The 57,671-nt window shown below is 38.8% G+C and carries 58 protein-coding genes, 1 other RNA gene, 1 pseudogene and 2 other annotated features (2 of these 62 cut by a window edge); of the genes and pseudogenes, 52 read left to right on the top strand and 8 right to left on the bottom strand.

Annotation, left to right across the window (positions count from 1 at the left end; translation table 11 throughout):
* From ruvB to yajC, 5 genes are all read left to right on the top strand, one after another.
* On the top strand, window positions 1-729 hold the 3' portion of the coding sequence (gene ruvB, locus Q5794_RS23810) for a Holliday junction branch migration DNA helicase RuvB (RefSeq protein WP_192995727.1). The gene continues 273 nt to the left of window position 1, outside the view; only the last 729 of its 1,002 coding nucleotides appear in the window; its start codon lies beyond the left edge, outside the window; the stop codon is at window positions 727-729.
* On the top strand, window positions 726-926 hold the full coding sequence (locus Q5794_RS23805) for a DUF2905 domain-containing protein (protein WP_013059319.1): 201 nt from the start codon (window positions 726-728) through the stop codon (window positions 924-926). Before ruvB ends, Q5794_RS23805 begins: the two co-directional genes overlap by 4 nt.
* Before the next feature lie 23 nt (window positions 927-949).
* Window positions 950-1,978 carry a tRNA preQ1(34) S-adenosylmethionine ribosyltransferase-isomerase QueA gene (gene queA, locus Q5794_RS23800; protein WP_192995729.1) on the top strand — a complete coding sequence of 343 codons (1,029 nt, stop codon included), beginning with the start codon at window positions 950-952 and terminating at the stop codon, window positions 1,976-1,978.
* Window positions 1,979-2,001: 23 nt separating this feature from the next.
* Complete coding sequence (tgt, locus tag Q5794_RS23795) at window positions 2,002-3,141, top strand: tRNA guanosine(34) transglycosylase Tgt (RefSeq protein ID WP_013059317.1); 1,140 nt, start codon at window positions 2,002-2,004, stop codon at window positions 3,139-3,141.
* Window positions 3,142-3,213: 72 nt separating this feature from the next.
* Window positions 3,214-3,477 carry a preprotein translocase subunit YajC gene (gene yajC / locus Q5794_RS23790; RefSeq protein ID WP_374988480.1) on the top strand — a complete coding sequence of 88 codons (264 nt, stop codon included), beginning with the start codon at window positions 3,214-3,216 and terminating at the stop codon, window positions 3,475-3,477.
* 37 nt (window positions 3,478-3,514) lie between these two features.
* Here yajC and Q5794_RS23785 read toward each other — a convergent pair whose 3' ends face one another.
* Window positions 3,515-3,898 (bottom strand): TIGR04086 family membrane protein, encoded by a 384-nt coding sequence (locus Q5794_RS23785; RefSeq protein ID WP_013085105.1) that lies wholly within the window; start codon window positions 3,896-3,898, stop codon window positions 3,515-3,517.
* Window positions 3,899-4,059: 161 nt separating this feature from the next.
* On the opposite strand from Q5794_RS23785, the gene Q5794_RS23780 reads away from it, so the two are divergent.
* Complete coding sequence (locus Q5794_RS23780) at window positions 4,060-4,698, top strand: DUF421 domain-containing protein (RefSeq protein ID WP_192996519.1); 639 nt, start codon at window positions 4,060-4,062, stop codon at window positions 4,696-4,698.
* 20 nt (window positions 4,699-4,718) lie between these two features.
* Here Q5794_RS23780 and spoVB read toward each other — a convergent pair whose 3' ends face one another.
* Window positions 4,719-6,269, bottom strand: a complete 1,551-nt coding sequence (spoVB, locus tag Q5794_RS23775; RefSeq protein WP_192996520.1) for a stage V sporulation protein B — start codon at window positions 6,267-6,269, stop codon at window positions 4,719-4,721.
* A 124-nt stretch (window positions 6,270-6,393) separates the two neighbouring features.
* Here spoVB and Q5794_RS23770 point away from each other — a divergent pair, with 124 nt between their 5' ends.
* The 6 genes from Q5794_RS23770 (at window position 6,394) to dtd (ending at window position 14,934) form a co-directional block, all read left to right on the top strand.
* Window positions 6,394-6,687, top strand: a complete 294-nt coding sequence (locus tag Q5794_RS23770; protein ID WP_025750585.1) for a post-transcriptional regulator — start codon at window positions 6,394-6,396, stop codon at window positions 6,685-6,687.
* Window positions 6,688-6,824: 137 nt separating this feature from the next.
* Complete coding sequence (gene secDF, locus Q5794_RS23765) at window positions 6,825-9,062, top strand: protein translocase subunit SecDF (RefSeq protein WP_374988479.1); 2,238 nt, start codon at window positions 6,825-6,827, stop codon at window positions 9,060-9,062.
* 140 nt (window positions 9,063-9,202) lie between these two features.
* The gene (gene recJ, locus Q5794_RS23760; RefSeq protein WP_214984249.1) at window positions 9,203-11,545 is read left to right on the top strand and encodes a single-stranded-DNA-specific exonuclease RecJ; all 2,343 of its coding nucleotides are present in this window, start codon (window positions 9,203-9,205) and stop codon (window positions 11,543-11,545) included.
* 15 nt (window positions 11,546-11,560) lie between these two features.
* Entirely contained in the window at window positions 11,561-12,073 is a 513-nt protein-coding gene (locus tag Q5794_RS23755) for an adenine phosphoribosyltransferase (protein WP_013059309.1), read from the top strand.
* A 185-nt stretch (window positions 12,074-12,258) separates the two neighbouring features.
* Window positions 12,259-14,457 carry a bifunctional (p)ppGpp synthetase/guanosine-3',5'-bis(diphosphate) 3'-pyrophosphohydrolase gene (locus Q5794_RS23750; RefSeq protein WP_014458138.1) on the top strand — a complete coding sequence of 733 codons (2,199 nt, stop codon included), beginning with the start codon at window positions 12,259-12,261 and terminating at the stop codon, window positions 14,455-14,457.
* Between the two features lie 15 nt (window positions 14,458-14,472).
* Entirely contained in the window at window positions 14,473-14,934 is a 462-nt protein-coding gene (gene dtd / locus Q5794_RS23745; RefSeq protein ID WP_013059307.1) for a D-aminoacyl-tRNA deacylase, read from the top strand.
* Here the strand turns inward: dtd and Q5794_RS23740 are convergent.
* Window positions 14,925-15,809, bottom strand: a complete 885-nt coding sequence (locus tag Q5794_RS23740; protein WP_251033868.1) for an N-acetylmuramoyl-L-alanine amidase — start codon at window positions 15,807-15,809, stop codon at window positions 14,925-14,927. The genes dtd and Q5794_RS23740 overlap by 10 nt on opposite strands.
* Before the next feature lie 166 nt (window positions 15,810-15,975).
* Here Q5794_RS23740 and Q5794_RS23735 point away from each other — a divergent pair, with 166 nt between their 5' ends.
* The 8 genes from Q5794_RS23735 to pstA all read left to right on the top strand — a co-directional run bounded on the left by Q5794_RS23735 (window position 15,976) and on the right by pstA (window position 24,072).
* Window positions 15,976-16,152 (top strand): RNA polymerase subunit sigma-70, encoded by a 177-nt coding sequence (locus Q5794_RS23735; protein WP_215054941.1) that lies wholly within the window; start codon window positions 15,976-15,978, stop codon window positions 16,150-16,152.
* Window positions 16,153-16,239: 87 nt separating this feature from the next.
* Window positions 16,240-16,472: a binding site (T-box leader), on the top strand.
* A gap of 68 nt (window positions 16,473-16,540) precedes the next feature.
* Window positions 16,541-17,809 carry a histidine--tRNA ligase gene (hisS, locus tag Q5794_RS23730; protein ID WP_214984252.1) on the top strand — a complete coding sequence of 423 codons (1,269 nt, stop codon included), beginning with the start codon at window positions 16,541-16,543 and terminating at the stop codon, window positions 17,807-17,809.
* 12 nt (window positions 17,810-17,821) lie between these two features.
* Window positions 17,822-19,600 carry an aspartate--tRNA ligase gene (gene aspS, locus Q5794_RS23725; protein ID WP_214984629.1) on the top strand — a complete coding sequence of 593 codons (1,779 nt, stop codon included), beginning with the start codon at window positions 17,822-17,824 and terminating at the stop codon, window positions 19,598-19,600.
* 119 nt (window positions 19,601-19,719) lie between these two features.
* A non-coding RNA gene (gene ssrS / locus Q5794_RS23720) (6S RNA) lies at window positions 19,720-19,901 on the top strand.
* 162 nt (window positions 19,902-20,063) lie between these two features.
* Complete coding sequence (locus Q5794_RS23715) at window positions 20,064-20,828, top strand: ThiF family adenylyltransferase (RefSeq protein ID WP_013059302.1); 765 nt, start codon at window positions 20,064-20,066, stop codon at window positions 20,826-20,828.
* A gap of 421 nt (window positions 20,829-21,249) precedes the next feature.
* Window positions 21,250-22,134, top strand: coding sequence for a phosphate ABC transporter substrate-binding protein PstS family protein (locus tag Q5794_RS23710; RefSeq protein WP_214984253.1), 885 nt, complete (start codon window positions 21,250-21,252; stop codon window positions 22,132-22,134).
* A gap of 124 nt (window positions 22,135-22,258) precedes the next feature.
* On the top strand, window positions 22,259-23,146 hold the full coding sequence (pstC, locus tag Q5794_RS23705) for a phosphate ABC transporter permease subunit PstC (RefSeq protein ID WP_214984254.1): 888 nt from the start codon (window positions 22,259-22,261) through the stop codon (window positions 23,144-23,146).
* Window positions 23,143-24,072 carry a phosphate ABC transporter permease PstA gene (gene pstA, locus Q5794_RS23700; protein ID WP_214984255.1) on the top strand — a complete coding sequence of 310 codons (930 nt, stop codon included), beginning with the start codon at window positions 23,143-23,145 and terminating at the stop codon, window positions 24,070-24,072. The genes pstC and pstA overlap by 4 nt, the downstream gene beginning before the upstream one ends.
* A 46-nt stretch (window positions 24,073-24,118) precedes the next feature.
* On the opposite strand, the gene Q5794_RS23695 is transcribed toward pstA, so the two are convergent.
* A complete protein-coding gene (locus Q5794_RS23695) occupies window positions 24,119-25,396 on the bottom strand; it encodes a replication-associated recombination protein A (RefSeq protein WP_214984256.1) in 1,278 nt (425 codons plus the stop codon).
* 225 nt (window positions 25,397-25,621) lie between these two features.
* Here Q5794_RS23695 and cymR point away from each other — a divergent pair, with 225 nt between their 5' ends.
* From cymR to Q5794_RS23590, 21 genes are all read left to right on the top strand, one after another.
* Window positions 25,622-26,038, top strand: coding sequence for a cysteine metabolism transcriptional regulator CymR (cymR, locus tag Q5794_RS23690; protein ID WP_013059297.1), 417 nt, complete (start codon window positions 25,622-25,624; stop codon window positions 26,036-26,038).
* A 23-nt stretch (window positions 26,039-26,061) separates the two neighbouring features.
* The gene (locus tag Q5794_RS23685; RefSeq protein ID WP_214984257.1) at window positions 26,062-27,204 is read left to right on the top strand and encodes a cysteine desulfurase family protein; all 1,143 of its coding nucleotides are present in this window, start codon (window positions 26,062-26,064) and stop codon (window positions 27,202-27,204) included.
* A gap of 106 nt (window positions 27,205-27,310) precedes the next feature.
* Window positions 27,311-28,423, top strand: coding sequence for a tRNA 2-thiouridine(34) synthase MnmA (gene mnmA / locus Q5794_RS23680; protein ID WP_192995741.1), 1,113 nt, complete (start codon window positions 27,311-27,313; stop codon window positions 28,421-28,423).
* Window positions 28,424-28,580: 157 nt separating this feature from the next.
* A complete protein-coding gene (locus tag Q5794_RS23675) occupies window positions 28,581-29,240 on the top strand; it encodes a lipopolysaccharide assembly protein LapB (protein ID WP_214984258.1) in 660 nt (219 codons plus the stop codon).
* Window positions 29,241-29,264: 24 nt separating this feature from the next.
* On the top strand, window positions 29,265-31,622 hold the full coding sequence (locus Q5794_RS23670; RefSeq protein ID WP_192995745.1) for an ATP-dependent RecD-like DNA helicase: 2,358 nt from the start codon (window positions 29,265-29,267) through the stop codon (window positions 31,620-31,622).
* A 141-nt stretch (window positions 31,623-31,763) separates the two neighbouring features.
* Entirely contained in the window at window positions 31,764-31,955 is a 192-nt protein-coding gene (locus Q5794_RS23665) for a hypothetical protein (RefSeq protein WP_013059292.1), read from the top strand.
* A gap of 25 nt (window positions 31,956-31,980) precedes the next feature.
* Window positions 31,981-32,115: a YrzQ family protein gene (locus Q5794_RS23660; RefSeq protein WP_013059291.1), complete on the top strand. Its 135-nt coding sequence runs from the start codon at window positions 31,981-31,983 to the stop codon at window positions 32,113-32,115.
* A 114-nt stretch (window positions 32,116-32,229) separates the two neighbouring features.
* On the top strand, window positions 32,230-33,291 hold the full coding sequence (locus Q5794_RS23655) for an AI-2E family transporter (RefSeq protein ID WP_214984259.1): 1,062 nt from the start codon (window positions 32,230-32,232) through the stop codon (window positions 33,289-33,291).
* A gap of 51 nt (window positions 33,292-33,342) precedes the next feature.
* Window positions 33,343-33,554 (top strand) — a binding site (T-box leader).
* Window positions 33,555-33,679: 125 nt separating this feature from the next.
* Entirely contained in the window at window positions 33,680-36,313 is a 2,634-nt protein-coding gene (gene alaS / locus Q5794_RS23650) for an alanine--tRNA ligase (protein ID WP_214984260.1), read from the top strand.
* 84 nt (window positions 36,314-36,397) lie between these two features.
* Window positions 36,398-36,667, top strand: coding sequence for an IreB family regulatory phosphoprotein (locus Q5794_RS23645; protein ID WP_013059287.1), 270 nt, complete (start codon window positions 36,398-36,400; stop codon window positions 36,665-36,667).
* Window positions 36,668-37,084: a Holliday junction resolvase RuvX gene (gene ruvX, locus Q5794_RS23640; RefSeq protein WP_013059286.1), complete on the top strand. Its 417-nt coding sequence runs from the start codon at window positions 36,668-36,670 to the stop codon at window positions 37,082-37,084. It abuts the gene before it with no gap.
* A 154-nt stretch (window positions 37,085-37,238) separates the two neighbouring features.
* A complete protein-coding gene (locus Q5794_RS23635) occupies window positions 37,239-37,523 on the top strand; it encodes a DUF1292 domain-containing protein (RefSeq protein ID WP_013059285.1) in 285 nt (94 codons plus the stop codon).
* Between the two features lie 412 nt (window positions 37,524-37,935).
* On the top strand, window positions 37,936-39,039 hold the full coding sequence (gene mltG, locus Q5794_RS23630) for an endolytic transglycosylase MltG (RefSeq protein ID WP_214984261.1): 1,104 nt from the start codon (window positions 37,936-37,938) through the stop codon (window positions 39,037-39,039).
* Between the two features lie 181 nt (window positions 39,040-39,220).
* Window positions 39,221-39,877, top strand: a complete 657-nt coding sequence (locus Q5794_RS23625) for an O-methyltransferase (RefSeq protein WP_013059283.1) — start codon at window positions 39,221-39,223, stop codon at window positions 39,875-39,877.
* A complete protein-coding gene (locus Q5794_RS23620; protein ID WP_214984262.1) occupies window positions 39,874-40,803 on the top strand; it encodes a peptidase U32 family protein in 930 nt (309 codons plus the stop codon). Before Q5794_RS23625 ends, Q5794_RS23620 begins: the two co-directional genes overlap by 4 nt.
* A gap of 39 nt (window positions 40,804-40,842) precedes the next feature.
* Window positions 40,843-42,105, top strand: a complete 1,263-nt coding sequence (locus Q5794_RS23615) for a U32 family peptidase (protein ID WP_195781821.1) — start codon at window positions 40,843-40,845, stop codon at window positions 42,103-42,105.
* Window positions 42,106-42,112: 7 nt separating this feature from the next.
* A complete protein-coding gene (udk, locus tag Q5794_RS23610) occupies window positions 42,113-42,748 on the top strand; it encodes a uridine kinase (RefSeq protein ID WP_013059280.1) in 636 nt (211 codons plus the stop codon).
* A gap of 218 nt (window positions 42,749-42,966) precedes the next feature.
* The gene (gene greA / locus Q5794_RS23605) at window positions 42,967-43,443 is read left to right on the top strand and encodes a transcription elongation factor GreA (RefSeq protein WP_013059279.1); all 477 of its coding nucleotides are present in this window, start codon (window positions 42,967-42,969) and stop codon (window positions 43,441-43,443) included.
* A gap of 119 nt (window positions 43,444-43,562) precedes the next feature.
* Window positions 43,563-44,120 carry an isochorismatase family protein gene (locus Q5794_RS23600; protein ID WP_028410598.1) on the top strand — a complete coding sequence of 186 codons (558 nt, stop codon included), beginning with the start codon at window positions 43,563-43,565 and terminating at the stop codon, window positions 44,118-44,120.
* Window positions 44,121-44,243: 123 nt separating this feature from the next.
* On the top strand, window positions 44,244-46,010 hold the full coding sequence (locus Q5794_RS23595; protein ID WP_214984264.1) for a penicillin-binding protein 2: 1,767 nt from the start codon (window positions 44,244-44,246) through the stop codon (window positions 46,008-46,010).
* 227 nt (window positions 46,011-46,237) lie between these two features.
* Entirely contained in the window at window positions 46,238-46,792 is a 555-nt protein-coding gene (locus Q5794_RS23590) for a YrrS family protein (protein ID WP_277736943.1), read from the top strand.
* A gap of 12 nt (window positions 46,793-46,804) precedes the next feature.
* On the opposite strand, the gene Q5794_RS23585 is transcribed toward Q5794_RS23590, so the two are convergent.
* Window positions 46,805-47,020, bottom strand: a complete 216-nt coding sequence (locus tag Q5794_RS23585) for a YrzA family protein (protein WP_214984265.1) — start codon at window positions 47,018-47,020, stop codon at window positions 46,805-46,807.
* Between the two features lie 137 nt (window positions 47,021-47,157).
* Here Q5794_RS23585 and Q5794_RS23580 point away from each other — a divergent pair, with 137 nt between their 5' ends.
* The 6 genes from Q5794_RS23580 (at window position 47,158) to Q5794_RS23555 (ending at window position 51,557) form a co-directional block, all read left to right on the top strand.
* Window positions 47,158-47,799 carry a class I SAM-dependent methyltransferase gene (locus Q5794_RS23580; RefSeq protein WP_013059274.1) on the top strand — a complete coding sequence of 214 codons (642 nt, stop codon included), beginning with the start codon at window positions 47,158-47,160 and terminating at the stop codon, window positions 47,797-47,799.
* Between the two features lie 17 nt (window positions 47,800-47,816).
* Complete coding sequence (mtnN, locus tag Q5794_RS23575; protein ID WP_192995785.1) at window positions 47,817-48,512, top strand: 5'-methylthioadenosine/S-adenosylhomocysteine nucleosidase; 696 nt, start codon at window positions 47,817-47,819, stop codon at window positions 48,510-48,512.
* A 142-nt stretch (window positions 48,513-48,654) separates the two neighbouring features.
* Complete coding sequence (locus tag Q5794_RS23570; protein WP_192995791.1) at window positions 48,655-49,578, top strand: PLP-dependent cysteine synthase family protein; 924 nt, start codon at window positions 48,655-48,657, stop codon at window positions 49,576-49,578.
* Between the two features lies 1 nt (window position 49,579).
* Window positions 49,580-50,713, top strand: coding sequence for a bifunctional cystathionine gamma-lyase/homocysteine desulfhydrase (locus Q5794_RS23565; RefSeq protein ID WP_192995796.1), 1,134 nt, complete (start codon window positions 49,580-49,582; stop codon window positions 50,711-50,713).
* Between the two features lie 81 nt (window positions 50,714-50,794).
* On the top strand, window positions 50,795-51,025 hold the full coding sequence (locus Q5794_RS23560) for a YrhC family protein (protein WP_013059270.1): 231 nt from the start codon (window positions 50,795-50,797) through the stop codon (window positions 51,023-51,025).
* 391 nt (window positions 51,026-51,416) lie between these two features.
* A complete protein-coding gene (locus tag Q5794_RS23555) occupies window positions 51,417-51,557 on the top strand; it encodes a YrzI family small protein (protein WP_013059269.1) in 141 nt (46 codons plus the stop codon).
* Window positions 51,558-51,727: 170 nt separating this feature from the next.
* Here the strand turns inward: Q5794_RS23555 and sigK are convergent.
* Window positions 51,728-52,455, bottom strand: a pseudogene (gene sigK / locus Q5794_RS23550) (RNA polymerase sporulation sigma factor SigK).
* A 215-nt stretch (window positions 52,456-52,670) separates the two neighbouring features.
* Between sigK and Q5794_RS23545 the strand changes: the two are divergent.
* Entirely contained in the window at window positions 52,671-52,820 is a 150-nt protein-coding gene (locus Q5794_RS23545) for a hypothetical protein (protein ID WP_214984268.1), read from the top strand.
* A 175-nt stretch (window positions 52,821-52,995) separates the two neighbouring features.
* On the opposite strand, the gene pssA is transcribed toward Q5794_RS23545, so the two are convergent.
* Entirely contained in the window at window positions 52,996-53,535 is a 540-nt protein-coding gene (gene pssA / locus Q5794_RS23540) for a CDP-diacylglycerol--serine O-phosphatidyltransferase (RefSeq protein ID WP_013059266.1), read from the bottom strand.
* Between the two features lie 114 nt (window positions 53,536-53,649).
* Here pssA and Q5794_RS23535 point away from each other — a divergent pair, with 114 nt between their 5' ends.
* Window positions 53,650-54,432: a phosphatidylserine decarboxylase gene (locus Q5794_RS23535; protein ID WP_214984269.1), complete on the top strand. Its 783-nt coding sequence runs from the start codon at window positions 53,650-53,652 to the stop codon at window positions 54,430-54,432.
* Between the two features lie 73 nt (window positions 54,433-54,505).
* On the opposite strand, the gene Q5794_RS23530 is transcribed toward Q5794_RS23535, so the two are convergent.
* Entirely contained in the window at window positions 54,506-54,646 is a 141-nt protein-coding gene (locus Q5794_RS23530; RefSeq protein WP_013059264.1) for a sporulation histidine kinase inhibitor Sda, read from the bottom strand.
* A 549-nt stretch (window positions 54,647-55,195) separates the two neighbouring features.
* On the opposite strand from Q5794_RS23530, the gene Q5794_RS23525 reads away from it, so the two are divergent.
* The 3 genes in view from Q5794_RS23525 to aroE are tightly spaced (at most 19 nt apart) and all read left to right on the top strand, a layout consistent with a single transcriptional unit that may run on beyond the window.
* On the top strand, window positions 55,196-55,708 hold the full coding sequence (locus Q5794_RS23525; protein ID WP_013059263.1) for a YqeG family HAD IIIA-type phosphatase: 513 nt from the start codon (window positions 55,196-55,198) through the stop codon (window positions 55,706-55,708).
* Window positions 55,709-55,711: 3 nt separating this feature from the next.
* The gene (gene yqeH, locus Q5794_RS23520; protein WP_013059262.1) at window positions 55,712-56,818 is read left to right on the top strand and encodes a ribosome biogenesis GTPase YqeH; all 1,107 of its coding nucleotides are present in this window, start codon (window positions 55,712-55,714) and stop codon (window positions 56,816-56,818) included.
* 19 nt (window positions 56,819-56,837) lie between these two features.
* Window positions 56,838-57,671, top strand: partial view of a shikimate dehydrogenase gene (aroE, locus tag Q5794_RS23515; protein WP_374988478.1) — the 5' portion only. 6 nt of this gene lie beyond the right edge of the window; the window shows 834 of its 840 coding nt (coding positions 1-834); its start codon is at window positions 56,838-56,840; its stop codon lies beyond the right edge, outside the window.

Here is a 57,671-nt window from a genome sequence, read left to right as displayed (position 1 = left end):
CCAGGCGACTTAGCCGCAGTTTTAACCAGCTTAGAGCCTGGAGATGTGCTTTTTATTGATGAAATTCATCGATTAAATCGTTCGGTTGAAGAAGTACTATACCCAGCAATGGAAGATTTCTGTTTAGATATTGTTATTGGAAAAGGACCGAGTGCACGTTCCGTCCGTCTGGATTTGCCTCCGTTTACGCTAGTAGGTGCAACGACAAGAGCAGGGCTTTTATCTTCTCCTTTGCGTGATCGCTTCGGCGTTTTAAGCCGTTTAGAATATTATCAAGAAGAAGATCTTGCTTCGATAGTAGAAAGGACAGCCGCTATTTTAGATGTAGAGATTGATGAGAAAGCTACGTTTGAGATGGCTAGGCGTGCTAGGGGAACTCCGCGTATTGCGAATCGCTTGCTTAGAAGAGTCAGAGATTTTGCTCAGGTCAAAGGGGACGGAGCCATAACCGAAAGACTTGCCAACGAAGCATTAGAAATGTTGCAGGTGGACCGTTTAGGTCTTGATCATATTGACCATAAATTATTAAGAGGGATTATCGAAAAATTTAGAGGCGGACCTGTAGGGTTAGACACCATATCGGCTACTATTGGTGAAGAATCTCACACAATTGAAGACGTATACGAGCCGTATCTATTGCAAATCGGCTTTTTGCAGCGAACGCCGCGAGGACGAATTGTGACGCCTTTGGTTTATGATCATTTTCAGCTGGAGGTGCCTGATCAGTGAATGATATGCCTAAGATGCTTATCACATTAGGAGGCATTTTAGTCGTCATTGGGCTGTTATGGCAGTTCGTTGGCAAGCTTCCTGGCGATATTTTTATCAAAAAAGGAAATACAACCTTTTATTTCCCGATTGTGACATGTATTCTAGTAAGCGTTGTGTTATCACTTATTTTTTATGTAATTGGCAAATTTAAATAATTAAGTAGAAACAGGTGAACATTTTGAAAGTAGATTTATTTGATTTTCATTTACCAGAAGAATTGATTGCCCAAACGCCGCTTGAGCAGCGAGATGCGTCAAGACTCATGGTATTAAACAAAGAAACAGGAAATGTGAAGCATCATATGTTTCATGACCTTCTTGATTATGTGCAAGAAGGAGATTGTTTAGTGTTAAACGACACGCGTGTTCTTCCTGCACGATTATTTGGGATAAAAGAAGATACAGGTGCTAATATTGAAGTATTGCTTTTAAAACAAACACAAGGCGATACGTGGGAGACGCTTGTAAAACCGGCTAAGCGAGTGAAAGAAGGCACGGTTATTTCGTTTGGTGACGGACGTCTGACAGCTGTATGTAAAGAAACGAGCGACCAAGGCGGACGTTTGTTAGAATTCAACTATGAAGGCATCTTTTATGAGGTTCTAGAACAACTGGGAGAAATGCCGCTGCCGCCTTATATTAAAGAGCGCTTGGATGATCAAGAGCGCTACCAAACGGTTTTTGCTCGCGAACAAGGTTCTGCAGCAGCGCCAACAGCAGGTCTTCACTTTACAGAAGAGATGCTTGAACAGTTAAAAGAAAAAGGTGTGCATATTGCATTTTTAACGCTTCATGTTGGATTGGGTACATTCCGTCCAGTCAGTGTTGACGACTTAGAAGAGCACGATATGCACTCAGAGTTTTATCAAGTGAGTGAAGGAACCGCTGCTTTACTAAACAGCGTACGCGAAAAAGGCGGTCGCATTATTTCAGTAGGCACAACTTCTACCCGTACCCTTGAAACGATTGCAACTGAGCATAACGGCAAATTTGTTGCTTCTTCAGGCTGGACCAATATTTTTATCTTCCCAGGGTATGAATTTAAAGCAATTGATGGAATGATTACAAATTTCCATCTTCCAAAATCTACGCTCATTATGCTTGTAAGTGCCTTAGCAGGAAGAGAAAACGTTATTTCTGCCTATGAACAAGCTGTAGCAGAGAAGTATCGCTTTTTCAGCTTCGGCGACGCGATGCTAATTTTGTAATTTAACATGAAAGGAATACATCAATGACAGCAATTCGTTACGAACATATAAAAACTTGTAAACAAACAGGAGCGCGTTTAGGGATTGTCCATACGCCTCACGGCTCATTTGAAACGCCTATTTTCATGCCAGTAGGCACATTAGCTACAGTAAAAACAATGTCTCCAGAAGATTTAAAAGCAATGGGGGCAGGCATTATTTTAAGTAATACGTATCATTTATGGCTTCGTCCAGGTCATGAAATTGTTAAAAAAGCGGGAGGCCTTCATAAATTTATGAACTGGGATCGTCCCATCTTAACGGATTCAGGCGGCTTCCAAGTTTTTAGCTTAAGTGATTTGCGCCGTATTGAAGAAGAAGGCGTTCATTTCCGCAACCATTTGAATGGAGACAAGCTTTTCTTATCTCCAGAAAAAGCGATGGACATCCAAAATGCGCTTGGGTCTGATATTATGATGGCATTTGATGAATGCCCACCTTATCCAGCAGAATATGACTACTTAAAACGCTCAGTTGAACGCACAAGCCGCTGGGCAGAGCGATGCCTTGAGGCTCACAGCCGCCCTCAAGACCAAGGTCTTTTTGGGATTGTTCAAGGCGGAGAGTTTGAAGATTTACGCCGTCAAAGTGCAGCTGATTTAGTTTCAATGGACTTCCCAGGTTATGCTGTGGGAGGGCTGTCAGTTGGAGAACCAAAAGATGTAATGAATCGTGTGCTTGAGTTTACGACGCCATATTTACCAACCGACAAACCACGTTATTTAATGGGAGTGGGATCACCTGACTCGTTAATTGATGGAGCGATTCGCGGGATCGATATGTTTGATTGCGTATTACCAACGCGTATTGCACGTAACGGAACGCTTATGACAAGCGAAGGTCGTCTTGTTGTTAAAAATGCAAAATATGCAGAAGACTTCGGTCCGATTGATCCAAACTGTGACTGCTACACGTGTCAAAATTATTCAAGAGCGTATATTCGCCACTTAATTCGTTGTAATGAAACGTTTGGAATTCGTTTAACATCTTACCATAACTTATATTTTCTGCTAAACTTAATGGAGCAAGTCCGTGAAGCCATTCGCGAAGACCGACTTGGCGATTTCCGCGATGAGTTCTTTGAAAAATATGGGTTTAACGGCCCGGATGCAAAGAATTTCTAGGTCACTACAGGAATTTTCATCAAATTTATGAATGAGTACCTGTTGATAATATAAATAAAAGGAGGAGTTTTCATGGGTGTTTTACAAAATATTTGGCCATTACTTTTAATGTTTGTCATTTTCTATTTCTTGTTAATCCGTCCACAGCAAAAACGTCAAAAAAACCTACAGCAAATGCAATCAGCACTTAAAAAAGGTGATAAGGTTGTTACAATTGGCGGTATGCACGGTTTGGTAGACGCAATTGATGAGTCACAAGTTGTGGTTCGCAGCACTGACGGTTCAAAGTTAACGTTTGACCGCAATGCTATTCGTGAAGTAAGAAGCGTAGATTAATAAAAAAAAACGTCACGTACATGTACGTGACGTTTTTTTATGCTTCTCGTGAACCGGCAATGTTTACGCCAACAATTCCCCCGAGAATAGCGACTCCAATAAATCCAGCGTGAAATAAAAGCTGCTGTGCAGAAAACAGGTGACTATAGCCGAGAAATTGTAGTAAAAACATTAAAAAAGAATAAGAAACACCAGTGGCTCCTCCAACGAGAAGTCCCTTTGAACCGTTTCGGCCTCCCGCGATAAATCCTCCGATAAACAGTGTAATAAATGAGAGAATAAGTAAAAATAAACGTACGGATTGTTCTTCAAGCGATGTGAATTTTAAAATAAGCGAAAAGATAATGCTAATCGCTAAAGCCATCACTAAGATTGTTGCTACTCCTGCAAATACAGCGTTGCTCATTCGCTTTGCACCCAACTTGTTTCCCCCTCATGAAATAAAAAGATAGGTGAACCCTTAGTACGAGCATATTCGGGATGACTTCAAAATAGACGCATAAAAGTAAGGCTATTTTGAAATAAATGGTACAAACTACAAGAGAATACATAAAGGAGGTCTTTGCGGTGGAACTATTGATCATGGTTGCGCGAACCGTGCTTTTATATGTAGTAGTTTTAATTATTTTTCGCGTCATGGGTAAAAGGGAAATAGGAGAGCTGAGCATTTTGGATTTAGTTGTCTTTATTATGATTGCTGAAATGGCAGTAATGGCTATCGAAAACCCAAAAGATCCTTTGCTGTATTCAATTCTTCCGATGTTAACGCTTCTCATTATTCAAATCGGCTTAGCTATATGGTCTCTTAAAAGCAATCGAATGCGAAATTTTATTGATGGCAAACCTAGTATTATCATTGAAAATGGAAAAATAAACGAACATGAAATGAAAAGGCAGCGATATAACTTCAATGACTTGCTCGTGCAGCTGCGAGATAAAAATATAAAAAATGTAGCTGATGTTGAATTTGCTATTTTAGAATCTTCAGGAAGGCTATCCGTGTTTGAAAAAGATCAGCAATCAGGTGAAAAAGGCAATTTGAATTTGCCTTTTATCATCGACGGCATTATTCAAGAAGAGCATCTGCTGCATGAACATAAAACGACGGAATGGTTAAAGGCAGAGCTGGAAAAGCTAGGGTATTCAAACTTAGATAAGATTTCATATTGCAGCTACGACAACGAAAAATTTTTTATAGATTTGGTGGATGTGAAACAATAAAACGCGGATTGATCCGCGTTTTATTTTCGTTTAAAATAGCGTAAAACAGAAAAACGGTTTAATTCTTCTTTTGTTATCAGTCTAAAAAGCAGCAAAAACAGTACGTATACAACGCTTGTAAGTGCAATTGATAAAACGGTTCGTAAGCTCAAAGGGATGGAAGTGAAAAGATTCATATAAGCGAAGTGTCCGGTAAAACCTGATATTCCCATTACAGAAAAACTGCGAAGATACTCAAACACATGAAGCTTATACGTAATTTTTTTCATGACGGTAGACAGGTGTAAAAGAGTGACAAGCATCATTCCCACAACAATTGCAAGGCCAGCTCCCATAATGCCTAGATTGGGCTGAGTTGCGAGTAAGAAGATAAGAGATGTTTTGACCGCTGCTCCTATAAAACTGTTAATCATGGCGGCTTTTGCAAGGTCTAGCGCTTGCAGAACAGCTTGAAGCGGCCCTTGAAAGTAATAAAAGATAAAAAAAGGCGCCATTACTTTGACAAAAATAGCAGCTTTGTCAGAACCATACATCAATTCCATTACCGGATTAGCAAATACATAAAGAACAACAACGGCCAGCCCGCCTGTTACAAACGACAAGCGGAGAGCTTGATGAAGCCGATATTCGATTTGTTTCATTTGATTCTGTGCAAGAGATTCACTGATTGCGGGAACCAAAGAAGTGGATAGAGACACCGTTACAAAAGAAGGCAACATCAGGAGAGGGAGTGCAAAGCCTGTTAATTCCCCGTACTGCTTCGTTGCTACAGCTGTCGCTACTCCTGCAATTGCTAAACTTTGAGCTACTACAATCGGTTCTAAAAACCAAGAAATTGACCCAATCATGCGGCTTCCTGTCGTGGGAAGAGCGATTCGCATTAAGTCAAAGAACGTATCTTTGCCTGCATGTAAAGAAGCAAAAAATTTTCGTCTTACTGTTATTTTCTTCTTTCGCTTGAACATAAACACCATATAAAACAGTGAAGCTAGTTCTCCAAATACGGAAGATAGCATAGCGCCAGCCGCAGCGTACTCAATTCCATAAGGCAAAAATGCTTTTGTACATACGGCAATTAACGTAATGCGCACCACTTGTTCGATAATTTGAGAATAAGCGGCAGGCTTCATTTGTTGCTTTCCTTGAAAATATCCGCGGATGACAGACGAGACGGCGATGATTGGAATAACTGGAATAATCGCAAGCAGCGGATAGATCGTACGTGAATCTGTAAAGAAGGTTTTTGCTACAACGGGAGCGAATAATATTAATCCGAGCGTAAATAAAACGCTCAGCGTACACGTAATACTTAAAGAGACGACAAGTATTTTTTTTATTTTATGCCTGTCACCTAAAGCTTCTGCTTCTGCCACTAACTTGGATATGGCAACCGGTAGCCCAAGCTGTGTTAAGGTGATTACTAATACCAGCGTGGGGACCGCCATCATATAAAGTCCCACACCTTCGTCTCCAATCATTCGAGCCACCACAATTCGATTGACAAACCCGAGTACACGTGTAATTAAGCCAGCAATTATTAAAATAATAGTTCCCTGTAAAAATTTAGACATATACTCACTGCTTTCTTGAGGTTTATACAGTGAATATATGCGCCCCCGGTGTCCAAGCATGACAAGTATTCCTCATACGAGAAAGAAATTTTACGCAAAATGTCAAACGGAAAGGAGGATCGATATGACACATCCATTTATTTCAGCTTCGAAAGAACTTATACAGCCTGTCTTATCCAGCAAAATGGAAGAATTTCATATGCTTGGATATGAAGAAGTAACGGAGAACGATTTATTGAGTTATTTAGAAATGAAAAAATGGAAAAAAGAAAAGGAGCTATCTCTCCATCAAGTTGTAAATGATATTTTATCTGTTAAGATCACGCAGGTGATGAGCTATGTAACAATTGAATCTTATAAATCTGATATGTTCTCAAGTGTTAATAATGGAGAAGACTGGAAAGAATTATTAAAGTAGAGCTTGTAAAATACATGTATTAAAATTTGATAAGGTCTTTATTTGACAGACATTAGGTTATGAATGATAATTAGATTGGTCATTTATCTATTGTTATCATTTCATGTTTTTTACATAAGAAGGAGGATTTTCTGTCGATGGTTAAAAGAGGACGTATCGTTGCCTTTTTCCTCTTAGTACTGCTTGTGTTTAGTACAATCGGAACAACGATGACTGGAATTACAAAAGATATTAAACTTGGCCTCGACCTTCAAGGTGGATTTGAAATTTTATATAAAGTCAGTCCAGCTAAAAAAGGCGATGTCATTGACAAAAAGGCACTTAACAGCACGGTTGAAGCGCTCCGTCAACGTGTCGATGTACTGGGAGTTAGTGAGCCCAGCATTCAAATTGAAGGAAACGACCGCATCCGCGTTCAGCTAGCTGGTGTCACGAATCAAAAGCAAGCCAGGGATCTGTTATCAACTCAAGCAAACTTAACGTTCCGTGACGTAAACGATAAGGTGCTGATGGATGGTACAGACTTAGCGCAAGGCGGAGCAAAGCAATCGTTTGACCAAAGCAATCAGCCTAGCGTCTCACTAAAATTAAAAAATGCGAAAAAATTTGAAAAGATCACGCGAGAGCTTTCTCAAAAACCAGCACCTAACAATTTAATTGTCATTTGGCTGGATTATGAAGAAGGAAAAGACTCGTACCAAAAAGAAGCGACAAAAAAAAATCCGAAGTATCTATCTGCAGCCTCTGTTAGCAGCGTGTTAACACAGCCAGATGTTGAGATTTCAGGTGGGAACTTCACCGTGAAAAGTGCAACGCAGCTGGCGGAATTGCTAAATGCTGGGTCGCTGCCGGTTAAATTGGATGAGCTATACTCTACATCCGTTGGAGCACAGTTTGGAGAAGAAGCTCTTCATACGACTATATTAGCGGGTATTATCGGCATCGGAATTATCTTCCTATACATGCTGTTTTTCTACCGCTTACCGGGGCTTATTGCCATTATTACACTCAGTTTTTATATCTACTTGAACTTAGTTGTATTTGACTTGATGCATGTGGTTATGACGCTTCCAGGTATCGCGGCTCTTATTCTCGGCGTAGGTATGGCAGTAGATGCAAATATTATTACCTACGAGCGGATTAAAGATGAACTCAAAACAGGAAGGTCTGTTATATCGGCATACCGGGCAGGAAATCGTCGCTCTCTTGCCACCATTTTTGATGCCAATATTACAACGATGCTAGCGGCTCTTGTATTGTTCTTTTATGGTCAAAGTTCAGTAAAAGGATTTGCTACAACGTTAATGATCGGGATTGTGCTAAGCTTTATTACGGCCGTATACGGTACGCGATTATTAATGAGCCTTTTAGTAAACAGCCGCTGGTTTGATAAAAAACCAGGCTACTTTGGCGTGAAGAAAGAGCAAATTCACGACCTAAGCAAAGACGACGGCACAACCGTTTTACCTACAGCGTGGGATAAAATTGACTTTGTTAAATACCGTAAAGCATTTTTCACGTTCTCAAGTGTGCTCGTCATTATCGGTATTATCTCGGTTGCCGTGTTCAGGCTGAACCTCGGTATTGACTTTACGAGCGGAACTCGCATAGAGATTCCGGCAAATCATACCGTTACGCAGGCTGAGATACAGCGCGAAATGAAGTCTCTCGATATCAAAACGGATGACGTAGTTATTACAGGGAAAAGTAATGATACGGGTGTCGTACGTGTAGTTGGGGTCTTGAATAAAAAAGAAATTGCCAATTTAAAAGATCACTTTAAAGATAAATACGGTTCTGAACCAAATGTGAGCACCGTCTCACCGACAGTTGGAAAAGAACTAGCGAAAAATGCAATGATGGCGATTGTAATTGCTTCAATCGGAATTATCATTTATGTAACGATTCGATTTGAATTTTACATGGCGCTTGCAGCCGTGCTTGCTCTGTTGCATGATGCGTTTTTTATCGTTACGGTCTTCAGCTTAACGAAGTTAGAGGTTGATTTAACGTTTATTGCTGCTGTCTTGACGATTGTTGGTTACTCAATTAACGATACGATCGTTACGTTTGACCGCATTCGTGAAAATATGCAGAAATTTAAATCCAAAACGTTTGACGATTTAGCGTTTATCGTAAATCTAAGTTTGCGTGAAACATTTACTCGTTCAATGAACACCGTTTTAACAGTTGTAATTGCAGTTGTAGCACTTCTTCTATTCGGAAGTGAATCGATTCAAAACTTCTCAATTGCCCTGTTAGTAGGTTTAATCCTTGGTGCATATTCATCTGTGTTTATTGCTGCTCAGCTATGGCTTGTGTGGAAAGGAAAACAGTTGAAGCGTGAGGAACAAAAAGAAGTAGAAAGCAAGTAATTCAAAAACGTGCGAAGTGTTCGCACGTTTTTTTGTGCGTGAAAACTCAAGCCGTACTGTCAGAAAAATGTGCTTATTTTCTTTCGTTGCTCCATTTCATCCACTCTAGTATAATAATGTGGGTTAAGGGGTGAAGAGACATGTTACAGTCAAAAAAACGTTGGAATGTTCAAGAATGTGATGAACAACTTGTTAATGAATTTGTAGAAAACCTCAATATTACACCTCTAGTAGCTTCGTTATTACTTAATAGAGGCATGACAACAGTAGAAGCGGCACGTGAGTTTTTACACGTTGATGCACAAACGTTCCACGATCCGTTTTTATTGCACGATATGGACAAAGCGGTAGCTCGTATTCAGCAAGCAATTGATCATAATGAAAAAATTATGATCTATGGAGATTACGATGCTGACGGAGTCAGCAGCACTTCTGTTATGTTATCTGCTTTACAGCAGCTTGGCGCTGATGTTGATTTTTATATTCCTAATCGCTTTACAGAAGGTTATGGGCCGAATAAGGCGGCATTTGATAAAATAAGCGCAGGCGGCTATCAGCTGGTGATTACGGTAGACACAGGTATTTCGGCAGTCGAAGAAACTGCGTATGCACGTGAATTAAACTTTGATTTAATTATTACTGATCACCACGAGCCGGGGCCGGTTTTGCCGGATGCTTATGCAATTATTCATCCAAAGCTGCCTGGAAGTACATATCCATTTAAAGAACTGGCAGGTGTAGGAGTCGCTTTTAAACTCGCTCATGCGCTGTTAGGGGAGCTTCCGGAACATTTGTTAGAACTAGCAGTAATTGGGACGATTGCTGACTTAGTTCCTTTAGTCGACGAAAACCGCTTAATTGCTCGCAAAGGTCTTGACTATCTCAAGCTCACGAAGCGCACCGGAATTGAAGCGCTTCTGAGCGTATGTGGAGTAAAACGTGAAGAAATTAATGAGGATACAATTGGATTTGCGATGGCTCCTCGCATTAATGCAGTAGGACGTCTTCAAGATGCCGATCCAGCTGTTCATTTGCTTATGACGACAAATGCTGAAGAGGCAAAAGGCTTAGCTAAAGAAATTGATGCGTTAAACAAGGAAAGGCAGCAAATCGTAAACGATATTACAGAGGAAGCCGTTGAATTTGTTGAGAGTATGTATCCTCCGGATGAAAACAGCGTTCTTATTGTAGAGGGAGAAGGATGGAATGCAGGCGTTGTTGGAATTGTCGCTTCTAGGCTCGTAGAAAAATTCTATAGACCAACAATTGTACTAAGTATGGACTCTGAAAACCGTATTGCCAAAGGTTCAGCAAGAAGTATCGAAGGTTTTGACTTATTCGCGAACTTATCTAAGTGCCGTGACATTTTGCCGCATTTTGGAGGGCATCCAATGGCAGCCGGCATGACATTAAACAGCGATGATGTAGAAGAGCTGCGCAGACGTCTTAATGAACAAGCAAGCAACGTGTTAACCGAACAGGATTTTATTCCAATTACATCAGTTGATACAGTATGCACAACAGAGGAAATTACGCTGGAAAACATTGAACAAATGAGTGCGCTTGCTCCATTTGGTATGCATAACCCGAAGCCAAAAGTTCTCATTAAAGATGTTCATACAACATCTATGCGGAAAATTGGTGCTAATAAAAATCATTTAAAACTCGTATTTGAAGACAGCGGGGTATCGGTTGATGCAGTAGGATTTGGGTTAGGCTATATATTAGATGAATTATCTCCTATAGCTAAAGTATCATTAGTAGGTGAACTATCTATTAATGAGTGGAATAATATGCGCAAGCCGCAGCTGATGGTGGAAGATATTTCTGTGGATGAATGGCAGATGTTTGATTATCGCAGTGCAGTTGATGTCAAACGTTTCTTTCAGCAGGTATTTACGGATCAAATGAAAGTTGTTGCTTTTCACGCTTCAACAATTGATAAATACAAGTCGCTGCTGCCGATGGAGCATGTTGTTCTTATTCAAGATGAAGAACAGGCAAAAGCATGTATGTTTGCAGGGGAACAGATCGTTTTATTAGATTTGCCTCCTTCACAGAAGTGGCTTGAATGTTTGTTTGTTAAAGGTATCCCTTCTAGAATATACGCTATTTTCTTAACGGAAGAAGACCATTATTTTGATACAATCCCAACTCGCGATCATTTTAAATGGTTTTACGGCTTTTTAGCGAAAAAGGGTCCATTTGATTTAAAACGCTACAAAGAAGATTTAGCGATTCATAAGGGCTGGTCAAAAGAAACGATTGATTTTATAGCAAAGGTGTTTTTTGAGTTAGAATTTGTTACAATAAACAATGGCTTAATTTCGTTAGTGAAAAATTCTGCGAAACGTGATTTAATAGAATCTGCGACTTATCGCCAAAAGCAGCAGCAGATTGAAATAGAAAAAAACTTTATTTATACGTCATATGTACAGCTTAAAAATCAATTTCAAGATATTTTTAAGCGTTCGATTGAATGAGGAGGCAACATTAGAATGAATTTTAAAGATTATATTACAATTGTACCTGACTGGCCAAAACCAGGTATTACATTTAAAGATATCTCAACATTAATGGACAATGGTGATGCATACCGTGCCGCAACGGATGAGATTGTAAAATATGCGAATGATAAACAAGTTGATATTATTGTAGGGCCAGAAGCTCGCGGATTTATCGTTGGTTGTCCAGTAGCATATGCGTTAGGTATCGGTTTTGCACCTGTTCGTAAAGAAGGAAAATTACCGCGTGAAGTAATCAAAGTAGATTACGGTTTAGAATACGGTAAAGACGTATTAACGATTCACAAAGATGCAATTAAGCCAGGTCAGCGCGTGTTGATTACAGATGATTTATTAGCAACAGGCGGTACAATTGAAGCGACAATTAAGCTTGTCGAAGAATTAGGTGGAATTGTTGTTGGAGCTGCGTTCTTAATTGAACTTTCTTACCTTGACGGCCGTGACAAACTGGACGGTTACGATGTATTCACATTAATGACGTATTAAGAAGAACGATCACATAAAAAAGAGTACCTGATACAGGTGCTCTTTTTTCGTTAAAAAACGTTAATACGTAAAATGGAAATGATGTAAATTTGATAAATTAAACGCAAAGGCTTTACATCCTTGGATTTTTTCAAGATAATAGTTACAATATGAATTAAAAATGCTAGTTGATAAAAGGTGATTTCATGGCAAATGAGCAAGTCCTAACAGCGGAACAGGTCATTGACAATACGAAGCGATATTTAAGTGAAGAAGACGTGGCTTTTGTACAAAAAGCATATGATTTTGCAAAAGAAGCTCACAAAGAACAATATCGCAAGTCGGGTGAACCATATATTATCCACCCGATTCAAGTCGCAGGAATTTTAGTTGATCTAGATATGGATCCAGCAACAATTGCAGCTGGATTTCTACATGATGTGGTTGAAGATACAGAGATAACACTAAAAGATTTAGAAAAAGCTTTTAATGAAGAAGTAGCAATGTTAGTAGACGGCGTAACGAAACTGGGAAAAATTAAATATAAGTCTAAAGAAGAGCAGCAGGCTGAAAATCACCGCAAGATGTTTGTAGCAATGGCTCAAGATATTCGAGTCATACTGATCAAACTTGCGGATCGTCTTCATAACATGCGTACGCTAAAACATTTACCGCAGGAAAAACAGCGACGCATTTCAAATGAAACGCTTGAAATTTTTGCTCCTCTTGCTCATCGTCTTGGTATTTCAAAAATTAAGTGGGAGCTTGAAGATACAGCTTTACGTTACTTAAATCCTCAGCAATATTATCGCATTGTAAATTTGATGAAGAAAAAGCGTGCGGAACGCGAGCAGTATTTGGCTGAAGTTATTGATGAAGTTCGAGAGCAAGTAGATGAAGTGTCGATTAAAGTTGAAATTTCAGGACGTCCAAAACATATTTATTCCATCTATCGTAAAATGGCACTGCAAAACAAGCAGTTTAATGAAATTTACGATTTACTAGCTGTGCGCATTATTGTAAATAGCATTAAAGACTGTTATGCGGTGTTAGGAATTATTCACACGTGCTGGAAGCCAATGCCAGGACGTTTCAAAGATTATATTGCAATGCCAAAACAAAATATGTACCAGTCTCTTCATACGACGGTTATCGGACCAAAAGGTGATCCGTTAGAAGTTCAAATTCGAACGTTTGACATGCACCAAATTGCTGAGTATGGAATTGCTGCTCACTGGGCTTACAAAGAGGGAAAAACAGCTGAGCATGCTTCATTTGAAGAAAAGTTGACGTGGTTTAGAGAAATTTTAGAATTTCAAAATGACGCAAACGATGCAGAAGAGTTTATGGAATCTCTAAAAGTTGATTTGTTTTCTGACATGGTTTACATTTTTACGCCAAAAGGCGACGTCATTGAGCTTCCTTCGGGTTCTGTTCCAATTGATTTTTCCTATCGTATTCATTCTGAAATCGGAAATAAAACCATTGGAGCAAAAGTCAACGGCAAGATGGTTACGCTTGATTACCGTTTGAAAACGGGGGACATTATCGAAATTTTGACGTCTAAGCATTCGTATGGTCCAAGCAAGGACTGGTTAAAGCTTGCTCAAACGTCTCAAGCCAAAAATAAAATTCGCCAATTCTTTAAAAAGCAAAGCCGCGATGAAAATATTGAAAAAGGCAAAGAGCTGGTTGAAAAAGAAATTCGTCAAATGGAGTTTGACTTAAAAGAAGTATTAACAGCTGATAATATCAAACGAGTAGCGGAGAAGTTTAATTTCTCAAACGAAGATGATATGTATGCAGCTATTGGGTATAACGGATTAACTGCGGCTCAAGTAGCTAATCGTTTAACTGAGAAGTGGAGAAAGCAGCGCGATCAAGAACAAGAGATCCAAATTGATGATATTGCACGCGATACTGCGGCCAAGCGTGTTCGCCAGCATAAACGAAAAGATTCTGGGGTTATCGTACCGGGTGTAGAGAACATGCTGATTCGCTTGTCTAAATGCTGTAATCCAGTTCCTGGAGATGAGATTGTTGGTTTTATTACAAAGGGGCGAGGAGTATCTGTTCATAGAGCAGATTGTTTAAACGTTCACACAGATGATGCGGAAAGCCGCCTTATTCCTGTAGAGTGGGAAACACATATTAAAGAAGGCAAAGAGTTTAACGTGGAAATTGAAATTTCCGGATACGACCGCAGAGGCTTACTAAATGAAGTTCTGCAGGTTGTAAACGAGACTAAAACGAATATTTCAGCCGTTTCAGGAAAATCGGATCGAAACAAAATGGCTACGATTCATATGTCAATTTCTATTCATAACATCAGTCACCTTCATAAAGTGGTTGAGCGCATTAAGCAGCTTCGAGACATTTATTCAGTTCGCCGAATTATGCATTAAGAAAGGTCGTTATACATGAGAGTAGTCGTACAAAGAGCAAAGAATGCAAAAGTAACTGTTGCAGGTGAGACGGTCGGTGAGATTAAGCACGGATATATGCTTTTAGTGGGCATCACCCATGACGATACTGAAGCTGATGCAGAGTATGTAGCGGATAAAATTGTGAATTTGCGAGTGTTTGATGATGAGTCTGGCAAAATGAATTTGTCGCTTCTAGATGTAGAAGGAGAAATTTTATCGGTATCTCAATTTACGCTGTATGGAGATTGCCGAAAAGGCAGAAGACCAAACTTTATGGGAGCTGCTAGGCCAGATCATGCTGTAACGCTTTACAACTATTTTAATAAAGTATTATCAGAAAAAAATGTTCGAGTAGAAACCGGCGCATTTGGTGAAATGATGGACGTATCATTTACAAATGACGGACCGGTCACGCTTATTGTAGAAAGCAAAGAAAAAACGCAGGCTCACAGATGAGTCTGCGTTTTTTCTTTGCTTTGAAAGTAGTGATTTAATCCTTCAGCGATAGCGGACGTAATCATTTGCTGATAACTGATGGAATTAATATACGTTTCTTCCCGTTCGTTGCTTAAAAAGCCCAGTTCAATTAATGTACTCGGACGTGTATTTTCGCGAAGAACATAATAGTTTCCAAAACGTTCTCCTTTGTCTTTCAATTTTGCATGATTAATAAGGGACTGATGAATAGAATGTGTGAGTGGACTGTCCTGATGCTGATGGTAATAATACGTCATAAGGCCAGTTAGCTGTGAGCTGTTCGTACTGTTGTAGTGAATGCTTATAAAAGCATCTGCTTTAGTCGATTGCAGCGTGCGCTGTGAAAGTAGAACGTACTCATCATGGGTGCGGGTTAAAATGACGTGTGCGCCTTCTTTTTGAAGTTTGTTTTGTAAAATAAGTGCTGTTCGGAGAGTGAGGTCTTTTTCATATGTGCCCTGTGTGCCGATGGCTCCTTTGTCTTTTCCTCCATGGCCTGCATCAATAATAATTGTTTTGCTCTTTAGGTGCCGCAAGCTTTTACTCAGCGTATAAACAGGCTGGCGCTGCGCTACCTGCATGCTAGGCTGAACGCTGCGAAGCGCTACGGTTTTCGTGAATTTTTTAAACACCCATCCTTGAATATCCGAGCTTTCTACATAATACCAATCTCCTTGACGGTCTGAAACGGATAGTCTTGTATTCTTCGTCAATTTATTTGTAATTGAAAATGAACGTCCTGGACCGCTCCGTACATGAAGAGAGTCAGCTGTTACAATAATGGGTTGATGCACCGGTACGTTTGGGCGCTCAAATGAGGAAGAGCACAGTAACAAAAGGATACTTGCAGCCAAAACAGATACAGACTTCATGTTTAGATGGCGAATAGATAGACCTCCTTTTTATAACAAAATAGAGTATTCGATGAAAATAAAAAAAATCCTTTCTCTTATGTAAAAACATCTTTTTTGGGCAATGCTAATAAAAGGATAAGTAAGTGTAGGCAGGGAGGAAGAAACGATGAAGTTTAGTGAAAAAGGTGAACAATCATTTCACCAGGTAAATCCGGTATTTGGCATTCATTTTCATGATTTTATTGACAGAGAAAGTGAAGCTTCGTCCCTTGAATTGGCTTCTGAATTTGGTTTAACGCTTCGAGATATTCAGAAACTAAGAAAACAATTAGACCGCTCTTAACATGAAAGGTGCTTGACAACTGCTCATTTCATTCGTAATATAGAAAGCAATTGCTAAATTAAAATGAATGTATAACATTTTTATATTGATAAGCCAAAGATCGAGAAAAGTAGTAAAGATGACACATGGCTAGAGAGGAAATGTCTTAGGCTGCAAGCATTTCTACATGATGACTTTATGAAAGAACACTCAGGAGGCTTCACTCTGAAAAGGGAAACTTAGTAGGAGATGAACGTGTTCGTGCGTTAACGAAATGAGTGGAAACATGTCATATGTTTCAATTAGGGTGGTACCACGTGAGATCAACTCTCGTCCCTACTATGGAAAAATAGTAGAGGCGAGAGTTTTTTTGTATTGTAAATTTTAAATATAGGAGGCATATCACGTTATGTCAGTTCAAATACCTAGAGGCACACAAGATATTTTACCGGGCAAAGTAGAATATTGGCAGTTTGTTGAACAGCGAGCAAGAGAAATCTGCCGTGCGTTCAACTACCAAGAAATTCGTACACCAATGTTTGAACACACTGAATTATTTTTGCGCGGAGTGGGAGAAACAACAGATATCGTGCAAAAAGAAATGTACACATTTAAAGATCGAGGTGACCGCAGCTTAACGCTTCGTCCAGAAGGAACAGCTGCAGTTGGACGATCATTTGTTTCAAATAAGATGTTTGGAAATCCAACGCAGCCAACCAAGCTGTTTTATATTGGTCCTATGTTTCGCTATGAACGACCTCAAGCGGGACGTTTCCGTCAATTCGTTCAGTTTGGTGTAGAAGCATTAGGGGTAAATGATCCTGCTATTGATGCTGAAGTTCTTGCCCTGTTAATGAGCTTTTACCAATCGCTTGGATTGAAAAAATTAAAGTTGGTTGTTAACAGTTTAGGAGATACAGAAAGTCGTCAAGCTCACCGTCAAGCGCTTATTGACCACTTTGCACCTCGCATTGGAGAGTTTTGCAGCGACTGCCAAAGCAGATTGGAGAAAAATCCTCTTCGTATTTTAGACTGTAAAAAAGATCGTGACCATGAGCTGATGGCTACAGCGCCGTCTATTCTTGATTATTTAAACGACTATTCAAAAGAATATTTTGAAAAAGTACAGCAGTACTTAACCGATTTAGACATTGACTATGTTGTAGATCCGACGCTAGTACGCGGGTTAGATTATTATAATCACACAGCATTTGAACTAATGAGTGAAGCAGAAGGATTTGGCGCCATTACAACTCTTTGTGGCGGAGGCCGTTATAATGGGCTGATTCAAGAAATCGGCGGACCTGAAACACCGGGTATCGGATTCGCTTTAAGTATCGAACGCTTATTATCTGCATTGGAAGCAGAAGGAATTGAGCTTCCGGTAGAAACAGGCGTAGATTGCTATGTAGTAACCATGGGCGATGAAGCAAAAGAAAAATCCGTTTCAATTGTAAATACGCTTCGACGCGCAGGCTTTGTAGCTGATAAAGATTATCAAGATAAAAAAATGAAAGCTCAGTTCAAAGCAGCTGATCGTGTACAAGCAAAATTTGTTGTTGTTCTAGGTGAAGATGAGCTAGCAAAACAAGTTGTAAACGTAAAGAATATGGAATCTGGCGAACAGCAAGAAGTATCAATTGAGCAATTGGTCAGCTATTTGCAAGAACAAGTATAAGGGGGAACCATGATGACAAAACGTTCATACTACTGTGGAGATGTAACAGAACAAGCAACTGGCGAAACAGTTCTATTAAAAGGATGGGTTCAGAAACGCCGTGATTTAGGGGGATTAATCTTTATTGATTTACGCGACCGCGGCGGAGTTGTACAGGTTGTATTTAATCCTGAAAAATCTGCTGAAGCGCTAAAAATTGCTGAAGATGTACGTAATGAATTCGTACTGGAAGTGCAAGGAACTGTTGTGGCTCGTGAAGAGGGAACCGTTAACTCGAACTTAAAAACAGGTAAAATTGAAGTTCACGCTGAGCAGATTACGGTATTAAACAAAGCCAAAACACCTCCTTTTGCTATTGCGGATCAAACGGAAGTATCAGAAGATGTTCGATTAAAATATCGTTATTTAGACCTTCGACGTTCTGAGATGTTTAACACGCTTAAAATGCGCAATGACATTACAAAAACAATTCGTGACTTCTTAGACCAAAATGACTTTTTAGATGTTGAAACACCTATTCTAACGAAAAGTACGCCAGAAGGCGCGCGTGATTATCTTGTGCCAAGCCGCGTGCACGAAGGGGAGTTTTATGCTCTTCCTCAATCACCGCAAATCTTTAAGCAGCTGTTAATGGTAAGCGGAGTTGAGCGTTATTATCAAATTGCTCGCTGCTTCCGCGATGAAGACTTGCGTGCAGATCGTCAGCCTGAATTTACTCAAATCGATATTGAAACATCATTTTTATCTCAAGAGGACATCATGACAATGACGGAAGAAATGATGTCTAAAGTAATGAAGCGCGTAAAAAATTTAGATGTAACGACGCCTTTCCCGCGCATCTCATATGATGAAGCGATGAGTCGCTACGGTTCAGATAAGCCGGATACACGTTTTGAAATGGAGCTAGTCAACTTATCAGAGCTTGTGAAAGACTGCGGGTTCAAAGTATTTAGCGCAGCAGTTGAAAACGGCGGAGAAGTAAAAGCAATTAACGTAAAAGGTGCCGCTTCTAGCTATTCACGTAAAGATATCGATGCTCTAACAGAGTTCGTGAAAATTTACGGTGCTAAAGGGTTAGCATGGCTGAAAGTTGAAGCTGACGGCTTAAAAGGACCGATTGCAAAATTCTTCAATGAAGATGAGCAAAAGCAATTTGCTGAAGCTCTTCAAACGGAAGAAGGAGATTTACTTTTATTTGTAGCTGATAAAAAGTCAGTTGTAGCAGATGCACTTGGCGCTCTTCGTCTAAAGCTTGCAAAAGAACAAGGAATTATTGATGAAACGAAATTTAACTTCCTATGGGTAACAGATTGGCCTCTTCTTGAGCATGACGAAGAAGACAACCGTTACTACGCGGCTCATCATCCATTCACAATGCCAGTTCGTGAAGATTTACCAATGTTAGAAAGCGATCCTGGACAAGTCCGTGCACAAGCATATGACTTAGTATTGAATGGTTACGAACTTGGCGGAGGATCTTTACGTATTTACGAGCGTGATATTCAAGAAAAAATGTTTAAAACGCTTGGGTTTACATTAGAAGAAGCATATGAGCAGTTCGGTTTCTTACTTGAAGCATTTGAATACGGTACTCCTCCTCACGGCGGAATTGCGTTAGGTCTTGATCGTTTGGTTATGCTTCTAGCAGGACGCACAAACTTGCGTGATACAATTGCCTTCCCTAAAACAGCAAGTGCAAGCTGTCTATTAACAAACGCACCTGGTGAAGTAAGTGAAGCGCAATTAGACGAGCTGCATTTACAGGTAAAAAAGCAAAAAACAGAAGCGTAATCGATTGAACCGTCTGTTAAATCGAGCCTGTCACTGGAACATGACAGGCTCAATTTTTTTTGTTTTACTTATTAATTGCAAAGTGATTTTTTCTGTGATAAGATACTTTCAAGAACTAAATAGTCCTGATGTGTTCGTCCTTAATCCAGTTTTGACCGAACAATTTTTTGCTTGGGAGCTCGAAGTTTTTAACGAGCGTACATGCCTCATCTCGAGGACTTACAATGGTTAAAGCAGAGCACCCACCTGCCGAGAGCGGGTTCAAAACGAAGGCACTCGAGACGGCACGATCGGGACTAGCATACATATAAGAAATTCTCTATGTAATTATTTGCATAGAGTTTTTTTATGGATAAATAACGAATGCTCATGTTCGTTTTGCTAAAAATATGGTATAGTCAATTTCGTTGTTTATTTGAATTAATCATACACGTTGGTGTATTTAATAGAGGAGTGTTTTAACATGTTGCATCAGTTTTCGCGTAATGAACTGGCGATAGGAAAAGAAGGGCTAGCTACTTTAAAAGGCAGCACAGTTGCTATCTTAGGGATAGGAGGAGTAGGATCATTTTCTGCTGAGGCCTTGGCTCGGTCAGGAGTAGGGCGTTTAATTCTTGTAGATAAAGACGACGTTGATATTACAAACGTAAATCGTCAAATTCACGCGCTGCTTTCTACGGTAGGTCAGCCCAAGACAGAATTAATGAAAAAGCGTATTTTAGATATTAACCCGGACTGTGACGTCGTTTCTCTTCAAATGTTTTATACAGAAGAAACATATGAAGAGTTCTTTAGTTACAAACCGGACTTCGTAGTGGATGCATCCGATACGATTTCGTATAAGATTCATTTAATGAAAGAATGTTTAAAACGTGATATTCCGATTATTTCAAGTATGGGTGCTGCGAATAAAATGGATCCAACACGTTTTAAAATTGCAGACATTTCAAAGACACATACAGATCCGATTGCAAAAGTGGTTCGTACTCGTCTGCGTAAAGAAGGAATTCGCAAAGGAATTAATGTCGTTTTTTCTGATGAACGTCCAATCGTTATTCGCGAAGAAGTTCGCAAAGAAGTAGGAAACGATCAAGCGCAAATTCGCAAAGCAAAAATGCCCCCATCTTCTAATGCTTTTGTTCCATCTGTAGCAGGATTAATTATGGGCGGTCATGTTATCAATGAATTATTAAGTGATATTAAGATTCGCCGCGTAGGTGATGAATAAAAAGAAGGCTATCGCAGCCTTCTTTTTTTATGGGAATATCTGTTCTATTTATGCTTTGGATGGAATCTTCTGTTTGATATGTACAAAAAGTACTAATAAATTGAAAAATATGGCTTGATAGTGGATTTACACTGTATTAAAAAAAGAGATTTATGTAAATTTATTTAACGCTTTATTTACATAAAATTTACGTTTTCGCTTTCTTTCTTTTGTATCTTCTACAGTAATATTCAGAAAGTCTTATATATCAAGGATTTTCATAGAAATAAGAAAAAATAAACCCCAAATAAGTAAGTTTACAGTAACTTAAAATTCACTTCATATAAAGACAACAATCTACTCGTATAATGTGTCTTGTACCTGTTGTTCGAGTACAAAGGACTAGTACTAATTACACATATATTTATTGGAGGGTAATGTAATGAAAACAAAGGGTTTTAAAGTAACATTAGCAGCTTTTTTAATGGTAGGAGCACTAGCAGCATGTGGTAAAGACGGAGCAAGCAACGACAGTGGTTCGGGCAGCAAAGAAGAAGTGTCAGGTACGTTAACAGCGGCGGGATCTACAGCTTTACAACCACTTGCAGAAGAAGCAGCGAATGGAATTACTGAAAAATATCCAAACCTTTCAGTAACGGTACAAGGTGGAGGTAGTGGAACTGGTGTTAACCAAGTAGCATCAGGAGCAGTTGACATTGGTAATTCTGACGTTCCAGCAGCCGATAAAATCGAAGATAAATCAAAAGCAAATAAACTTGTGGATACGAAAGTAGCGGGCATTGGGTTCGCACTTGTTGTAAATAAAGATGTAAAAGTAGAATCGTTAACAAAAGAGCAAATTCAAAAGATTTTCTCTGGCGAAATTAAAAACTGGAAAGAAGTTGGCGGAAACGATGAAAAAATTAACGTAATCAACCGTCCAGCATCATCTGGTACACGTGCTACATTTGAGAAGACATTAATGGGTGAAGCAAAAGTAAATGACAGCGTTGGTACAGCTCAAGATTCAAACGGAGCGGTTGAGCAATCAGTAAACTCAACGCCAGGAGCAGTAAGTTACCTTGCTATGTCGTATTTAATTGGCGATAAAAAAGAAAGTTTAAAAATGCTTAATATTGATGGTGTGGAGCCAACAACAGAAAATATTGTTTCTAAAAAATATCCGTTCTGGTCTTATGAGTATATGATTACAAACGGTGAGCCAAAAGATGGTGCAAAAGAGTACATTGACTATGTAGCTGGTAAAGACTTTGCTAAGCAAGTAGAAGATATGGGATATATCCCAATGACTGAGTTCAAAAAATAAGAGTGTTTTTAAAAAGAATAGGGCTGACTAACACAGTCAGTCTTATTCTATTTGAATGTTAATAAAGTATATAGCGAATAAAAAGAAAAGCGAATATATACTGAATATGTAAGGAGACAGAGCGATGAAGGGGAAAAAATCCATTAATTATGTAAAAAGCGAATACATTGGCCGTACGCTTTCTACATTTTGCGGTATTTTAATTGTACTTGTTACGTTAGCTATTATCCTATTTATTTGTGAAAAAGGCATACAGTCATTTTTACAAAGTAATATATCAATCGGTGAAATGTTGACTTCAACAAAATGGAGCCCAAACAATAAAGAATACGGGGCACTTGTGTTTATTCTGGGTTCCATGCTTGTATCAATCGGAGCCGTTATTATAAGTGCTCCCATTGGAATTGCTATCGCCATTTTTAACAACTATATTTCGCCTAAATTTGGTTCAACGGTTTTACGACCGGTTTTAGAACTCTTAGTCGGAGTTCCTTCAGTGGTATACGGTCTTTTAGGGGTTACCATTTTAGTGCCGCTTCTTCGCGATAACTTCGGCGGAGTGGGCTTTAGTTTGATTGCCGGAATTATTGTCTTAAGCGTCATGATTCTTCCGACGATGGCAAGTATTGCTGACGATGCAATTCGAAGCGTAGCACCTGAATATTTAGAAGCTTCTTATGGACTAGGTTCAACAAGATGGCAGGCAATTAGCCGAGTCATTATTCCATCTGCTAAAACAGGTATTTTAACAGGTGTCGTGTTAGGGCTTGCCCGCGCATTTGGAGAAGCGCTAGCTGTTCAAATGGTTATCGGAAATACGGTTAAGCTTCCTGAAAGCTTATATAGCCCAACGGCAACATTAACAGGTATTTTAACAATGGATATGTCTAATACGTTAAACGGAACGGCATGGAATAACGCATTGTGGACGTTAGCCATGATTTTACTGCTTATTTCTTTCGTGTTCATTTTAATTATCCGAGCAATTGGGAAACGAGGTGCTCATCAATGAGAAACAAAAATGCACGCACAGTAAATAATATATGGACAGGTGTTTTTTATGGCATTGCCGCTCTAGTTGTGGCGCTATTAGTGTATTTAGTTGTTGAAATTATCGCTAAAGGCTGGGGATTTTGGGATCCGAACTTTTTATTTGGAAAGCCAAGCAATACGATGGCAGGAGGCGGTATCGGACCGCAGCTGTTTAACTCGTTCTACATGCTTGTTTTAACGCTGATCATTTCTATTCCTCTTGGTTTAGGAGCTGGAATTTATTTAGCGGAGTACGCGAAGCAAGGTCGTTTCTTAAATTTCGTTCGCTTATGTATTGAGACAATGGCGTCATTACCGTCCATTGTAGTTGGGTTATTTGGATTATTAATTTTCGTCACATTTTCCGGCTGGGGCTATACGCTTATCGGCGGAGCACTGGTGATTACAATTTTGAATTTACCGGGTTTAACGCGCGTATGTGAAAGTGCAATTGCATCTGTTCCTGCGAGTGTAAAAGAAGCGAGTTTAGGTTTAGGTGCGACTAAATGGCAGACAATTGTTAAAGTCGTCATTCCATCAGCGATTCAACAAATTATCACAGGTGTTATTTTAACAGCGGGACGAATCTTTGGAGAGGCAGCTGCGTTGATTTATACGGCTGGCTTAACGACGCCGATGTTAAATTCAAATGCTGACTTAACGAGTCCTGTAAACCCGTTTAATATTTTTCGGCCAGCAGAGACGCTTGCCGTCCACATTTGGAAATTAAACTCTGAAGGAATCGTACCTGATGCAAGATTGATTGCAACAAAGTCAGCTGCTATTCTGATCATTATGGTTCTGTTGTTTAACATTATCGCTCGTTTAGTCGCTAAACTTTTAGACAGCTATTTCAAAGGTTCAACAAAAACGAAAAAACGAAAAGACGTTAAAAGTGTAGCTTAATAGATAAAGACAAAAAAGAAAATGGCTTTGAAACTGAGCATCAGTTTCAGCCATTTTCTTTTTTTAATGTCTCTAAACGATTGAAAACTTTTGAAAAGTATTTTTCTTGTCCATTTTGTTTAGGATGAAAATATTGTTTGTTTTTGATGCGATCCGGTAAATACTGTTGAAGGACCCATCCGTTATCAAAATCATGCGGGTATTGATATTCAACGCCTCGGCCAAGGTTCTCTGCTCCTTTGTAATGAGCATCCTTCAAATGAGGGGGAACGTCGCCGGACAGCCCTTTTTTAATATCACTTATCGCTTCATCTAATGCTTTGTAAGCAGCGTTGGACTTTGGTGATAGGCAAAGCTCAATAACGGCGTTTGCAAGTGGGATACGTGCTTCTGGGAGTCCTAATCGCTCAGTTGCTTGAATAGCTGCGAGAGTTCTCATGCCGGCATCCGGATCAGCTAGTCCAATGTCTTCATAGGCAATGACTAAAAGGCGACGATTGATGCTGATCAAGTCTCCTGCTTCAATTAGCCGTCCTAAATAATGAAGAGCGGCATTTACGTCGCTGCCGCGAATCGATTTTTGAAAAGCTGATAATACATCATAGTGAGCGTCACCATTTTTATCATGTGAAAAATATTTTTGCTGCAGACATTCTTCTGCCGTTTGTAAGGTAATAACGATTTTACCATCGCCTTCACCTGTTGATAAAACAGCCAGTTCCAGAGCATTCAAAGCCGAGCGCACGTCACCGTTACAGCTGTTGGCAAAGTGGTTCATGGCGTCATCTTCAACGATAATTTTTCTATCCCCAAATCCGTTGGATGAGTCGTTGAGTGCTCTTGTTAGCGCCATTTTGATATCATCTGGCGTAAGAGATTTTAATTCGAAGATTTGGCATCTGCTTCGAATAGCAGGATTAATCGCGTGATAAGGATTGCTTGTTGTCGCTCCGATTAGAATGATCATACCGTTTTCTAAATAAGGAAGCAAAAAGTCTTGCTTGGCTTTGTCAAGGCGATGAACTTCATCTAACAGCAGAATTACTTTGCCTGACATTTTGGCTTCTTCGGCGACAATTTCCATATCTTTTTTATTGTTTACAACGGCATTTAACTGACGAAACGCCGTGTTGGTTGTTTTTGCAATAGCTGTGGCAATTGTTGTTTTTCCAACGCCTGGAGGCCCATATAAAATCATCGAGCTTAAGTGATTTGCTTTTACCATTCGATAAATCATTTTATCTTTGCCAACTAAATGCTGCTGCCCGATAACGTCATCTAAATGAGTCGGACGCATTCGAAATGCGAGAGGTTTTGTAGCCATGTTGTTCTCCTTTCTTTTCTTTCACTGTATCACAAGAGGTGAATAGGTGGTGGAAATTTATCTTATAGGCATAGTATGTTATAATATCAACAGTTACATTTGCAAGAAACGCGTATAGAGAAGTTCATATAGCTTAGTAAAAACGACTCATCACAGCATTCAGTGACAACGTGAGGGTCTTATTTTTTTCATAAATAAAAAAAGTGTATTGAAGGAGTGTATCGTATGAAAATTTCAACAAAAGGACGCTACGGTTTAACGATTATGATTGAGCTTGCGAAGCGCTTTGGCGAAGGTCCTATCTCGCTTAAAACTATTGCTCAAACGCATGACTTATCTGAACATTATTTAGAGCAGCTTATTTCACCGCTGCGTAACGCTGGGCTTGTAAAAAGCGTGCGCGGAGCTTATGGAGGTTACATCTTAGCCCATGAACCTGCTAACATTACTTCTGGCGATATTATTTCTGTTTTAGAAGGTCCTATTAGTCCTGTAGAAGGAATTGAAGATGAAGAGCCTGCAAAACGCGAGCTGTGGATTCGTATTCGAGATGCAGTTAAAGAAGTGCTAGATAGTACAACGCTTGAAGATTTAGCAAATCATTCTGATGATGATCAAGCGTCTTATATGTTTTATATTTAATAATGAGCTAGGAGGCGTTTATTTTGGAACGTATTTATGTTGATCATGCAGCAACGTCTCCAATACATCCAGCAGTCGTTGAGAAAATGACGACTTTTATGCATGAGTACTTTGGAAATCCGTCTAGTATTCATCACTACGGGCGGGAAAGTCGACGCTATTTAGACGAAGCTCGCCAAACGATTGCAGCAAGTATTGGAGCACACGAAAATGAACTGATTTTTACAAGTGGTGGGACAGAAGCAGATAATATGGCACTGATCGGAGTAGCTCTTGCAAACCGCCATAAAGGAAATCATATTATTACCACGCAAATTGAACACCACGCTGTGCTTCATACGTGTGAATATTTAGAAACACAGGGCTTTGAAGTGACTTACTTACCAGTTAATGAGTACGGACAAGTATCTGTGGATGAAATAAAATCAGCCCTAACCGATCAAACAATTCTTGTGTCGGTGATGTTTGGAAATAATGAAGTAGGTGCTATTCAGCCAATTGGAGAAATTGGAGTTCTATTAAAAGAGCATGGAGCATATTTCCACACGGATGCAGTGCAAGCTTATGGATTAATTCCGTTAAATGTGCGACAATTAGGTGTCGATCTTTTATCCGTTTCGGCTCATAAAATTAACGGGCCAAAAGGGATGGGCTTTTTATATGCAGCTGCTCACGTTTCACTGTCTCCTTTGCTATTTGGAGGAGAACAAGAGCGCAAACGACGAGCTGGAACTGAGAACATGACAAGTATTGTCGGGTTTGAAGAAGCTGTGAAAATTTCGCAACAAACGCTGCAAACACGTGCAGATGAATATAGAAGATACAAAGAAATAATGGTAGCTGTGTTGAAAGAAGAAGGTATTTCATTTGAAATTAACGGACATCTTGAAAATTCTCTGCCACATGTGTTAAATTTATCATTTCCAAAAACAAATGTTGAATCGATGCTCGTAAATTTAGACTTAGCAGGAATTGCGGCATCGAGCGGTTCAGCTTGCACAGCGGGAGCAATCGATCCTTCTCATGTGCTTGTAGCTATGTTTGGAAAAGGGTCTGAACGTTTAACAACTTCTATTCGATTTAGCTTTGGCCTAGGAAACTCAGCTGAGCAAATTGAAAAAACCGCACGTCAAACAGCAAACATCGTTAAGCGACTAACGATGTAAATAGCAGCCATCAGTAGGGTCTTCATCCCTCACTGATGGTTTGTGTCGTTTCGTTCGCTTTTTAGCGAACAATTTAATTAAAATGAAGAAAACGGAGGTGGCGAAGTTGACAAAATCACCTAAAGATACACGTGTAGTAGTCGGAATGAGCGGAGGCGTTGATTCATCTGTAGCAGCTCTTTTATTAAAACAACAAGGATACGATGTGATCGGAATCTTTATGAAAAACTGGGACGATACGGATGAAAACGGCGTTTGTACTGCGACTGAAGATTATAACGATGTTATTCGCGTATGTAATCAAATTGGTATTCCCTACTATGCAGTCAACTTTGAAAAACAATATTGGGATAAAGTATTTACCTACTTTTTAGATGAATATAAAGCAGGTCGTACACCGAATCCTGATGTAATGTGTAATAAAGAAATTAAATTCAAAGCCTTTTTAGAGCATGCAATGACGCTAGGAGCAGACTATCTAGCGACAGGACATTATGCACGCGTTGCATATCGCGACGGAGAGTATAAAATGCTTCGAGGCGTAGATGGAAATAAAGATCAAACGTATTTCTTAAATCAATTAGGACAAGATCAGCTGTCCAAAGTAATGTTCCCGATTGGTGAAATTGAGAAATCAAAAGTGCGTGAAATTGCGAAAGAAGCAGGCCTTGCTACAGCAACGAAAAAAGACAGCACAGGTATTTGCTTTATTGGTGAACGCAACTTCAAAGAATTTTTAAGTCAGTATCTTCCTGCTCAGCCAGGTGTAATGCAAACGCTTGACGGTGAAGTAAAAGGCAAGCACGACGGTCTTATGTACTACACGATTGGTCAACGCCACGGTTTAGGTATTGGAGGCAGCGGTGAACCTTGGTTTGTAGTCGGAAAAGATTTAGAAAAAAATGTTTTATACGTCGATCAAGGCTTTCACAATGAGCTTCTTTATTCTACATCTCTTACAGCAACCAATGTCAGCTGGGTAAGCGAACGTGACTGGTCGTCACCAATGACGTGCACAGCAAAATTCCGCTATCGTCAAACTGATTCAGCAGTAACCGTTGAAAAAGTCGATGATCATACAATTAAGGTTATTTTTGCTGAACCTGTTCGTGCAATTACGCCAGGTCAAGCAGTTGTGTTTTACAAAGATGATGAATGTCTTGGCGGAGCAACAATTGACAAAGTATTTCAAGAAGAAGAGCAAATCTGGTACGTATAATTCATATAAGCAAGAACGAAAAACCTCGGCCGTATATAGCTGAGGTTTTTCTATGATATACTTTACTTATTGGGTAAACTAATAACTTACATATTCTAGATTTTCATGATGTGAACATCTCTTAAATCATAACTAAAACAGTGGAGTGAACGAAAAAATGACAGATAAAAATCAGCTAGGAATTCAGTATATGCAGGAAGGGAAATTTGAAGAGGCTGCTAAAACATTTTCAGAAGCAATTGAAGATAATCCAAAAGATCCAATTGTGTATGTGAATTTTGGCAATTTGTTAGCGGCTGTTAGTGAGATGGATCGTGCTTTGAAGTTTTATGAACGTGCGATTGAATTAGATGAAGAAACGGCAACAGCGTATTACGGAGCAGGAAATATTTATTTTAATGCAGAGCAGCTTGAGCAGGCAAAGCACTACTTTGATTTAGCAATCAAAAAAGGCTTAGATTCATCCGATGCGTACTTTATGCTTGGTTTAACGCTGTTTCATATGGAAGAAATTCGTTTTGCGATACCTTATCTTCAGCGAGCGGTAGAACTAAACGAGCATGATGTAGAAGCAAAATTTCAGTACGGTCTTTGTTTAGCACAGCTCGAAATGGTAGATGAAGCGATTGCTGAATTTCTTAAGGTAGTCAATCAAGAGTCAGAACACGCCGATGCTTTTTATAATTTAGGCGTAGCGTATGCCATGAAAGATGACAAAGACAAGGCGATTGAGATGTTAGATGAAGCTTTAAACGTGCAGCCAGATCACGTAATGGCAGCAAATGCCAAACAAGTTCTGTCTACATTAGAACATTAAGAAAGCGGGTAAAGGAAGGATAACATGAACGAAGAACAAGTGAACCCTTCACAGCCAGAACGTCATTATATAAGCGGCACGTCGATTGTAACGGTCTTTCATAACGAAGAAAACTTATATAACGTTACGCGGATACGGATCAAAAAAACAAATTTAGAGATTGAAGATAAAGAAACTGTCGTTACAGGCTATTTTCCTAAGCTGAATGAAGATGAAGTATACACGTTTTACGGAGACTTCAAAGAGCATCCAAAGTTTGGTCTGCAGTTTCATGTTGAACAGTTTAAAAAAGAACTTCCGCAATCAAGGCAAGGGGTTGTTCAGTACCTGTCTAGCGATTTATTTCATGGAATTGGTAAAAAAACTGCTGAAAACATTGTGGACGCCCTAGGAGAACGCGCTATTTTTCGTATTTTGCAAAATGAGTCTGTGCTAAAAGAGGTTCCGAGGCTTTCAGCCGACAAGGCAGAAGCTTTAGTCACGCAGCTTCGTGAACATCAAGGGTTAGAAGAAGTAATGGTAAAGCTGACAGACCTCGGGTTTGGACCGCAGCTTTCGATGAAGATTTTCCAAGCGTACAAACAAGAAGCGCTTGAAATTGTTCAAAATAATCCTTATCAGCTCGTAGAAGATATTCAAGGTATTGGCTTTAGCAGGGCCGATGAACTTGGAAAGAGGCTTGGTATGGCAACCAATCATCCTGATCGTTTGCGTGCAGGTATTTTATATGTCATTGAGCAAGAATGCAATCAAATGGGACATGTATACGTCACGGCAGATCAGCTGTATGGAAAAACAGCAGAGCTTCTTCGAAAAAGCAGGCATGAGAATCTGTCTGAAATGGATCTTACAAGAGAAGTGGATGCATTAAAAGCAGACAAAAAGCTTATCATTCAAGACGAAAAAATTTATTTTCCTCCCCTTTTCTATGCTGAAAAAGGGTTGGTTAAAGCTATTCAAAAAATTATGGCTCAAACGCAGTACGAAGAGCAGTTTCCAGAATCAGAATTCTTATTGGCACTGGGTGAACTAGAAGAGCGGTTAGACGTGCAATATGCACCTTCTCAGCGCAAGGGCATACAAACCGCTTTAATGTCTCCGATGCTTCTCTTAACAGGTGGACCAGGTACAGGGAAAACAACGGTTATTAAAGGAATAGTCGAACTCTATGCAGAACTTCACGGATGTTCGTTAAATCCAGGGGATTATAAAAAAGATGAAGCTTTTCCTGTTTTACTTGTGGCACCTACTGGACGCGCTGCTAAACGAATGAGCGAAGCGACGGGACTTCCGGCAGTTACAATTCACAGATTATTAAAATGGAACGGACAAGAAGGATTTGATCATAATGAGGAAAATCCAATTGACGGAAAATTACTGATTGTGGATGAAGTATCAATGGTAGATTTGTGGCTTGCTCATCAGCTGTTTAAATCTCTTCCTGCTAATTTACAGGTTATTTTAGTGGGAGACGAAGACCAGCTTCCTTCAGTAGGTCCGGGACAGGTGTTAAAAGATTTACTGAGTTCAGAAGTAGTTCCTACCGTCCGTCTGACAGATGTATACCGGCAAGCGGAAGGATCTTCAATTATTGATTTGGCTCACGAAATAAAAAAAGGAAAGCTTCCGGAAGACTTATCAAGGCAGCAAGGAGATCGTTCCTTTATTCGTTGTCAAGGACAGCACATCACGAATGTCGTGCAACAAGTTTGCGGGAATGCGTTAAAAAAAGGCTATACGGCTAAAGATATTCAAGTTCTAGCTCCTATGTATAAAGGTCCTGCAGGTATTGATAAGCTGAATGAAGTTCTTCAGGAATTATTCAACCCGGCTTCTGAGCAAAGAAGAGAGCTTAAGCACGGAGATATTATGTACCGAGTCGGAGATAAAGTGCTGCAGCTTGTAAATCAGCCGGATAGCAACGTATTTAACGGAGATATGGGAGAAATCGTCTCGGTTTTCTTTGCCAAAGAAAATACGGAAAAACAGGATATGCTGGTTATTTCATATGAAGGAAATGAAGTAACTTACACAAAGCAAGACTTTAATCAAATAACTCATGCATACTGCTGTTCCATTCATAAATCACAGGGAAGTGAATTTCCCATTGTTGTGCTTCCAATTGTTAAAAGCTATTACCGGATGCTGCGACGCAATTTACTTTATACCGCCGTTACGCGAAGCAAACAGTTTTTAATTTTATGCGGCGAAGACGAAGCGTTTCAGCTTGGAGTCAGCCGAAATGAAGACAGCGTCCGACAAACGAATTTACAGCCCTTGCTTCGAGAAAGCTTGGATAACGACATAGAAGATCCAGAAATTCCATTTATGAAAGATGCAAATATTGGGATGGAAAACGTTACGCCGTATGATTTCATGTAACCTTTCGCATGCTAACAAAGAGTTAAATAAACTCCTTTGTTGCCATCCTTCTTTGCTAATTGTCAGAAAATAAAGTATGGACATGGAAAGAAGTGGACATAATGCGTTTATATAAGTAGAACGTATAAAGAGGTGTCGACTTTGTTTAAATGTCCAAACTGTAAAAGTATTGACGTTGGCAAAATTGGTGTAAATCAGTATTACTGCTGGAATTGTTTTATTGAAATGACTATTTCAAAAGGACAAATTAATACTCACCAAGTAGAAGAAGATGGAACATTGAGCTCGCTTGATGATTTGTTCTCAGACGACGAGCGCACAATCAATTTCTAATTCTTTTTTACCGGGAGGAAGAGCAATGGGCAGAATCATTCCGTCAGTAGTCGCTTTCGGTCTTGGAGCTTATGCATTTAAAATGGCAGATGATCGAGAGATGTTTACAAAAAGAAATATGAAAAAAATGCGTAAACGTATGATGAAAGCTATTCACTAATAAAAAAAGCACTATTGCACTTATCTGCAATAGTGCTTTTTTGCAGGCAGAAGAGACAACTGCATGTATAAACTCCTTTCTTTATCAAAAAATAGAAGAGAGGAGGAGTTTACGTTGAAAGATAGTTCATTCAAATGGTTCTATAGATTCGGACTGCTGTTATTAGCGCTGCTGTGCATATTAGTCTTTTTTAAAGTCCAGTTTTTATGGCTTCCTGTTATTTACATGTTTTTAAAAGCACTGCTGCCTTTTTTTATTGCAGCATTCATTACATATTTACTTCATCCGCTTATTGAAAAAACGCATGATAAAGGCGTGCCTCGTCCTCTAGCTATTTTACTGATCTACATCATCTTTTTTGGAGGAATTGGGTTTGGAGCCTATAAGTCGTACCCTATTTTTGTGGAACAAGTAAAAGATTTAAACGAACAGCTGCCTCATTTTACGAATACATATAGACATTGGGTAGAATCGATTCATGATCGTACAACTTCACTTCCAAACGGTGTCCATGAGAAAATTGAAGGCAGCATTGATGATGTAGAGGCTACGCTCAACGTGTGGCTTACAAAAGTGGCGGAAGGATTAAAGTCATTGATTACCTCTTTTTTGATTTTAATCATTATTCCATTTATTGTTTTTTATATGCTGAAGGATTTTTCCTCTATTAAGAAAGCAACAGCTTATATCACACCTAAAAAGTGGCACAAACCAGGCGAACGTTTTTTATCGGATGTGAATGAATCGCTTGGCAATTACATTAGAGGGCAATTTTTTGTTTGTCTCATTATTGGTGTGATTGCCACAGCAGCACTGTGGTTCTTTCATGTACCTTATGCACTTCTTTTAGGCTTCATTATTGGCGTAACGAATATCATTCCTTATTTTGGCCCGATTATTGGTGCGGTTCCAGCGGCTATTATTGCAGCCACAATCTCGATAAAGTTGGTTATTACCATTGTCATTATAATCTTTGTGCTGCAGTTTCTAGAGGGAAATGTGCTGTCTCCGCTTATCGTAGGAAAGAGTCTTCATATTCATCCTTTGTTTATCATGCTTGCGCTCCTTTTAGGAGGAGAATTTGGAGGAGTATTGGGTCTCATTTTGGCTGTGCCAATTTTAGCAGTCATTAAAATATCTATTTTGCATATCCGCTCTTATACGCTCAAACATTGACAAAGAGCGGTTAATTTGTCATAATATCGCCATAAGAAAACGCTACATATTTTAAACACAATGATGGATCGAGTACGTTGCACACTGGTTTTTAGAGAAGGGCTTCCTTGGCTGAAAGAAGCGCTAAACAAAGAGCAGCTGAACGCTAGTCCAGAGTGCAGGCTAAAACCTGCCGTGTCAGCAACGTTAACGCTATGAAGGTGATAAATGCTTTTTGCATTTATAATCAGGGTGGTACCGCGAGTTCAACTCTCGTCCCTGCTACAGGGATGAGAGTTTTTTTGTGTGCAAATAACTAGCAATTGCTTTTGTACACAGAGAAAATAGATGCTTTTATGTCATCATTTTTTTGTCTATAAATAAGAAGAGTATTAAAGGAGGACCAATCATGAAAAAACTGACGTCAGCACAAGTTCGTCAAATGTATTTAGATTTCTTTAAAGAAAAAGGCCATGATGTAGAACCAAGCGCATCTTTAGTTCCGCATGAAGATCCATCTTTATTATGGATTAACAGTGGAGTAGCTACATTAAAAAAATATTTTGATGGTCGTGTTATTCCTCAAAATCCGCGTATTTGTAACGCACAAAAATCCATTCGTACAAACGATATCGAAAACGTAGGTAAAACGGCTCGCCATCATACGTTTTTTGAAATGCTTGGTAATTTCTCTATCGGTGATTATTTCAAAGAAGAAGCCATCCAATGGGCATGGGAATTCTTAACGAGCGATAAGTGGATTGGATTCGACGCAGATAAGCTATCTGTAACAGTTCACCCTGAAGATGAAGAAGCATTTAAGATTTGGAATGAAAAAATGGGCGTGCCTAAAGAGCGCATCATTCGTTTAGAAGGTAATTTCTGGGATATCGGAGAAGGTCCGAGTGGTCCAAATACAGAGATCTTTTATGATCGCGGAGAAGCATATGGAAATGACCTAACTGATCCGGAATTATATCCAGGTGGAGAAAATGAGCGTTATTTAGAAATTTGGAACCTTGTATTTTCTCAATTTAATCACAATCCTGATGGCACGTATACGCCGCTTCCTAAGAAAAACATCGATACGGGAATGGGCTTAGAGCGTATGGTTTCTGTTATTCAAGACGTGCAAACAAACTTTGATACAGATTTGTTTATGCCAATTATTGAAGCAACAGAAAACATTTCAGGCGCTAAATATCGTACAAATGATGAGCAAGATACGGCATTTAAAGTCATTGCTGACCATATTCGTACGGTAACATTTGCTGTAGGTGATGGTGCGCTTCCTTCAAATGAAGGCCGTGGGTATGTGCTGCGCCGTTTGTTACGCCGAGCAGTTCGCTATGCTAAAAAGTTAAGCATTAATCGTCCGTTCATGTACGAGCTAGTGCCGGTAGTAGGTGAAATCATGGTTGATTTCTATCCGGAAGTAAAGGAAAAAACGGATTTTATCCAGCGCGTAGTAAAAAATGAAGAAGAGCGTTTTCACGAAACGTTAAATGACGGACTAGCTATTTTGGCAACCGTTATTAAAAAAGAAAAAGCGCAAAACAGTGATACGGTACAAGGCGAAGATGTTTTCCGTTTATATGACACGTATGGATTCCCTGTTGAATTAACGGAAGAATATGCAGAAGATGAGAACATGAAAATTGATCATGCAGGTTTTGAACGTGAAATGGAAGCACAGCGTGAGCGTGCGCGTGCTGCTCGTCAAGATTCTAGTTCTATGCAAGTTCAAGGCGGCGTACTTGGTGAAGTAACGGTTGCAAGTGAGTTTGTGGGCTATGATAAAAATGAAGTAGAAACAGTTGTTGAAGCAATTATTGTAGACGGAGAGCTTGTTGACCGCGCTGAAGCTGGAACAGAAGCGCAAGTCATCTTAAGCCACACGCCATTCTACGCAGAAAGCGGCGGTCAAATTGCGGACCAAGGTACGATTCAAAGTGCTTCAGGAACAGCGGAAGTAAAAGACGTTCAAAAAGCGCCAAACGGCCAAAATGTCCAAACGGTAGCTGTAACAAACGGTGAGCTTGTAAAAGGTGAAACATATACGGCGACGCTTGATGAAGAAAACCGCAGTGCGATTGTGAAAAACCATACGGCAACGCATCTATTGCATCAAGCATTAAAAGATACGTTAGGAACGCATGTTAATCAAGCGGGTTCTTTAGTAACAGCGGATCGCTTGCGCTTTGACTTCTCTCACTTTGGTCAAGTGACACAAGAAGAGCTTGAGAAAATTGAACAAATCGTTAATGAAAAGATTTGGGACAGCATCTCTGTACAAATTGAAAACAAAGCAATTGACGAAGCAAAAGCGATGGGTGCAATGGCGCTATTTGGTGAGAAATACGGAGATATCGTGCGCGTAGTACAAGTAGGCGACTACAGCTTAGAATTATGTGGTGGATGTCACGTGCCAAATACGTCTGTTATCGGTTTATTTAAAATTGTATCAGAATCGGGAATCGGTGCAGGTACTCGACGCATTGAAGCTGTAACTGGAAAAGCTGCCTATCAGTTAATGAACGATCAAGTAGGCTTACTAAAAGAAGCTGCGGCAAAAGTAAAATCCAACCCGCGTGATTTAGTAGGGCGCGTTGAAGGATTACTAGAAGAAATTCGTAATCTTCAGCGTGAAAATGATTCACTATCTACAAAGCTTGGCAATATTGAAGCTGGCAATCTCGTTGACCGAGTGCAAAACATTAATGGTGTGAATGTACTAGCAGCGAAAGTGAATGCAACGGATATGAATAACCTTCGCGCAATGGTTGACGATTTAAAACAAAAATTAGAATCCGCTGTGATCGTATTAGCTTCTCCACAAGGTGAAAAGGTAAATATTATTGCAGGTGTAACAAAAGATTTAATTGCTAAAGGCCATCATGCTGGCAAACTTGTTAAAGAAGTAGCGACGATTTGCGGCGGAGGCGGAGGCGGACGCCCTGACATGGCGCAAGCCGGAGGAAAAGACGCTAGCCAAATTGAAAAAGCACTTGGCACTGTAGAAGAATGGGTTAAATCCGTTTAATTCTCCTCTTTCTTGGTGTACAATATAAATAAGACTTAGCATAGTGCACAATGTGTTCACAAATTAAGAGAGTGAGGTGGGACCGTGAGTTCATTTGATAAAACGATGCAATTTAATTTTCAAGATGAGCCAGCTGAAACAAACGTACATGAAGTATTGTTTACGGTTTATGACGCACTGCAAGAAAAAGGCTACAACCCGATCAACCAAATCGTTGGGTATTTGTTATCAGGAGACCCTGCTTACATTCCTCGTCATAACGATGCGAGAAACACAATTCGCCAGTTAGAGCGAGACGAGCTCATTGAAGAACTTGTTAAATCTTATTTACAACAGCATCGAAAGGATTCATAAATGCGCGTATTAGGATTAGATGTAGGAACCAAAACAATTGGTGTGGCAGTTAGTGATGAAATGGGATGGACAGCGCAAGGAATTGAAACAATTAAAATTGCAGATGAGCAGATGGAGCAATCATATCCTCGTTTACAGCAGCTAATTGACGAATATTCCGTAGAGAAAATCGTAGTGGGTCTTCCTAAAAATATGAATGGTACGATTGGCCCTCGAGGCGAAGCGTGCATTGAGTTTGCTGACAACGTCAAAGAAAAACTTAACATTGAAACGATGATGTGGGACGAGCGCTTGTCGACGATGGCAGCAGAGCGAGTACTGCTGTCTGCCGATGTAAGCCGCAAGAAACGCAAAAAAGTAATCGATAAAATGGCAGCTGTTATGATTCTTCAAGGATACTTAGACAGCAAGCAGTAAGAAAAGCAGCAGGCTTTGCTTCAGCTGAAAAGTTATGAATTTCCCTTTTGCATATTCTTTTGTACGTAAAAGGGAAGTGAAATAACTGAACGGCTTGCTTTTCGCTGAAGAAAAAGTTAAGCTAAGAGCTTACAATATAAAATGAGGTGCAAACATGAGCGTAGAAGAAAATAAAATTACAATCGTCGATGAGAATGGAAATGAGCAGCTATGCGAAATTTTATTCACATTTGATTCTGATCAATATAACAAATCATATGTAATTTACTATCCAATCGGAGCAGACCAAGATGATGAAGAGGAAATTGAAATTCATGCATCTGCTTTCACACCAAGTGAAGATGGTCAAGACGGTGAGCTTCAACCGATTGAAACAGAAGAAGAGTGGGACATGGTTGAGGAAATGGTTAATACATTCCTTGACGAAGAAGGCGAATAATTATAGTGAAAAAGCTGATGACAATCGTTATCAGCTTTTTTTTACATAGCGGCTGTTCTTTTTAGATATAAAAAGGTTTTTCCTTGCATTCTTAGGGCAGATTGTATGATAATGACGAAAAATAAGATAAATTGTAGTATAATAATCCCTGCGTGTGAGAGTGCATTTTAATAAAAGAATTCATTGTTTGAACGGATGAAACTAGACTTTGGGCAGACAATAACATAAATCATGGAAAAATTTTAGAAGAGGCGAGAGTTTAAGGAAGCGATACCATCTCACACCTATAGGCGATACGAATGAATCGCAATCTCATGTCTCTTCTCTGTTCATACTTATAAAAAATCAAGAAGAAAAGAGGTGAAACTGGTTGTATCTTCTTTTACAGAAGTAGATTTAACCAGGAAGCTGCTTGTCGCAACAAACATTTTTACCACCTAATCGTTCAAGAAAAAAACGAGTTATTTTTATTACAATTATCGTACTTCTTTTACTAGTTGGCGGTGCATTTTTCTATGCTCAATCCCGCTTAACGCCCGTGGATCGAAACAGCAATAAAAAAGTAAATGTGACCATTCCACAAGGTTCTTCCGTCCAATCGATTGGTACGGTATTGAAAAAAGAAGATTTAATTAAAAGTAAAAGTGCATTTCGCTATTACGTAAAATTAACCCATGTGTCTGGATTTCAAGCTGGAACGTATTTATTTTCTCCTTCCATGAGCTTAGGGGAAATGGTTGAAAAAATGGAAAAAGGCGAGGTTTCAAAACAACCTGATATTCGTGTCACCATTCCAGAAGGACGCCAGCTTGTCGAAATTGCTGATATCATTGCTAAAAATACAAAGTTTACAAAAGACGAAGTCATGAAAAAGCTAGACGATAAGGCATTCGTCAATAAAATGAAAGAAAAATATCCAGATTTAGTAACGGATGAAGTGATGCAAAAAGATATTAAACATCCGCTAGAAGGTTATTTATATCCCGTTACGTATGATTTTTATGATAAAAATGTGTCGTTAGATGAAATATTGGATAAAATGGTAGGGAAAACAAATAATGTATTAGTTCAGTACAGTGGGCAAATGAAGAAGAAAAAATTCAGTGCACATAAATTGTTAACCATGTCTTCTCTCATTGAAGAGGAAGCGACTGCGAAAGTCGACCGAGAAAAAATTGCCAGCGTCTTTTATAATCGCCTTGAAAAAAACATGCCTCTTCAAACGGATCCAACCGTCTTATATGCCTTAGGAGAGCATAAAGACCGCGTGTTCTATAAGCATTTAGAAGTGGACTCTCCTTACAATACGTATAAAGTAAAAGGGTTGCCTCCAGGACCAATTGCCAGCTCTGGTTTAATGTCAATCAAAGCTGCGTTACATCCAGCCAATACAGATTATTTATACTTCTTGGCCACACCTGAAGGAAAAGTTATTTTTACTAAAACGTTAGAAGAACATAACAAAGAAAAAGCCAAGCATATTACAGGTAAAGAAAAGCAAAATACCGAAAAATAAGTGGAAATTTAAAATTGGGGAATCGCGATACTTCGCATTCCCCATCTTTTATGTTAAAATATATCGGGTTTACGTAAAAACGAAAAAAACTTATAATAGACTAGTTGTCTTACTATTTTGCAGTAATGAAACGTTATGAAAACATAATGTAAAATGTACTTCTGAGAACGGAGGAAGTGTTTTGCTTTTACAAAACGTAGAGCAGTATGTGGAAAAGCTTATTCCTAAGCGCCAGGAGCTTATTGAAGAAATGGAAGCTTATGCAAAAGAACATCACGTTCCGATTATGGAATTGATTGGTGTTGAAACGCTATTGCAAATTCTTCGCCTTCACCAGCCAAAACATATATTAGAAATTGGAACAGCGATTGCATATTCGTCTATTCGAATGACCCATGCGCTTCCAGAGGCACGAGTGGTTACGGTAGAACGAAATGAAGAGCGTTACCAAAAAGCGCAAGAATTTATTGAACGGGCGGGAAAACAAGATAAAATTGTGTCGTTGTTTGGAGATGCACTAGAGCTTAGAGATGAGATTGAACGTCATGGTCCTTATGATGCAGTTTTTATTGATGCAGCTAAAGGTCAGTATCAGCGTTTTTTTGAACATTATGAGCCGATGCTATCTTCTAAAGGAATGATTATTTCGGATAACGTACTATTTAAAGGTCACGTAGCGACCGATTTGGCCGAAGTAGAAACACGTCGACGCCGCAGCTTAATTAAAAAAATTCAGGCATACAATACGTGGCTGATGAATCATCCCGATTATTATACAACTATTCTCCCTATTGGAGACGGAATCGCGATTAGTATTAAAAGAGGTGACCAAGAATGAAAAAACCAGAACTATTAGTGACACCAACTGCAGTTTCGGAAATCGAATCATTACTACAAGCTGGAGCAACAGCTGTTATGGTTGGTGAACAGCGCTACGGTTTGCGTTTAGCAGGTGAATTCAAACGTGAAGATATCGTAGAAGCTGTAAATATTGCTCATCAGCATAATGCAAAAGTCTACGTAGCGATGAACGGATTATTTCACAATGATAAAATCGCCGAACTAAATGAATATATTTTATTCTTAAAAGAAGCAAGCGTGGATGCGATTGTATTTGGAGATCCTGCTGTATTGATGGCAGTGCGTGAAGCAGCTCCAGAAATGAAAATGCACTGGAGTACTGAAACAACGGGAACAAACTGGTATTCATGTAACTACTGGGGGCGTAAAGGAGCTAAGCGCGCAGTTCTTGCTCGTGAGCTAAGCATGGATAGCATCATTGATATCAAAGAAAAAGCCGAAGTAGAAATTGAAGTTCAGGTGCATGGCATGACGTGTATGTTCCAATCAAAACGTTCACTTCTTGGCAACTACTTTGAGTATCAAGGAAAAGTCATGGAAATTGAAAATCGTAAAGTAGAAAAAGGTATGTTTTTACTCGATAATGAGCGAAACAATAAGTATCCAATTTTCGAAGATGAAAATGGAACGCACATTATGAGTCCAAATGATATGTGCATTATCGATGAGCTTTCCGAAATGATTGACGCTGAAGTAGATGTATTCAAAATTGACGGCGTATTAAAGTCACCGCAATATATTTTAGAAGTAACAAAAAAATATCGTCAAGCGATTGATTTATGTGTAGATGACCGTGAAGAATACGAAAACGTTAAAGACGATTTGTTAGAAGAAATTGAAAGCTTGCAGCCAATTAACCGTCCGTTAGACACAGGGTTTTTCTTTAAAGAAACGGTATATTAAAAAGCATGCAAAGAAAGATAAACAAAGGAGGTACAAACGATGGCTGTTCAAATCGATACTGTAGTAGAAGGTAAACGAGTTATTACTAAGAAGCCTGAGTTGTTAGCTCCAGCCGGTAACCTTGAAAAATTAAAAGTTGCCGTACACTATGGAGCAGATGCTGTATTTATCGGAGGAAAAGAGTTTGGCCTTCGTTCAAATGCAGATAACTTTACATTTGAAGAAATGGCAGAAGGTGTTCAGTTTGCAAACAAATACGGCGCACGTATTTATGTTACAACAAACATTTTTGCTCATAATGAAAATATGGACGGACTTGAAGATTATTTAATGGGGTTAGAGCGCGCTGGTGTTTCTGGAATCATCGTAGCTGATCCGTTAATTATCGAAACCTGTCGACGCGTTGCACCTAAGCTTGAAGTACATTTAAGTACGCAGCAATCACTTTCAAACTGGAAAGCCGTTCAGTTCTGGAAAGAAGAAGGATTAGAACGTGTTGTACTTGCTCGTGAAACGGGTGCTGAAGAAATGCGCGAAATGAAAGAAAAAGTGGATATTGAAATTGAAGCTTTTATTCACGGAGCGATGTGTATTGCTTATTCAGGCCGCTGCGTGCTAAGTAACCATATGACAGCACGTGATTCAAACCGCGGAGGCTGCTGTCAATCATGCCGTTGGGACTATGATTTATTTAAAGTAGAAGACGGTAAAACGGAAACGGCTTTATTTGATGAGCAAGACGATCCGTTTGCAATGAGTCCAAAAGACTTAAATTTAATTCAATCTATCCCTCAAATGATTGAGCTGGGTATTGATAGCTTAAAAATTGAAGGACGTATGAAGTCGATTCACTATATCGCAACAGTGGTGAGCGTATATCGCAAGGTGATTGACGCATACTGTGCAGATCCTGAGAATTTTGTGATTCAAAAAGAATGGCTTGATGAGCTAGACAAATGTGCAAACCGCGATACGGCTCCCGCCTTTTTTGAAGGGATTCCTGGAGTGGATGAGCAAATGTTTGGCGTACACGGCAAGAAAACAAAATTTGATTTTGCTGGTTTAGTATTGAATTATGATGAAGAAACAAGCATCGTGACATTGCAACAGCGTAACTATTTTAAACCGGGAGAAGAAGTGGAATTTTTCGGTCCGGAAATTAAAAACTTTACGCAAAAAATAGATAAAATTTGGGACGAAGATGGCAATGAACTAGATGCTGCGCGTCATCCGCTGCAAATTGTGAAATTTAAAGTGGACCAACCTCTATTTTCATATAACATGATGCGAAAGGGGATTTAAATATAAAATGGGGAAAAAGCCCGTTGTAATCGGTATCGCTGGTGGATCCGGTTCTGGTAAAACAACTGTAACCAAAGCTATTTATGAGTATTTTAAAGGGCATTCTATTATGCTTCTTGAGCAAGATTATTATTATAAAGATCAAAGCGATGTACCGTTTGAACAGCGTTTGCAAACAAACTACGATCATCCTTTAGCATTTGATAATGATTTGCTGATTGAACACTTGCAAAACTTATTAAATTATGAGAGCATTGACAAACCGGTATATGATTACGCAATTCATACGCGCTCTGAAAAGGTAATTAGAGAAGAACCAAAAGATGTTATTATCTTAGAAGGTATTCTTGTACTAGAAGATCAGCGCTTGCGTAATTTAATGGATATCAAGCTATACGTAGATACAGATGCGGATCTTCGTATCATTCGTCGTATGCTTCGTGATATTAAAGAACGAGAGCGTACGCTTGAGTCAGTTGTTGATCAATACGTATCTGTCGTTCGCCCGATGCATAATCAGTTTGTTGAACCAACAAAACGTTATGCAGATATTATCATTCCTGAAGGCGGTCAAAACCACGTAGCGATTGACTTGATGGTCACTAAAATTCAAACAATTCTTGAACAAAATGCCATTTTATAATAACATAGCATAGATGCAGGAATTTTTTTGAAGACAATGCAGACATATTCTGCTAACTAAACACAAACATTATAAAGAATAGAGAAACGAGCAGCTTCTATTTTGAAGCTGTCATTTCTCTATTAACTGATTTTTCCACAGAGTGGAAAATTTTTTGTACATACAGAAATGGACTGTATACACTAGAGATTTTGAGTTCAAGAAGGAGTGAAGGGATTATGGCACAAGAAAAAGTATTTCCAATGACAGAAGAAGGAAAGCTAAAGCTAGAGCAAGAGCTAGAATATTTAAAAACAGTAAAACGTAAAGAAGTTGTAGAGCGTATCAAAATCGCCCGCAGTTTTGGAGATTTATCGGAGAACTCTGAGTACGATTCTGCAAAAGACGAGCAGGCTTTCGTAGAAGGCCGTATTACAACGCTTGAAAATATGATTCGCAATGCGAAAATTATTGAAGAAGATGTAGAAAATTCTTCTATTGTATCATTAGGTAAATCTGTAACATTTGTAGAGTTGCCAGATGGTGACGAAGAAACGTATACAATTGTAGGTAGTGCAGAAGCAGATCCGTTTGAAGGGAAAATTTCAAATGATTCGCCAATTGCTAAAAGTCTAATGGGCAAACAAATTGGAGATCAAGTAACTGTTCAAACTCCTGGTGGAGATATGTCAGTGAAAATTGTATCTGTTAAGTAAAACATATGGTTGGAAGCGTTCTACTGAATGCTCGTAAGTAAAAAAGCTGACACGCGTCAGCTTTTTTTATATGATTTTAAAAAGCGGAGAGAATAGAAAAGATATGTAAGAAAGGAAAGATGAAAATGAAAGATATCGATTTTACTAAAACAGCGCTTGTTTTAATTGATTTACAAAAAGGGATTGTTCCAATTGGAGGAGACGAAATTGTGGAGAAATCTGTTCAGCTTGTGAATCGTTTCCGCGAACAAAATGGATTTATTAGCTTTGTACGAGTAGATTTTCAAGATGGAAAAGATGCGTTGACGCCAGAAACGGATCAAAAGCCATCTGCTCCTCAAGAAAGACCTGCAGACTGGGCGGAATTCGATCCAAGACTTAATGTTCAAGAGAATGATTACATTGTGACAAAACGTCAGTGGGGAGCCTTTTTTGGGACAGATTTAGACCTTCAGCTTCGCCGAAGAGGAATTGATACAATTGTCCTTTGCGGAATTGCAACAAATATTGGTGTGGAAAGCACAGCTCGTGAAGCATTTCAGTATGGGTATAACCAAATTTTTATTACGGATGCCATGGCGACATTTACAAAAGAAGAGCATGAAGCAACTCTTTCTTACATCTTTCCGAAAATAGGAAAGCTAAGAACAACCCAACAATTTTTAACAGAAAATTAATAATAAAAACTTGCTGATTCAGCAAGTTTTTTTGTGAAATGAAAAAAAAGAATGAATATTTCTTAAGATAATGGTTTTAAAAGTAATGGCAACGTCGACACTTGTAAAGAGTGAGGTGTAGTCATGAAAATAATTCACAAGCGAATTTATATTACTCTTATTTTTATTTTATTATTAATTAGTGGACTCGGAGCACGGCTTGTTCAACTCCAGCTTGTCAGCACAGAATCTTTTACTGACAAAAAGATTAACTTAATTGAAGGAAGCGTAAAACAGCGTACGCAGGAAATGGTGGTAGATGACGGGCGAGGGAAATTTGAAGATAAAAATGGACAGTCTTTAACATCTATCACGCATAATCGCTTAGTCCTGTTTCCATTTTTAGAAAAAATGAAGTGGCCTGTTCAGCAAGTAAGTGAAATCGTGGGAATGCAACCAAAGGAACTAACGAACAGACTAGCGAATGCTAAAACACCGGTTGTTATTACAAAAGAATTATCCCAAGCACAAGTCGAAAAAATAAATGCATTAAGGGTACCTGGCGTATTTGGAATTCCTCTAAAAGATGAGCGTCCAGTTCCTCTTGCTGAACATTTAATCGGACTAGAGGCACAAAGCAAACAAATAATTGAAGAGAAGTATAGTGACAAATTAAAAAATGGAGCAATTAAATCAACTACGCCTGTAGGTATCTCAGGGATGCAGAGAGCTTTTGACGAGTTTTTGCTGCCTGAACAGGAGTCTAAGCTCCTTTATCATGTTGATCGCCTAGGTGGGCCTATGTTTGGCATCGATGTAAAATACACGGGCACCGCTAACCCTTATTATCCAGTCAGTGTGCGTACGACGCTTGATTTGTCTGCTCAGGAGCTAGTGGAGAATACATTAAATCATTATAAGTTAAAAGACGGAGGAGCCGTCTTAATTGATATAAAAAACAATAAAGTAATTGCGATGGCCAGCAGGCCTTCGATTAATAAGAAAGATCCATTTAAAAAGCAAAACGGTTCAGACAGCGTAGAAAACCGTTTGCTGACGCCACAAACTCCTGGATCTATATTTAAAACCGTAACAGCAGCTGCAGCGCTTGAACAAAATAAAATTCAGCCTTCTTTTACCTATAACTGCGATAAAAGTATTTATGGCAATAATGTAGAAGAAGATCATCAAAAAGGGCAGCTGACGTTTGAAGAAAGCTTCGCGCAAAGTTGTAATGCAACGTTTGCACAGCTAGCAAAAGAAATGATAATATCTAATCCGGATATCCTTGAACAATATGCCGATAAGTTAGGGCTTATTCAGCCTGTAGGATGGACGGGTGATGTGTTTCACTTTGAACATTTTAAGCAGTTTTTAGGAGAAAAATCGGGAAGAGTTTGGACAAATGAAAGAGAAAAAAAAGTACCAAATGCTGTAGCGCAAACGGCAATTGGACAGCTTGATGTAAAAGTGACTCCGCTTGCAGTAGCAAATATGATGGCGACAATTGCACGCGGAGGAGAAAAGAAACAGGTAAAAGCTGTAGATGCGCTAGAGTATAAAAACAACACGTCATTGTATACGTTTAAAGAGCATGAGCTAAAAGGAGATACCATTAATAAAGCCACAGCTGCTTCTATGCAGCAGCTTTTAAAAGGTGTCGTACAGAGCGAAAAAGGAACAGGAAGAAGATTTCAAACGCTTCCTTATGAAGTGGCAGGAAAGTCAGGAACTGCTGAAATCAATGTGAAAGACGATATCGTCAATAAATGGTTTGCGGGTTACTTTCCTGCAGATGATCCAAAATATGCAATGGTAGTAGTGGATTTAAATACAAAAAGTGCGATATCTCCCACAAACAGCGTATTTTATGATATTGTTAAAGGGATGTATGACTTAAATACACGTTAAAACAAGAAGAATTTGTAAAAAATATTACAAATATACTTCAAATAAATTTTGATGCTTCATGTATAAGAAAACACATGTTAGAATAAAGCATTATAAAAGTTGGAGGAAATTGTAGCAATGAATAACAATCGTTCTTCAAGACACGAAAACAAAGAAAAAAAGTAAACCGATTATATAATCTGTTAATTGCTGTCGTAGCAGTTTTAATTGTATTTGTCGGTGGTACGATGATTCTTGGAAACAAGGATAAATCGGATAACCAAGCGGAAACAACTCAAAACAATCCGCAAACAAATGACCAAAAAACGGACAAGACGGCTAAAAAAGACGATGATTCTTCGAAAGATGATCAAGCAACAGATGATCAAGCAACGGACGATCAAAGTTCTGAAGATGACCAAAGCTCTGAAGATGATCAAGCAACAGATGAAGAATCAAACGACTCAGATTCACAGGCTGAAGTAGAGAAAAATCCAGAGCCTGGCGTGGCAGAACGCAAGGTAGATCCTTCATGGGATTCAGTAGGTACGTCACAAGATGCACCTGCAGCAACATATAAAAAAGGATCAACGGATTGGAATGAAATGCTAAAAGCTGTAGGTGAAGGGTCAGGCATTAGCCCAAGCAATATGACCGTATGGCGTTTAGGGAATAATGGTGGCGTAGGTAAAGCCGTAGCTACAGTTAGTCCTAAAGGCAACTCATCAACAAAATACCGCGTTCAAATTGAATGGGTAGATGGAGAAGGCTGGAAGCCCGCAGTAGTGGATAAGCTTCAATAAAAAAGCAGCGCGCTAGCGCTGCTTTTTTAATTTGAAATGAACAACCGCAGAGTACAGTTTCTTACCTTGTTCATAGTCCACAGACATTTGATGAGATACGCTATGCACCTCAAGTAAAATCGCTTTATTTTGATCAATTTTTTCAGCAATTTGTTTCTCAAGCATTTTAAAATCAGGCGCTTCAAAAAATTCTATTTTATCTTCAATCATTTCAAATTCAAAATTCATCTTACGACCTCCTTACCTCATTACTATAGTATAGCAAATAGAAAGTTAAAAGCTTAAAATATTTGTAAATGAAGAACAAACGATAGCTAAAAACATACTATATCCATAAGAATTATTAGTTATAAGGAGGCGTTTTTATGGGTCTAGAGTTTTTAGATATCTTTGAAAAGTGGGCGAACGAGTATGATGCATCGGTAAGCGGGAAAGATGAACAGTATAGAGAAGTGTTTCGCAATTATAATGAAATCTTAGAGTATGTAGCAGACCGTTCAATAGGGCATGTGATAGAATTTGGAACAGGGACTGGAAACTTAACAAAAAAACTGTTAGAAAAAGAACTGACTGTAGTAGGAATTGAACCTTCAGTACCAATGAGACAATTGGCACACCAGAAATTAGGGGCAGATGTTTTAGTCACACCAGGAGACTTCTTACAATTTGATACATCATTGTTTCCAGCAGAGAGCTTAGTTAGTACGTATGCTTTTCATCATTTAACAGATAAAGAAAAAGAAGAAGCTGTGATAAACTATGGAAAGTTACTTCAAACCGGTGGTAAAATAGTGTTTGCTGATACAATGTTTGAAACAGCGGATTCATTTGCTGATACCATTGTTCAGGCAAAACAAAAAGGGTATACGCAACTAGCAGAAGATCTAGAGAGGGAATACTATACAACGATTCCCGTCTTAAAGCAAATCTTTGAAAGCAATGGTTTTCACATAACCTTTACACAATTTAATCACTTTGTGTGGGTATTGGAGGCAACGAAACAATAGTAGAAAGAGGTTTTAAAATGAAAGTAGCAATCATTGGAGCAATGGAAGAAGAAGTGACGATTTTACGCGATAAAATTGAAAATCGTCAAGAAACAGTAATCGCAGGATGTGAATACTCGACAGGAACAATCAGAGGTGTGGAGGTTGTATTATTAAAATCAGGTATTGGAAAAGTAAATGCTGCGTTATCTACGGCCATCTTACTAGAGAAGTTCAAACCTGATTACGTTATTAACACAGGATCAGCAGGCGGCTTCCATCCAGAGTTAAACGTAGGGGATGCGGTTATTTCAACAGAAGTTCGTCATCATGATGTAGATGTAACGGTATTCAACTATGAATACGGTCAAGTGCCAAACTTGCCTGCAGCTTTTAAAGCAGATGAAAAACTAGTTCGTCTTGCTGAAGAAAGCGCTCTTGAAGTAACGGATATGAAAATTGTAAAAGGACTAATTGCTACAGGAGATTCGTTCATGAACGATCCTGTGCGCGTAGAGTTTGTTCGCTCTAAGTTTCCAGACCTGTATGCAGCTGAAATGGAAGCGGCGGCTGTTGCTCAAGTATGCTATCAATTTGGCGTACCGTTTGTTATTCTTCGTGCTCTTTCTGACATCGCGGGCAAAGAATCAAATGTTTCTTTTGAGCAATTTTTAGAAAAAGCAGCTGTTAATTCAACGAAATTAGTATTGAATTTTATTACAAAATTAAAATAAGCTGTTCGTAAAATATAGAGTTTGTTTTCGTCTACACTCTGCATCGTTTGTCATAACATGGGGTGTAGACTATATTTTTATTTTAATTCATACTTTATTTATAGGTTAAGTTATATTATTTGATAGGGAGGTGTTCAAGATTATGAAGGTAGCCAAAAACATTCATGAATTGATTGGAAACACACCTATGATTGAAATTACACAATTTGATTTACCTAGAGAAATCAGGATATTTGCTAAATTGGAATATGTTAATCCAGGAGGAAGTGTAAAAGATCGTTTAGGAAAAGAACTGCTGCAAGAAGCTCTTAGCTCTGGAAGACTGAAGCGAGGCGGAACGGTGGTTGAGCCTACTGCTGGAAATACGGGGATTGGGCTGGCTTTAGCTGCTCTTCAGCACGAAATAAACGTCATACTATGTGTTCCAGAAAAATTCAGTATTGAAAAACAGCAGCTTATGAAGGCTTTGGGGGCAACTGTGGTTCAAACACCTACTGAAGCTGGTATGAAAGGTGCTATAAACAAGGCTCAAGAGCTGCTGCGTGAAATACCTGGTTCTTACTGTCCTCAGCAGTTTGCTAATCCGGCCAATCCTATGACTTATTACAAAACCTTAGGGCCAGAAATATATGAACAGCTTGATGGAAAAATCGACGTATTTGTAGCTGGAGCAGGTACAGGTGGAACATTTATGGGTACAGCAAAATTTTTGAAAGAAAAAAATCCTTCTCTAAAAACAGTCATTGTTGAGCCAGAAGGTTCGATTTTAAATGGAGGGAAATCCGGCCCTCACTTAACTGAAGGAATTGGAATGGAGTTCATCCCTGATTATATGGAGCGGTCTTATTTTAATGCTATTCATACTGTTGAAGATGTTTATGCTTTTCAAAGAGTGAAAGAGCTGGCTTTAAAAGAAGGGTTACTAGTAGGGAGCTCTTCAGGAGCAGCCTTCGAAGCAGCCTTGCTCGAATCAAAAAATGCAGAAAAAGGAGCTCATATTGTCACCATTTTTCCCGATAGCAGCGAACGGTACTTAAGTAAAAATATTTACAGTGGAGGAAGATAAGATGAAACGTAAAACACAATTAATTCATGGTGGAATTGTTGGTGATGAACAGACGGGTGCTGTCTCTGTTCCTATTTATCAAGTGAGCACTTATAAACAAGAGGGAGCTGGAAAACATACGGGATACGAATATTCGAGAACCGGTAACCCTACACGACATGCCTTAGAAGAACTTATCAAAGAAATTGAAGGAGGATATGCTGGGTTTGCGTTTGGATCTGGTATGGCAGCTACTACTGCTGTATTCATGCTGTTTAACAGCGGAGATCATGTGCTAATTACAGATGACGTATACGGAGGAACGTACCGAGTGATTACAAAAGTGCTGAGCCGTATTGGCATTGAAGCTACTTTTATTGATACAAGCGACATCGAAAATATTAAGAAAGAAATTCGTCCCAACACAAAAGCTATTTATATCGAGACTCCCACGAATCCTCTCCTAAAAATTACTGACTTGCAGCAGGCTTCTTCAGTAGCTAAACAGCATCATTTACTTACCATCGTTGATAACACATTCAGTACCCCGTATTGGCAAAACCCTATAGAAAAAGGTGCGGATATCGTTCTGCACAGTGCAACTAAGTATCTAGGCGGCCACAGTGACGTTGTAGCAGGGCTAGCTGTTGTGAATTCGCCTAAATTGGCAGAGGACCTTCATTTTATTCAAAATGCGACTGGAGGCATTTTAGGACCCCAAGATTCTTGGCTTTTGATGAGGGGGATTAAGACATTAGGAATACGAATGGAAGAACATGAATTCAACACTGGGAAAATAGTAGAATTTTTACTTGCTCATCCTGCTGTTACAAAAGTATATTATCCGGGATTAAAAACTCACCCAAACCACCTCATTGCTAAAAAGCAAGCAAGAGGTTTTGGGGGAATGGTTTCTTTTGATGTGGGAAGCGAAGAGAAGGCGGAACAAGTACTGAGCAAAGTGAAGTATTTTACATTAGCAGAAAGTTTAGGAGCCATTGAAAGCCTCATTTCAATTCCTGCCAAAATGACTCACGCTTCTATACCGAGCGACCGACGTAAAGAGCTAGGAATTACAGATGGATTAATTCGTATTTCTGTAGGCCTTGAAGATGTAGAAGATTTAATTGAAGACTTAGAAGAGGCATTGAAATAAGGGTGGTAAAAATAGGATTTTTATAGACCTATAGATCTATGATAAAGTAGAGTTATAACATTCTACTGAGAAGGTGATTGTATGAAAGCTCAACACATCAAAGCAAAAATTGAAGATTACAGCCGCTTTATTTACGTCCTTCTAGCCGTAAGTACATTCTTGTACATTGGTGTTATGATTGGCCAAGGTGAAAAAAGTGATATGCAGCTTGGAATAATGGAAGCCATCGTTATTCTTTTTGCCGCCCTTGCCTTTTATTTTAGTTATCAAACTAAAAAACTGAAAAAAGAACTAATGAAAGAAAAAGAATAATAGATATAAAAAGGCGATCATACATCGTCTTTTTTTTATGAGGGTTGAAAAAAATAAAAAAATTCCCTATTTTTCAAAAAAACAGTTTACTTTTTATGAGTCCGTGGATATAATTACCATTGTAAGGAAAATACTTTATTAAAAGGAGGTCGAGTCATATGTTAAGACGTTTATCAGTTATGGGTCATCCAGTTTCAACTATGTTCAAAAATCGTCTATATACGTATACTATTCGGCCGTGTTCCTGTATCAAGTAACTTTCTTACTTTGATCATTAAAACACGTTAATTCACCACAGGTGCGAATAGTAGCCCTGTGGTTTTTATTATTTTTCAGCCACAGGATGCTTATGCATTACTGTGGCTTTTTTGTGTATAAGGAGGTGATTGTAATGACACTGAACATTTTCTTTTTAACTATTACCATAAAGTCTCGTCAATACTCAGAGGCAGAAATTAAGCATGAACAGTATGTAAGACAATTAGAAGAAGAAATAAAAGACCGCAAGTATGAGTTTTATCGTCATTTCTAATTTGAACAGTGGAAAGGAGTGGATGAATGATGATTAATCAAAAAGGATATATCGTTGTATGGCTGCTTGTGGAGAAAGATTCCACCTAAATGATTGGTAGGGGGAGTAATGATGTGTTTGCTACGGATTATTATTTGGAAATTATTTTAAAAAAAGAGCGGAAAGAAGGATTAATTCCCCTTCTTTCCGCTCTTTTTTTTCTCTTTTTCGGCTCTGTAAAATTCGTGAAACATTTTCATCAGCGCTCGCTTTTCAATTCGCGAAACATAACTTCTTGAAATATTTAATTCTTTTGCAATTTCTCGCTGGGTTTTTTCATCCTGGAGATCCAAACCGAAGCGGCCAACAATTACTTCCTTTTCTCGATCATCGAGGATATCGATGTATTCTTTTATTTTTTCTAATTCCATATTTAGTTGAATCATATCAATTACATCGTCTGATTCTGATTTTAATACATCAATCAAACTGATTTCATTTCCTTCTTTATCCTGGCCAATTGGATCATGCAGAGACACATCTTTTTTTTTTTTTTGAGCGCTCGCAAGTGCATCAATATTTCATTTTCAATACATCGTGCGGCATAAGTAGCTAATTTTGTTCCTTTTCCTTGCGAATAACTTTCGATTGCTTTAATTAAACCGATTGTCCCAATTGAAATTAAATCTTCTGCATCCTCTCCCGTGTTTTCAAACTTTTTAACGATATGCGCAACGAGCCGGAGATTGTGTTCGATAAGAAGGTTTCGCGCTTCTTGATCTCCTTGTTCCATTAAAGATAAATATCTCTTTTCTTCAGCAGCAGACAAGGGTTGAGGAAACGCATTGTTTTTTACGTAGGAAACAAGGAAAACCAATTCTTTAAAGAAATAGCCTAGTGCGGTAAATAATGCAGACATCTCTTCACCTCCATAAGGGGATATCAACCTGTGAGAGACTAACATTACACTATATGTAAAAAGAAGGATGTCTTTGCCTGTACGTTTAAAATTCCCCCGGGGACAAGAGAGTTTGAAAAAGTCCACAGATTTTTCTTTATAGATAGTTACCAGCCTATACAGGGAAAAAGTATGTACATACGCTAGTAGTAGTTCATAGTGTAAGGAGGGAAAGTATGTACGGTTACGGAGGCTGCTGTTATCCTAATTATCCAGCTTACCCATGTGGAGGAGGCTTCAGCTGGGGACTTGGATTGTTGATTGTTCTGTTTGTCCTGTTATTAATTTTCGGAAGCTTCTATTGGTTTTTTAGCTGCTGGTGTTAAAAAAAACTCATGCATGTGCATGAGTTTTTTTAGGTGACATATCCTACCGAATAGAACCATTCATTCTTAAGAACTCTTAAGGAATTTTCGCTTTGTTTCTTAAAAAAGATGATTTATTCTATAATTAAGAAAAGAAGCAAGACGATAATATTCCTCTGCAAAAGTAAATGGAGCTCTATACTTTTTTTAGCTTGAAAGTACTAATCATCAAGCAAGCGAGTACGATAATTAAAAACATATAAAAGTGTGAAGGCAAATAAGGGACGCCCAAGTAGCTAAGAGTTAATAAACAACCTGCTGCGGTAATAGGGAGCCCTGTAAAATACCCAGTATTTTCTGTGATGTTAAAGCGGGCAAGACGAAGTGCTCCGCAAGCAATGTAACAGATGGTAACAATTGAACCTGCAGCACCAAAGTGAGACAAAATACTTTGATAAAGTAGTAGAGCTGGAGCGATGCCAAATGATATAATATCGCACATGGAGTCCAGTTGTTTTCCAAGTTCAGATTCAATTTGCAGCTTTCTGGCTACCATGCCGTCGAATCGGTCTGCTAACGCTGCTAAAAAAATTAGTAATAAACTTAAGTTCAATTCATTTTTCATGACAAATAAAATAGCAAAGCTTCCTAAACTTAAATTAACAATCGTTAAGGAGTTTGCCGCTTGGGATCTCAGCTTTTTAATTGTATGATCTAGATAGTCTAATAAAAACAATTTCCTCACTCCTTTAAAGGATGGAATGAACTAAAGGTAAAAATAATGGTAATTTCATTGTAGACGCAAACCTTATTCTAGTAAAGAACTATTCAGTATGTGGAGGTAAAATTATTGTTGCAGCACCTGTATCGAACGTTTATTGAGCTTACGAATCACCAAGGATCATCGAAGCTCATTCGAAAATTCACTTTCTCTAAATGGAGTCGGTTTGTTATACCCTCCTATACAAAAGTTTTTAAAGTAAATAAAGAAGAAATGGACAAGCCTCTGCATCACTATCAAACCTTACACGAGCTATTTATTCGCCGTTTGAATCCTTCTGCCCGTCCGGTCGATCAGCAGAAAGACAGCGTTGTCAGTCCTGTAGATGCAAAGATAGAAGCATATGGAGTCATTACGCCTCAAAAAGAAATGATTGTAAAAAACAAACCTTATTCTATACAGGAAATGGTTTCAAATGATCTCATTCTTGAAAAATATATAGAGGGACAGTTTATTATTCTCTATCTTAGTCCGAAAGACTATCATCGCATTCACAGTCCTCTTAAAGCCCAAGTGGGGAATACGTGGACCGTTGGACAAAAGTCTTATCCAGTAAATTCATTAGGAATCAAGTACGGGAAAGAACCCCTGGTGAAAAATTTCCGGAAGCTCACGGAGTTAACATTTGAAAATGGTCACATGCTGATGGTAAAAGTAGGAGCCATGTTTATCAACAGCATTGAAGCGGTTTCTAAAAAAGAAGTAGTCGAAAAAGGGGAAGAAATGGCTTACTTCACGTTTGGTTCGACTGTCATTTTATTATTTGAGAAGAACTCAATCACTTTTGATTCTAGCGTTCACTCAGGTTCTTATGTAAAGTATGGAGAACCAATTGCTCATTTGAAAAAATAGAGCCTATATAATAAAAGAGTAGATAGATAAATGAAGATGCAGCTTTCTTTTATTAAGAAGGCTCTTTTATTCGTTAAGAAGGAATTTGTATGCTAATCTTTAATGATCTTCTTTCAATTTCCTCTTCAATTAATTTTATAAAATCAGGGCTTAATTGCAGTTCGGTTGCTTTGCTGTATGATTCAATAAGCAGCTCATCTGATAATTTTCTCATAAGATTGCCGCCACCTCCTACTAAAATAAATATCCTAAAAAGTTATATTTAAATGCTAATAAATTCCTTATTTATAATCTAACATGAATCAAATAAAGGAACAATCGTTCTGTTATCCACAGCTTTCGGTGGATAAAATGTGGGTATGTTGTTTATAATTACCATTAATTGCTGAACTATAACAGAGGATAATGTGTATAAACTTATCCACATAATTAGGCTTATCATTTTTTGTCGAAAACTTTTAACAGAATTTGTTTACCACTTACCCTATTTGATAAGTAATAAACGTTTTCTGCACTATTTTTTATTTTAAGTTTGCAGAGAGTGAATATATCGTAAGCCCACGAACAAATGGAGGTTTACTACCTTTTGTCAATAACTTTCTGTATAAAGTTAAAGCATTCACAAGGCATATCCTTTATACTAAGAAAAGACCTGTTTTTGAAGAGAATAAAATTTTAGGTTGGAAAATAACAAGAAGTCGTTATAATGATAGACGGCGTTAATTTTAGTATGTAACTATATATTCGAGGTGCATGATACGTGTTGAAACTTTTTTTACCAAATGAACATGTGAAAAACGTGTTTCAAATTAAGCCAGACGATTTGAAAGAGCGCGGAATAAAAGGAATTATTACCGACTTAGATAACACGTTGGTGGAATGGGATCGCCCTGATGCCACTCCGGAATTAATTGAGTGGTTTCAGTTAATGAAAGATAGTGGAATTAAAATTACGATTGTATCGAATAATGTGGAGAAACGAGTCAAGCTGTTTTCAGATCCAGTTGGACTTCCATTTGTATATAAAGCACGCAAACCGATGCGTAAAGCATTTAGAAGAGCTCTTCGTGATATGGAGCTGCAAAAAGATGAGGTTGTAGTTATTGGTGACCAGCTTTTAACGGATGTATTAGGAGGAAACCGTCTCGGCGTATATACGGTTTTGGTTGTACCAGTTGCGCAAACAGATGGATTTGTAACGAAATTTAACCGTAAAATGGAACGAAGAATTCTAGGTTGGATGAAACGAAAAGGTATGATTAACTGGGAGGATTAAAACGTGAGTGAAGAAAAATTACAGTGCGTAGGATGCGGAGTGGAGATTCAAACAGAACGACCGGATGAACTTGGCTATGCTCCAAAATCAGCACTAGAAAAAGAAGCTATTATTTGCCAGCGATGCTTTCGCTTGAAGCATTATAATGAAGTACAAGATGTTTCCTTAACAGACGATGATTTTTTAAAAATCTTAAATGGAATTGGTCAAACGGACGGTTTAGTTGTAAAAGTTGTAGATATCTTTGACTTTAACGGCAGCTGGTTACCTGGTTTGCATCGATTTGTTGGAAATAACAAGGTTCTTTTAGTGGGAAATAAAGCAGATTTACTGCCAAAGTCTATAAAGAAAAATAAACTAATTCATTGGATGAAGCGAGAAGCGAAAGAGCTTGGGCTAAAATCAGTGGATGTGTTCCTCATGAGCGCGCAAAAAGGACAAGGAATTCGAGAAATTGCCGAAGCCATTGAACATTATCGCGAAGGTAAAGATGTATATGTTGTGGGATGTACAAACGTTGGTAAATCAACATTTATTAATGCCATTATTAAAGAAGTAACGGGAGAAAAAGATATTATTACTACTTCTCAATATCCGGGCACAACGCTGGATATGATTGATATCCCGCTTGATAACGGCGCGTCTTTATATGATACGCCTGGTATTATTAATCACCATCAAATGGCTCACTATGTAGATAAACGAGACTTAAAGCTGATTTCTCCTAAAAAAGAGATAAAGCCGAAGGTTTATCAGCTAAATGAAGGGCAAACGTTATACTTTGGAGGACTGGCGCGCTTAGATTATGTACAGGGAGGCCGCAAGTCATTAACATGTTATGTATCGAACGATTTGCATATCCATCGTACGAAGCTTGAAAAAGCAGATGAGTTGTATGAAAAGCAAGCAGGTGAACTGCTTCAGCCGCCGCGCCCAGAGCAAATGGATGAGTTTCCTGAACTGGTTGCACATGAATTTACAATAAAAAATGAAAAAACGGATATTGTTTTTTCAGGGCTTGGCTGGGTGACGGTTAATGAGTCAGGTTCAAAAGTTGTGGCGCATGCACCAAAAGGAGTCGGCGTATTTGTGCGCGATTCTTTAATTTAAACAAAAAGGGGAAAAAATCTTGAGTACATTATATGGGCTAGTTGGTTATCCGCTTGGGCATTCACTATCGCCATTGATGCAAAATGATGCCTTTAAACGTCTGAATATGGATGCTCATTATGAAGCTTTTCCAATTGAACCTGTTCATTTTGAGTCAGCCATTGGAGAGCTAAAAGATAAAAACATTCAAGGATTTAATGTCACGATTCCTTATAAAGTTGATATTATGAAGCATTTGGATGAAGTCGATCCATTAGCAAAGGCAATTGGCGCTGTAAATACAGTTGTTAATCAAGATGGCCGTTATATTGGATACAATACCGACGGAGAGGGGTATGTGACGTCTTTACTCAAAGCAGTAGAAGGCAGCTTATCCCAAAAAAGAATTTTAATTATTGGAGCTGGAGGAGCTGCAAAAGCTATTTTTTATACAATTGCAGCTCAGCATGCTCCCGAGGTAATTGCGATATGCAATCGTACCGTCGAAAAAGCAGCTGTATTAGCTAACGAGCTGCCTTTTTCGACGAAAACGGCGGCGATGTCTATTTCTGATGCGGAAAAACAATTAGATACATTCGATATTATTATTAATACCACTTCAGTGGGAATGTATCCTAACGTTGATGAGCTGCCATTAGCACTTACTTTATTGCAAAAAGAAGCCGTAGTCAGCGATATTATTTACAACCCTTTAAAAACAAAGCTTTTAAAAGAGGCTGAAGCAAAAGGGGCAGGCACTCATAACGGTGTCGGTATGTTTGTACTGCAAGGTACACTTGCATTTGAAAAGTGGACGAACGTCCGTCCTGACGAAGAGGCAATGGAACACATTGTTCTTTCAACACTAACTAAG

Origin of the sequence: Priestia megaterium (assembly GCF_041941685.1) — a bacterium.
In the GTDB taxonomy this organism is placed as follows: Bacteria; Bacillota; Bacilli; order Bacillales; family Bacillaceae_H; genus Priestia; species Priestia megaterium_C.
The sequence above is the reverse complement of the archived record's forward strand: the minus strand, read 5'-3'. Positions and strand labels throughout refer to the sequence as shown.

What these genes read in the sequence shown, in the direction of transcription:
- tgt (WP_013059317.1), top strand. Translation starts at nt 2,002, where the DNA reads ATGACAGCAATTCGTTACGAACATATAAAAACTTGTAAACAAACAGGA.
- yajC (WP_374988480.1), top strand. Translation starts at nt 3,214, where the DNA reads ATGGGTGTTTTACAAAATATTTGGCCATTACTTTTAATGTTTGTCATT.
- Q5794_RS23780 (WP_192996519.1), top strand. Translation starts at nt 4,060, where the DNA reads ATGGTTGCGCGAACCGTGCTTTTATATGTAGTAGTTTTAATTATTTTT.
- spoVB (WP_192996520.1), bottom strand. Translation starts at nt 6,269, where the DNA reads ATGTCTAAATTTTTACAGGGAACTATTATTTTAATAATTGCTGGCTTA.
- Q5794_RS23770 (WP_025750585.1), top strand. Translation starts at nt 6,394, where the DNA reads ATGACACATCCATTTATTTCAGCTTCGAAAGAACTTATACAGCCTGTC.
- secDF (WP_374988479.1), top strand. Translation starts at nt 6,825, where the DNA reads ATGGTTAAAAGAGGACGTATCGTTGCCTTTTTCCTCTTAGTACTGCTT.
- recJ (WP_214984249.1), top strand. Translation starts at nt 9,203, where the DNA reads ATGTTACAGTCAAAAAAACGTTGGAATGTTCAAGAATGTGATGAACAA.
- Q5794_RS23755 (WP_013059309.1), top strand. Translation starts at nt 11,561, where the DNA reads ATGAATTTTAAAGATTATATTACAATTGTACCTGACTGGCCAAAACCA.
- Q5794_RS23750 (WP_014458138.1), top strand. Translation starts at nt 12,259, where the DNA reads ATGGCAAATGAGCAAGTCCTAACAGCGGAACAGGTCATTGACAATACG.
- dtd (WP_013059307.1), top strand. Translation starts at nt 14,473, where the DNA reads ATGAGAGTAGTCGTACAAAGAGCAAAGAATGCAAAAGTAACTGTTGCA.
- Q5794_RS23735 (WP_215054941.1), top strand. Translation starts at nt 15,976, where the DNA reads ATGAAGTTTAGTGAAAAAGGTGAACAATCATTTCACCAGGTAAATCCG.
- hisS (WP_214984252.1), top strand. Translation starts at nt 16,541, where the DNA reads ATGTCAGTTCAAATACCTAGAGGCACACAAGATATTTTACCGGGCAAA.
- aspS (WP_214984629.1), top strand. Translation starts at nt 17,822, where the DNA reads ATGACAAAACGTTCATACTACTGTGGAGATGTAACAGAACAAGCAACT.
- Q5794_RS23715 (WP_013059302.1), top strand. Translation starts at nt 20,064, where the DNA reads ATGTTGCATCAGTTTTCGCGTAATGAACTGGCGATAGGAAAAGAAGGG.
- Q5794_RS23710 (WP_214984253.1), top strand. Translation starts at nt 21,250, where the DNA reads ATGAAAACAAAGGGTTTTAAAGTAACATTAGCAGCTTTTTTAATGGTA.
- pstC (WP_214984254.1), top strand. Translation starts at nt 22,259, where the DNA reads ATGAAGGGGAAAAAATCCATTAATTATGTAAAAAGCGAATACATTGGC.
- pstA (WP_214984255.1), top strand. Translation starts at nt 23,143, where the DNA reads ATGAGAAACAAAAATGCACGCACAGTAAATAATATATGGACAGGTGTT.
- Q5794_RS23695 (WP_214984256.1), bottom strand. Translation starts at nt 25,396, where the DNA reads ATGGCTACAAAACCTCTCGCATTTCGAATGCGTCCGACTCATTTAGAT.
- cymR (WP_013059297.1), top strand. Translation starts at nt 25,622, where the DNA reads ATGAAAATTTCAACAAAAGGACGCTACGGTTTAACGATTATGATTGAG.
- Q5794_RS23675 (WP_214984258.1), top strand. Translation starts at nt 28,581, where the DNA reads ATGACAGATAAAAATCAGCTAGGAATTCAGTATATGCAGGAAGGGAAA.
- Q5794_RS23670 (WP_192995745.1), top strand. Translation starts at nt 29,265, where the DNA reads ATGAACGAAGAACAAGTGAACCCTTCACAGCCAGAACGTCATTATATA.
- Q5794_RS23660 (WP_013059291.1), top strand. Translation starts at nt 31,981, where the DNA reads ATGGGCAGAATCATTCCGTCAGTAGTCGCTTTCGGTCTTGGAGCTTAT.
- alaS (WP_214984260.1), top strand. Translation starts at nt 33,680, where the DNA reads ATGAAAAAACTGACGTCAGCACAAGTTCGTCAAATGTATTTAGATTTC.
- ruvX (WP_013059286.1), top strand. Translation starts at nt 36,668, where the DNA reads ATGCGCGTATTAGGATTAGATGTAGGAACCAAAACAATTGGTGTGGCA.
- Q5794_RS23635 (WP_013059285.1), top strand. Translation starts at nt 37,239, where the DNA reads ATGAGCGTAGAAGAAAATAAAATTACAATCGTCGATGAGAATGGAAAT.
- Q5794_RS23620 (WP_214984262.1), top strand. Translation starts at nt 39,874, where the DNA reads ATGAAAAAACCAGAACTATTAGTGACACCAACTGCAGTTTCGGAAATC.
- Q5794_RS23615 (WP_195781821.1), top strand. Translation starts at nt 40,843, where the DNA reads ATGGCTGTTCAAATCGATACTGTAGTAGAAGGTAAACGAGTTATTACT.
- udk (WP_013059280.1), top strand. Translation starts at nt 42,113, where the DNA reads ATGGGGAAAAAGCCCGTTGTAATCGGTATCGCTGGTGGATCCGGTTCT.
- greA (WP_013059279.1), top strand. Translation starts at nt 42,967, where the DNA reads ATGGCACAAGAAAAAGTATTTCCAATGACAGAAGAAGGAAAGCTAAAG.
- Q5794_RS23600 (WP_028410598.1), top strand. Translation starts at nt 43,563, where the DNA reads ATGAAAATGAAAGATATCGATTTTACTAAAACAGCGCTTGTTTTAATT.
- Q5794_RS23595 (WP_214984264.1), top strand. Translation starts at nt 44,244, where the DNA reads ATGAAAATAATTCACAAGCGAATTTATATTACTCTTATTTTTATTTTA.
- Q5794_RS23590 (WP_277736943.1), top strand. Translation starts at nt 46,238, where the DNA reads ATGATTCTTGGAAACAAGGATAAATCGGATAACCAAGCGGAAACAACT.
- Q5794_RS23585 (WP_214984265.1), bottom strand. Translation starts at nt 47,020, where the DNA reads ATGAATTTTGAATTTGAAATGATTGAAGATAAAATAGAATTTTTTGAA.
- Q5794_RS23580 (WP_013059274.1), top strand. Translation starts at nt 47,158, where the DNA reads ATGGGTCTAGAGTTTTTAGATATCTTTGAAAAGTGGGCGAACGAGTAT.
- mtnN (WP_192995785.1), top strand. Translation starts at nt 47,817, where the DNA reads ATGAAAGTAGCAATCATTGGAGCAATGGAAGAAGAAGTGACGATTTTA.
- Q5794_RS23570 (WP_192995791.1), top strand. Translation starts at nt 48,655, where the DNA reads ATGAAGGTAGCCAAAAACATTCATGAATTGATTGGAAACACACCTATG.
- Q5794_RS23565 (WP_192995796.1), top strand. Translation starts at nt 49,580, where the DNA reads ATGAAACGTAAAACACAATTAATTCATGGTGGAATTGTTGGTGATGAA.
- Q5794_RS23560 (WP_013059270.1), top strand. Translation starts at nt 50,795, where the DNA reads ATGAAAGCTCAACACATCAAAGCAAAAATTGAAGATTACAGCCGCTTT.
- Q5794_RS23555 (WP_013059269.1), top strand. Translation starts at nt 51,417, where the DNA reads ATGACACTGAACATTTTCTTTTTAACTATTACCATAAAGTCTCGTCAA.
- Q5794_RS23545 (WP_214984268.1), top strand. Translation starts at nt 52,671, where the DNA reads ATGTACGGTTACGGAGGCTGCTGTTATCCTAATTATCCAGCTTACCCA.
- Q5794_RS23530 (WP_013059264.1), bottom strand. Translation starts at nt 54,646, where the DNA reads ATGAGAAAATTATCAGATGAGCTGCTTATTGAATCATACAGCAAAGCA.